Here is a 57,671-nt window from a genome sequence, read left to right as displayed (position 1 = left end):
AGCCGCCACGCGACCGAGCTGAGCGATGTCCTGCGTGCCCGCGGCTACCACCCGGTGGGGATCGAGATGTCCGAACTGATCAAGGCGGGCGGAGCCGTGAAATGCTGCACCCTCGAGATCCACGGAGGGTAACCCGGCCGCCCGGTTCCGCGGTGCCGACGCGATCACCCGCCGCTGGTCACTCGATGCGATAGCCCTGATCGGTCGCGACGATATCGATGACCTCGCCTCGCGGGCGGCCGCAGCGGCGGTCGCAACCGGACCAATGCTGACGCCCGGCCACCGAGATATCGGTGGCAGCCATCGGCGGTTCCGGGGCCGGGTGGTGCGCAGAGTTCTCCGGCTCTGCCGACGCGGATTTCGGGCCTCCCGTGCCGACCCCGAGGGTCGCAGGCAGTACCCGACCCGTGTCGACCGCGTCGGACACATCGGCCCGCACATCGGTATGCGATTTCGCGCAACCGGGCTGCCCGGCACAGGCGCTGACCAGCAGCCATGGCGAGTCGGCGTCGAAGATCAAACCCATCGGGGCCAGCGCTCGCACAACCTGTTCGGCGGCCCACTCCGCCAGGTCCGGCACCACCAGGCCGCGCCACGGCGTGACGAAGATCGGTCGCTCGACGGCGGCCAGGAACTCGGCGGTGCGGGCGGGCAGGCGTCCGAGGCGCACACCGGCGCCGAGGCTGACCAACCCGTCGTCCTGCTCCAGCCAGCCGATCGGAAGGCTGTGCGCCACAGGCATTTCGAGTCGATCGGCGACGGGTGCGAGCCCGAGGATATCGACTACGCGATCGGCGCCGTGTTCGATGTCGTGCAACCGCCAGCGGCCCGGGTCGTCGCCGCGTAGCGCCAGAAAGGCGTGGGCTGCGGCGAGCATGACATCGACCGCGTCGGCGGCGGGGAGCCGGACGCCGGTGTCGCGGCTCGTCAGCAGCAACGCGAACTCGTCCGCGCCGACGGCGTGCACACCGATATCGGCGCCGAGTCCGCTGACGTCGCCGCGACCGTCATCGAGGGTGAACAGCACCCGGCCGGGCAAGTCGGCGAGCCGAGGCGCGGCGAGCAGCCCGGCGTCCAGCGCGGACACCAGTGCCCGCACGTCCGATCGGCCGCCGATTCGTCCGGACAGCGGCGAGGCGATGATATTGCGCACCCGCTCATGAGTGTGGCTGGGCAAGAGGCCCGCCGCGGCCAGTCGTTGGGTCAACCGCTGCGCGTCGCGGACCTGCCGCAGTTGGACATTGCCGCGAGAAGTGAATTCGATGTGCCCGTCCGCAAGGTCGCGGGCCGCCTCCGCCAGCTCCTGCACCTGGGCGGGGTCGAGTCGCCCACCGGGCACCCGGATCCGCGCCAGCGGCCCGTCGGCAGCCTCGTGCAGCCGCAGCACACCCGGACAGGAATCAGGAACACCTCGTGTCATAGCGAGTCCAGCCTACGGACCGCAGGCACGGCACCCTCGAGCCGGACCTGGGTGGCGGGTAGCATCGGCGTGCTCGGCGGACGACGAGGAAACCGGTGGAAATCCGGTGCGGTCGCGCCACTGTAGAAAAGCCAGACCCTCGCCGACGAGCAGCGAACCCCCCGATGGGCGCGTCACCCGAGGAAGGCTGCCACCGTGATTGTGCTGTTGTCCACGTCCGACACCGATCTGCTGAGTGCCCGCGCCAGCGGCGCCGACTACCGGTGGGGCAATCCGGCCCGCCTGCTGGTCGATGATCTACCCCAGCTACTGGACGGCGCCGATCTGGTGATCGTGCGCATTCTCGGCGGTAAGCGGGCGTGGGAGGACGGGCTGGCGGCGCTGCGTGCCAGCGGCGTCCCCCTGGTCGCACTCGGTGGCGAGCTCGCTCCGGATGCCGAGCTGATGGAATGCTCCACCGTGCCCGGCGGCGTCGCGGCCGACGCGCACAACTACCTCGCCGCCGGCGGCCCGGAAAACCTGCGCCAGCTGCACAACTTCCTGTCCGACACCGTGCTGCTCACCGGGCACGGCTTCGAGCCGCCGGTCCAGCTGCCGGCCTGGGGTGAATGGGACCGGGTCGCCGCGCCGCCGGGCGACGGCCCGACCGTCGCGGTGATCTACTACCGCGCACAGCATCTCGCGGGCAACACCGCCTACATCGAGGCCCTGTGCACCGCGATCGAACAGGCGGGCGCACGGGCGCTGCCGGTGTTCTGCGCGTCGCTGCGCAGCGCCGAACCCGAGCTCCTGGCGACCCTGCGCCGGTCCGACGCACTGGTGGTGACTGTGCTTGCCGCGGGTGGCACCAAACCGGCCACCGCCTCCGCAGGCGGCGCGGACGAGGCGTGGGACGTCGGCGCGCTCGCCGACCTGGACGTGCCCATCGTGCAGGGCCTGTGCCTGACCACCGGCCGTGCTCAGTGGGAGGCCGATGACAACGGCCTGTCGCCGCTGGACGTCGCGACCCAGGTCGCGGTGCCGGAGTTCGACGGCCGGATCATCTCGGTCCCCTTCTCGTTCAAGGAATTCGACGCCGACGGGCTGTCCACGTATGTCCCGGACGCCGAGCGGGCAGCCCGCGTCGCAGGTATCGCGACCCGCTACGCGCGGCTGCGCCACATCCCGGCCGCGCGCAAGCGCGTCGCGATCATGCTGTCGGCCTACCCGACCAAGCACGCCCGTATCGGCAACGCTGTCGGTCTGGACACCCCGGCCAGCGCGATTCGCTTGCTCACCGAAATGCACGCCGCCGGCTACGATCTCGGTGCACCCGGCGAGGTCCCGGGCCTGGCAGAGCGCGACGGCGACGCCCTCATCCACGCCTTGATCGCCGCAGGCGGCCAAGATCCGGACTGGTTGACCTCCGAGCAGCTGGCGGGCAACCCGATCCGCATCGGCGCCACGACGTACGCCGCCTGGTTCGACTCCCTGCCCGGCGACCTGCGCGACGCCGTCGTCGAGGCATGGGGTCCACCGCCCGGCGAACTCTACGTCGACCGCTCGTCCGACCCGGACGGGGAGATCGTCATCGCCGCACTGCGTTTCGGCAATGTAGTGCTCATGGTGCAGCCGCCGCGCGGTTTCGGCGCGAACCCGGTCGCGATCTACCACGATCCCGACCTGCCGCCCAGCCACCACTATCTGGCCGCCTATCGGTGGCTCAGCGCCCCCGAGGGGTTCGCTGCCGACGCGATGGTGCATCTGGGAAAGCACGGAAACCTGGAGTGGCTGCCGGGCAAGACGCTGGGCATGTCGGCATCCTGCGGCACCGATGCGGCGCTGGGCGACCTACCGCTGATCTATCCGTTCCTGGTGAACGACCCGGGTGAGGGCACCCAGGCCAAGCGGCGTGCGCACGCCACCCTCGTCGATCACTTGATCCCGCCGATGGCCCGCGCCGAAAGCTACGGCGACATCGCGCGGCTGGAGCAGTTGCTCGATGAGCACGCCAATATCTCCGCACTCGACCCGGCCAAGCTCCCCGCCATCCGCCAGCAGATCTGGACGCTGATGCGGGCCGCCGAGATGGACCACGACCTCGGCCTCACCGAGCGCCCGGACGAGGAATCCTTCGACGACATGCTGTTGCACGTCGACGGTTGGCTGTGCGAGATCAAGGACGTCCAGATCCGCGACGGCTTGCACGTGCTCGGCCAGGCCCCTGCGGGCGAGGGGGAACTCGACCTGGTGCTGGCCATGCTGCGTGCGCGCCAGCTGTGGGGCGGTGAACGCACCATACCGGGCCTGCGCGAAGCACTCGGCCTCGACGAGGCCGGCAATGAGGCGCGCGAGCGCGTCGACGCTGTGGAAGACAGCGCCCGCGCACTCGTCGCGGCATTGCAGACGGCGCAATGGTCGCCGGAAGCGGTCGACGGCATCACCGCCGATCCCGAAGTCCGCCGGGTACTGCGGTTCGCGGCGACCGAGGTGGTGCCGCGGCTACGGCAGACCGGCCTGGAGCTGGAGCGGGTGCTGCACGCGCTCGACGGTGGGTTCATCCCCGCGGGCCCGAGCGGTTCGCCGCTTCGCGGCTTGATCAACGTCTTGCCGACCGGGCGCAACTTCTATTCGGTCGACCCCAAGGCCGTACCGTCGCGGCTGGCTTGGGAGACCGGCCAGGCCATGGCGGAATCGCTGCTGGACCGGTATCGGGCCGACCATGGTGAATACCCCCGGTCGGTCGGTCTCTCGGTCTGGGGCACTTCCGCCATGCGCACCTCGGGCGACGACATCGCCGAAGTCCTTGCCCTGCTGGGTGTCCGGCCGGTCTGGGACGAGGCGAGCCGTCGGGTCAGCACGCTCGAGGTGATCTCGCTCGCGGAACTGGGCCGCCCCCGCGTCGATGTCACCATCCGCATCAGCGGCTTCTTCCGCGACGCCTTCCCACACGTATTGGCCTTGCTGGACGACGCGGTCCGCCTCGTCGCCGGCTTGGACGAGCCGCGCGAATCGAACTACGTGCGCGCGCACGCCGACGCGGATCTGTCCGAACACGGCGACCAACGGCGCGCCACCACCCGGATCTTCGGCTCCAAACCGGGCACCTACGGTGCGGGTCTACTGGAGCTGATCGATTCGAAGAGCTGGCGTTCCGACGACGATCTCGCCGAGGTGTACACCACCTGGGGCGGCTACGCCTACGGCCGCGATCTGGACGGCGTGCCCGCCGCGGCGGACATGCGCGGTGCGTACCGTCGAATCGCGGTGGCCGCGAAGAACACCGACACCCGTGAGCACGACATCGCCGATTCGGACGACTATTTCCAGTTCCACGGCGGTATGGTCGCCACCGTCCGCGCCCTGACCGGCAAGAACCCGCAGGCCTACATCGGCGACAGTTCCCGGCCCGACGCGGTGCGCACTCGGACACTGTCGGAGGAGACCGCGCGGGTGTTCCGAGCCCGCGTGGTGAACCCGCGGTGGCTGGAGGCCATGCGCAGGCACGGCTACAAGGGCGCGTTCGAGATGGCGGCGACCGTCGACTATTTGTTCGGCTACGACGCCACCACCAACGTCGTGGCGGACTGGATGTACGAGAAACTCACGGAAAGTTATGTTTTCGACGACGTGAACCGTAAGTTCATGGAGCAGTCGAACCCCTGGGCGCTGCACGGCATTGCCGAGCGGCTGCTGGAGGCCGCCGAACGGAAACTCTGGGAGCATCCCGAACCGGAAACGCTCAACCGGTTGCGCCAGGTCTACCTCGAGACCGAAGGCGAACTGGAGTAGCGGGCCTCGTCCGCCGCGAACTGGTCGCACGAACAACGAAATACTCGACCTTGCAAGACATTTCGGGCATCTGCGGCGTTTGTGAAATAATCATGCAGAATGCCTATGATTGGTAGGATTTCACGGCTGTACCCACGTAACGACAGTTCGAATCTGCTGAGGATGGGATGGCTCATGAAGCTCAGAAAAGTGGTTGCGACCACGCTGCTGACCATTGCCGCCACCGGCGTCACGGCGGCTACCGCGTACGGCCAGGCGGAGGTCTCCGGCCCCGCGATCAGTGGCGTCGACCGCGGTGCCGCCTACACCGCGACGGTCGCGCCGGACCGGTCGAGTGCGACGGTCACGCTCACTTCCGGAGAGTTCGCCCTGACGCCGGACGGAATCTCGGTGCTCGCGCCGGACGGTGAGGTGGTCGCGCAGGTGCCGACTACCGTCCAGAGTGTGCTCGGCCAGCACGTCCAGGTGTTCCCGGAGATCGATGCGGCCGCTACGACCTTGACATTGACGCCGGTCGGAGCCGCGATTCCGGAGCCGGGTGCGCCGCGGTTCATCGGTGACCCGCAGGCCACGTTGGGAGGTGTGGCGCTCGGCTGCGCCATAGGGGCGGCGATCGGCCTCATCTTCTTGCTCGTCGGGGTCTTCCCCGGCTGCGTGGTCGGCGGACTCATCGGCGCTGCTGCGGGTGCGAGTCGCTAGTGCGCGGCTGAACGAGACGTTGGGGATCGGCCGCGCTCGGCCTGGTGTTGAGCGCGGCCGATCGCGTGTCGCGCGCGAATGGTCCCAGTGTTTCCCTGCCCACCGCGGACCTGCTGCGGTGCAGCGAACGAGACTCGGCCGCCACGGGCGCCTCCAGAATCCCGGGATCGATGACCGGCATCCGCTCAGGGACGGGGCTAGCGCTAGCCGGTCTGTGTCATGCACGGCTCGACGGCGAAGTCGAGGCCGAAGTTGTTCAAGGTCACCGGCATCGGCGCGTCCGGGTGGGGCCGCGGGGTGGACCGCAGCCGAAAGTCCGCCGCGGTCAGCAGATGCGCGAGCAGCGTGCTGGTGACGAAGAGAACCAGGTTGCGGCCCGGGCAGTCCGCCGGGCCCGCGCTGAACGGCACGAGTTGCGGGTACTGCTCCGCTCGGCCGTCGAGCCAGATCTCCGGGACGAATGTGTCGGCGAACGGCAGCAGTTCGGCGTCCCGGTGGAAGGCCGGTACTGCGATCATCAGCGCTGCCCCCGCCGCGATGGTGAATCGTTCATCGCCGTCACGCCACTGCGTGTCGGCCGTGATGTCGCGCAGCAGCATCGGCGTGGTCGGCCACAGCCGCACCGACTCCAGGACGCAGGCGCGCAGGTAACCGCGGACCTCGACACGTTCGGGATCGGCGGCGTCGTCGATCGCGCGGGCATGATGCTGTGGATGGGTGCTGAGCACCGCCAGCACGCGGCTGAGCGCGATACCCGCGGCGTCGAAGGCGAACAGCCAGTGCGGAATCTGTCCGACCGGGTCGACGGCGCCGCCCGCGGGTACCGCGGCCAGCGCACCGGCGAGACTGTCGGGTGCAGCGGATTCCACGTGCCGGTAGAGGCGGTTGGTGAACTGGTCACGCTGCCTGCGATGGGCCGGGGCGAGGAACGACCAGTTGCCCGCCGACCGTAGCCGGGCGAGTTCGTCGGTGAGTACGGTATCGTCGCGGCCTCGTTCGCCGAGCACGATCCGCCGGACCAGTCGCCACCACTGCGTGGTGAACTGCCGCGCGTCCATGTGCCCGCGGTGCAGTGCCGACACGATCAGCTCCTGCGCCTCGTCGGCGATCGCCGCGGCGAAGGGCGCGGCGAGACGATGCAGTGACTCGCCACTGTCGAGCGCGGCCTCGTTCAACGCTCGGCGCTGCGCGCGGATCGGGCCGTCCGACAGCAGGACGCCGTGTGGCTGGAACTGCCGCATGGCGGCGCGTTTCTCCCGATTGGCGGGGTGGAAGGGGGTCGGCGCGTCGGCCAGCACCCTGGCGACGTCACCCGGGTCGAGAATCACCACGATCCGCCGTCCCGGCACCACCAGTTCGACCGGACCGGACCCGAATTCACGGCGCAGCTGCCGGACGCGCTCGATCGCACGGGAATCGGCCCCGGTGCGTTCCAAAAGGCCCAGCACCGGTCGGCGTCTCGCGATCACCCCGGATGCCACCGAGGCGAATCCGAGATCCGCCAATGCTGCCACCGCGGGCACTCCCACCAGTCGGTGTTCGCGGCTGTCTACCATCCGGCCTCCTCCCGGCGCGCTCGAGTCGGCACAATGCCGACCCCCGGTCAGGTACCCGAGAAAGCGCTGCTGAAACCGCAGATAGCTTTGTGCGGCGCCGACGCGACCGTCGACAGTGCCGAATCCCGTGCATAGTCGGGCGGCGACGTGAGCTGGATCGGTCTGCCCGCCGCTGCGCTGGGGATCACACGCAACCCGCCTGGATGGGCAGCTTCCGAGGCCACCACCGGACACGCATAGCGGCGAAGCCCAGCGGTCGGGTGGCCGTGATCACCTTCGCTGACCCCTGGCCCGGCGCCGGATTCTGCTGGGCCAAGGGGCAGCGGATGCTTCGCTGTGACAGCTTCGTTGGTCAGCGGAAGGCAGCGATACCGGTGAGTGCGCGGCCGATGCTGAGTGCGTGCATTTCTTCGGTGCCCTCGTAGGTGGCGACGGTCTCGAGGTTGTTCATGTGTCGCATGATGGTGTGATCGAGGGTGATGCCGGCTGCGCCGAGCATGCCGCGGGCGGTGCGGGCGATGTCGAGCGCGGTGCGGACGTTGGCGAGCTTGCCGTGGCTGACCTGCTCGGGGGTGATGCGGTGGCTGTCCTTGAGGCGGCCGAGCTGGGTGGCGGTGAGTGCGGCGTTGGTGAGGGCGATGGACATGTCGGCGAGCTTGCGCTGAGTGAGCTGGAAAGCGGCCAGCGGTTTGCCGAATTGGGTGCGGGCGAGGGTGTAGTTCAGGGCTTCGTCGAGGCAGGAGCGTGCCGCGCCGACAGCGCCCCAGAGGATGCCGTAGCGGGCCTCGTTGAGGCACGACAGCGGGCCTTTGAGGCCACGGACCTCGGGGAAGACGGCGGAGGCGGGCAGGCGGAGGTTGTCGAAGGTGAGTTCCGCGGTGAGCGAAGCGCGCAGGGAGAGCTTGCGCTTGATCTCGTGAGCGGCGAAGCCGGGGGTGTCGGTGGGAACGGCGAAACCGCGGATTCCTTCGTCGGTTTGGGCCCAGACGACGGCGACCTGGGCGATGGTGCCGTTGGTGATCCACATCTTCGATCCGTTGAGGATCCAGTCGTTGCCATCGCGCTTGGCGGTGGTGCGCATGGAGCCGGGGTCGCTACCGGCGTCGGCTTCGGTGAGGCCGAAGCAGCCGATGGCCTCGCCGGCGGCCATGCGGGGGAGCCATTCCTGGCGGTGTTCTTCGGTGCCCCAGCGGTGGATGGCGAACATGGCCAGCGAGCCCTGTACCGAGACGAGGCTGCGGAGCCCGGAGTCGACGGCTTCGAGTTCGCGGCAGGCGATGCCGTAGGCGGTGGCAGTCGTGCCGGCGCATCCGTAGCCCTCGAGGTGCATGCCGAGCAGGCCGAGTTTGCCGAGGCCGGGGGCGATGTCGGTGGGGATGCTGCCTTGGTCGTACCAGTCGGCGACGTAGGGTGCGAGTTCAGCGCGTGCGTAGTCGCGCACGGTCTCGCCGATGGCGCGCTCCTCGTCGGAGTACAGGCTGTCGATGTCGAGGAAGTCCAGGGACGTCATCATTGTCCTTTCCATGCGGGCGGGCGCCCGGCGTTGAATGCGGCGTGGAATTCGGCGTGGTCGTCGGTGGTCATGAGCAGGGCCTGGGTCATCGCGTCGAGTTCCATCGACGACGACAACGACATGTCCAACTCGCGAGTCAGCAGGGACTTCGTCTGGGCCAGCGCGAGGCTGGGGCCCGTGGCGATCCGGCCGGCGAGCGCGGCGACGGCGTCGTCGAGCTGCTCGTCGTCGACCAATTGCGAGACCAGGCCGTAGCGGTCCGCGGTCTCGGCGTCGATCGTGTCGCCGAGCATCAGCAGCGAGGTGGCCCGTCCGAGACCGACGACCCGGGGGAGCAGATACGCCGCGCCCATGTCACCGCCGGATAGTCCGACCTTGGTGAAGAGGAACGCGAAGCGTCCGGATCGTCCGACGATGCGGAAATCCGCGGCGAGAGCGATCACCGAGCCGGCGCCGGCAGCGATGCCCTGGATCTTGACGATGATCGGGATTGGGCACTCGCGCATCGCGCGGATGACGTCACCGGTCATCTTGGTGAACTGCATGAGTTCACCGGCCTTCATCTCGAGCAGCTCACCGATGATCTCGTTGACATCCCCGCCACCGCAGAACCCGCGGCCCTCGCCCTGGATCACCAGCACCTTCACGCCCTGGTGGTGCGGCAATTCGGCAAGCAGGTCGCGCAGGTCGGCATAGGACTCGAAGGTGAGCGGATTGAGCTTTTCCGGGCGGTTGAGGGTCACGGTGGCGACCGGACCGTCGACCGTGAAGTCGAAATGCTCCCACTTTGTGGTCAGCGGGACCGAAGCCCTGAAACGGGTCACGGGAGGTTCCTCTCTTTGAACAGCTCGCGGGCGATGATCGTGCGCTGTACTTCCGAGGCGCCTTCGTAGATACGAGGGGCGCGGACGTCGCGGTACAGGTGCTCGAGCAGGTGGCCGCGCTCGAGGGCGCGGGCACCGTGCAACTGCACGCACTGGTCCACGATCGTCTGCGCGGCCTCGGTCGCGAACAGTTTGGCCATGGCAGCGGATCGGGTGATCTCACCGCGCGATGCCCCGCCATCGTACGTGCGGGCCGCGGTGTAGACGAGCAGTCGCGCGGCCTCCAGTTGGGTGGCCAGATCCGCCAGCTTGTGGGCGACGGACTGCTGTGCGGCGAGCGGACCGCCGTAGGCCTGACGCGTGGACACATGGTCGAGGGTGGCGTCGATCGCGGACTGCGCCATGCCGACCGCGAAGGCGCCGACACTGGGGCGGAACAGGTCCAGGGTGCGCATCGCTACCTTGAAGCCGGCATCGAGCTCGCCGAGCACGTCACCCGGACCGACACGCACACCCTCGAAGCGAAGCCGCCCGATCGGATGCGGCGACAAGAGGTCCAAGTGTTCGCCGGACAGCCCGTCGGCGTCCCCGGCGACCGCGAATGCGGTGACCCCACGCGCGCCCGCACCCGCGGTGGTGCGGGCGAAAACGGTGTAGACGTCGGCCTCGGGAGCGTTGGAGATCCAGATCTTCTCGCCGTGCAAAAGCCAGCCGTCGCCGTCGCGTTCGGCCCGCAGGCCGAGGGCGGCGGCGTCGGAACCGGCCTCCGGTTCGGTCAGCGCGAACGCGGCTACCGTCTCGCCGCGGACCACGCCGGGAATCCAGCGCTCGACCGTCGCGGGCGTGCCGGACTGGAGAATCGGGTAACTTCCCAGCCCCTGCAGGGCGAGTGCGGTCTCGGCCTCGGCGGATACCCCCGCGATGGTCTCGCGGAGCAGACACAGCTGCATGGCCGCGGCATCGCGGGGTGGCTCGTCGGGCGACCCGCCGAACAGGCCGCGTAGGAGCCCGAGCTCGCCCATAGCGGCGAGCAGTGGCCGATTCACCCGGCCCTCGACGCTCTTGTCGACCAGGGGGAGCAGGTGGGTGACGGCCAGATCGTGAACCTGGCGTACATATTCCTGCTCAGCAGGGGTGCGAGTGGTCATCGGGCCGATCCTTCGGTGGGGCGCCAGCGGTTGTGCCGGGTAGTGGTGCTGCCTTCGCGGATCAGTTGGAGCCGGGGCTTGGGGCCGTCGGTGCGGCCGGTCTGGGGTTTACGCCGGCCCGCCTTCCAGGGGTCGGGCCATTGGATGCCGGGGCCTTGGTAGTCCTGCTCGGCGGCGGCATGCAGGGTCCAGTTGGGGTTGTAGAGGTGCACGCGGCCGAGGGCGCAGAGGTCGGCGCGGCCGGCGAGGAGGATGGAGTTGGCGTCGTCGTAGGAGGAGATGACACCAACGGCGATGGTGGGGATGTCGAGTGCGTGGCGGATCTTGTCGGCGAAGGGTGTTTGGTAGGAGCGGCCGAACGCGGGCTGCTCGTCGGGCGTGACCTGTCCGGTGGAGACGTGGATGGCGGCGGCCCCCGCGTCCTGGAAGGCGGCGGCGACGGTGACAGCGTCGTCGGCGGTGATTCCACCGTCGACCCAGTCGGTGGCCGAGATCCTGACGGTGACCGCGATCCGGTCCGAGACGGCGGCGCGGATGGCGTCGAAGATTTCCAGCGGGAAGCGCAGCCGCGCGGTCAGGTCGCCGCCGTACTGGTCGGTGCGGTGGTTGGTGATCGGGGAGATGAACGACGACAGCAGGTAGCCGTGGGCGCAGTGCAGTTCGATCAGGTCGAACCCTGCTTCGACGGCTCGGCGGGCCGCGTCGACGAATTGCTGAGTGATCTCGGCGAGGTCGTCGGTGCTCAGTTCCCGCGGGATCTGGTTGACACCCGGCTTGTACGGCAGTGGTGAGGGCGCTACGACCTCCCAGTTGCCGTCGGACAGCGGCTGGTCGATACCTTCCCACATCAGCCGGGTTGAGCCTTTGCGGCCGGAGTGGCCGATCTGGATGCCGACTTTCGCGGGTGTCTGGTCGTGCACGAAGTCGGTGAGCCGTCGCCACGCGGCGGTTTGCTCGTCGGTCCAGATCCCGGCGCAACCGGGGGTGATCCGGCCGATCTCGCTGACGCAGACCATTTCGGTCATGACCAGGCCGGCGCCGCCGAGGGCCTTACCACCGAGATGCACAAGGTGGAAGTCGTTCGGCACGCCGTCGGTGGCGCGGTAGGTGTCCATGGGGGAGACCATGATCCGGTTGATCAGTTCCACCGGGCCGAGCCGGAAGGGCTGGAACATCGGGGGAGTGTCGGGTCGGTGGTCGGGGTGCTGGGCGGCGAACCAGGAGTTGATCCGGGCGACGAACTCCGGGTCACGCAGTTGCAGGTTTTCGTAGGTGACGCGCCGGCTGCGGGTCATGATGTTGAACGCGAACTGCTGCGGGTCCTGCTCGGTGTACTGGCTCAGGTTCTCGAACCATTCCAGGCTGGCTTGCGCCGCGCGCTGGGTGGACAGCACCACCGCCTTGCGTTCGGTCGCGTACTCGGCCAGCGCGGCGTCCACGGTGGGGTGTTCGTGCAGGCACGCAGCCAACGACAAGGCGTCTTCCATCGCCAGTTTGGTGCCCGAACCGATCGAGAAGTGCGCGGTGTGCGCGGCATCACCCAGCAGGACCACGTTGCCGTGGCGCCAGTTCTGGTTACGCACCGTGGTGAAGTTGATCCACCGGGAGTTGTTGGCCATCACCTCGTGGCCATCGAGCACATCGGCGAACAACTCCTTGACCCGCTCGATGGACTTCTCATCCGACTCCCCGGGCGCGAACTCCCCCGCGGCGAACACGTCGAACCCCGCCGCCCGCCATACCTGCTCGGTCATCTCCACGATGAACGTGCTGCCGTGGGCATCGAACGGATACCCATGCACCTGCATCACCCCGAACGGGGTTTCGCGGATGTAGAACTTGAACGCGTCGAACACCTTGTCGGTGCCCAACCACATGTACTTGCTCGCCCGCTGGTCCAGACTCGGCCCGAACGACTCGGGGTACTTATTGCGGACCACCGAATTCAGGCCATCGGAAGCCACCACCAGATCATGCGTGGCCGCCAACGTCTCCACATCCGGCGCCACGGTCTGGAAATGTACTGTTACACCCAGCTCCGCACACCGTTGCTGCAGAATCTCCAGCAACCGCTTGCGGCTCATCGCCGCGAAGCCATGGCCCCCGCTGGTGATCACCTCATCCCGGAAATGCACATCGATGTCGTCCCAGCGGGCGAACTCCTGCTCCATCCGCTGGTAGATCAGCGGATCCGCATGCTCGATGCCACCCAGCGTCTCATCGGAGAACACCACTCCGAACCCGAACGTGTCATCCGCGGCGTTCCGCTCCCACACCGTGATCTCATGATCCGGCCCCAGTTGCTTGGCCAGAGCCGAGAAATACAGGCCACCGGGGCCTCCACCGATGACTGCAATACGCATACTCGCCTCCTGGCCGATCCGATAATGACCGAACTATATAACGCACTTTCAACTACCGTCAATTTTGCGACATAAGGCTTCCCGAGGGTGCCAACGACCACGCAGTATGCGGCGACCTATCCGCAGAAGGCGGACTCGATCCGCGACTGTCGCCGGCCAGGATCGCTACCGCATCCGCGTTGGACACGCTGGGACCCTGCTATGTAATGATTACGGTCGTCAACATTCAGGCATATGACACCGCGTGGTTCAGGGAGATCATGAACGAAGCGATGAGATCGACATACGAGACCCTGATCGTCGAGGACAACGACGGCGTCGCACTGGTCACGGTCAACCGGCCGGCGGTGCGCAACGCGATCAGTCAGGAGGTCCAGGCCGACCTGCGCTCGGCCCTCGCGCAGTTGCATGACGACGCCGAGGTGCGGGCGGTTGTCTTCACCGGTGCCGGCGGACGCGCCTTCGTCGCGGGAGCCGACATCCAGCGGTTGCGCGACTACACCAAGCAGACCGCTCTGCAGTCCCGGATGCAGCGGTTGTTCGACGACATCGAGGCATTCGAGAAGCCGACCATCGCCGCCGTCAACGGTTTCGCCCTCGGTGGAGGCTGTGAGCTGGCTATGGCGTGCGATATCAGGATTGCGGCACAGAGCGCGCGTTTCGGTCTTCCGGAGACCGGTTTGGCGATCCTGCCGGGAGCCGGTGGCACCCAGCGGCTCACCCGGCTCGTGGGGCTCGGGCAGGCCTTCGACATGATCCTTACCGGTCGCATCGTGTCAGCGTCCGAGGCGCTGTCGATGGGGCTGGTCTCCCGAGTCGTCGGCGATGACGACCTCCTCGCGGTGGCGCACGAGGTAGCGACCACGATTTCGGCGAAGGGTCCGCTCGCCGTACGCCTGGCCAAGTTGGTCATGCGCACCGGCGCGGACGTCGACCAGCGCAGCGGCCTCGTGGTCGAACGACTCGCCCAGGCGCTGCTCTACGAGAGCGAGGACAAGCGAGAGGGCGTCGAGGCCTTCCTGAGCAAACGTTCCCCAACCTTCACCGAAAAGTAGGTCTGTTCATGGATATCCAGCGTGTACTCGTAGTCGGCGCCGGGGCGATGGGATCTCAGATCGCCCTGGTCTGCGCCCGTGCCGGACTGGCCGTGACCTGTCATGACATTGACGAAACGCGGATCGAGGCGGCCCGCCACGACCTGCGGGAGCGCAGTGACCGCGATGTCGCCAAGGGGCGGCAGTCCCGAGCCGACGAAGACGCCGCGTGGCAACGCCTCACCTTCGGCACCGACCTGGCCGGACTCGCCGCCGAAGCCGATTTCGTCATCGAAGCGGCGGTGGAGAAGCTCGACATCAAGCGCTCGCTGTTCGCCGACCTGGATCGGCTGACGCCGCCCCACGCGATTCTGGCCACCAACTCATCCAGCTTCGTGCCGTCCAAGCTCGCCGACGCCACGGCCCGCCCCGGTCTGGTCTGCAACGTCCACTTTTTCAATCCCGCACTGGTGATGAAGTGTGTGGAGGTCGTGGCCGGACCGCAGACCACGTCCGAAACGGTCGAGGCGGCGGTCGAGCTGGTGCGCCGCTTGGGCAAGACACCGGTCGTGCTGGACAAGGAGATCCCGGGCTTCGTCGCGAACCGGATCCTCAACGCGGTTCGCGACGAGGCGGTCTTCCTGTACGAGAGCGGAGTCGCCTCCGTGGAGGCGATCGACACCGCGTGCCGCACCGCCCTCGGGTATCCGATGGGGCCGTTCGAGCTGATGGACCTGACCGGCGTCGACATCGGCTATTTCACGAAGCAAGCGCGCTACGCCGAGACCGGCGACCCGCGCGATGCGCCGTCGAAGAGCGTGCGGGAGATGGTCGAACGCGGCGATCTCGGCCGCAAGACGGGGCGCGGGTGGTACGTCTACGACGAGAGCGGGCAGAAGATTGCTCCGGCCTGACATCACTTCGACGAGCGGGTTGCCTTGTCGGGCGCCAGGCCGGCTCTGATTCCGATCGCCGCTGCCGCACTGCGGTTGGCGACTTCGAGCTTCTTGAGTATCCCTGCGACGTGAAACTTCACCGTGCTCTCGCTGATGCGCAGTTCATCGGCGATCGCCTTGTTGCGGTTGCCGATGGTGAGATACGACAGCACTTCGAGCTCACGCGGGTTCAGCGCGGTGAGTCGTCGGTCGTCGGGGTGGCCGGCGGGTGCCGCGTCCAGCGGGAGGTTCAGCGTCACCCGACTGCCCCAGCCGTCGATGGCCTCGATATCGACTCGTCCGTTCAGCGTGCGTACCCGGCCGGACAGTTGGCGGGCCAGAGCGCGGCGGTCGATGCCGCCGTTGCCTTGATCCCGGACCTCGATGAGTAGATCCGAACCGTCGCAGTCCCAGGCGATCCGCAATCGAGTCATCGCCGTTTGGGCCGCGAAGGCCAGCACGATCGCCCGAACCAGGGCGCGTGCGGCATGCGCTACTTCACCCGGGAGCGGACGTCCGTCAGCGGGCGGTTCCACGTATTCGACCTGCGCGTCGCTGTGTCGCAGCAGTGGGCGCAGTTCGCCGCGCAGCCGGGCGAAGGCGGTCGTGACCGCCTCCTCGGACAAGGTGCGGTTGGTGTCGTTTGCCGAGCGCAGGTCGACCAGCGCGGCCGATGCGGTTTCCGCGGCGGTGGTTCGTGAGCGGCGATCGTCGAGATCGTTGGAGCGCAAAGTGGCGAGAATCGACGCCAGGGTGGTCGCGTGCGTCTCGCTCAATTCGGCGATGATGCGGGCGCGCTCACTGGACGCTGCCCGCGCTTCGGCGAGATAGTCGGGGCTGGCTTGGGTGACCTGCTGCTGGATCGAGGTTGCGACGATGCCGAACGCCGCTTTCAGCGCCGCTGTGTCGGTTTCCGTGCCGGCGTATTGTCCGCTCTTGCGGACGAGTACGAGCAGGGAGTCGGTGCGGTCGCGCACCGCCTGGATGTCACGCACCGCGCCACCGATCTGCGCCGCGCCGGCGAAGTAGGTATCGAGGACCATGGATCGCTTGAGGGTCTCGAGTTCTTCGATGGTGATACGCCCGACGATCTCCGGGTCACCGGCGAGTTTGCGTGGTCTGCCCGTGCATTCGAGAGTGAATATCGCCAGCGCGTCGTGGGGCAGAATCGGACCGAGAAAACGTGAGAACCGGGCCGCGATCTCATAGAGCGGCCCGGTGATCACATTCCGTATTTCGAGCAAGAACTCGGCGCTCGACCGTACAGCAACCAGCACCTCACCAGGATAGGGCTGCTGATCCACCCTGCCGGACCGGCCTCGATTTCCAGGTGCACGGTCGATCCGGCGATCACTCGCGTTCGTCAGTGCCCGCGCGCGATCCATTCCTCGAGGTGGGGCGCTTCGTCGGCGATTGTGGTGCCGCCGCCGTGTCCGGTGTAGACCAGAGTCTCCTCGGGAAGGGCGAAGATGCGTTCGCGGATGGAGCCGATGATCGTGGGAAAGTCCGAGTACGAGCGTCCGGTGGCGCCGGGGCCGCCGGAGAACAACGTGTCACCCGAGAACAAGGCCCCGGCTTCGGGCAGGTAGAGGCAGACCGAACCCGGCGAGTGGCCGGGAGTGTGCAGGACCTGCAGTTGCGTGCCCGCGATCGCGACCCGCTGTTCGTCGGAAAGATGCCAGTATTTGCTGCCCGGGTGGGTCATCTGCCACAGCGGATCGTCGCCGGGGTGCAGCAGGACCGGCGCGTGCAGGTCCGCGCCCAGCTGAGGTGCGAACGTGACGTGGTCATTGTGGCCGTGCGTGCAGATCACTGCGACGACATTGCGCTGCCCGACGGCTTCCGCGATGGGTTTCGCGTCATGTGCGGCATCCACGATGACGACCTCATCGTCATCGCCGATCAGCCAGATGTTGTTGTCGACGTTCCAGCTGCCGCCGTCGAGTTCGAAAACGCCCTCGGTGACGACCCGGTCGATGCGCAGGTCCCCACTCACAACACGACCACCGAGCGCAGCACCTTGCCGGCGTGCATGGCGTCGAACGCCGCCTCGATCTCGTCGATCTTGATCCGGTCGGTGACGAAGCGGTCGAGGGGCAGCCTGCCCTGCTGGTACAGGTCCACCAGCGCGGGGAAGTCGCGCTCGGGCAGACAGTCGCCATACCAGGAGGACTTCAGCGCGCCGCCGTGCGAGAAGAAGTCCAGCAGCGGCATGTCGATCCGCATATCCGGTGTCGGTACACCCGCGAGGACCACGGTCCCTGCGAGGTCGCGGGCATAGAACGCCTGCTTCCAGGTTTCAGGACGACCGACCGCATCGATCACGACATCGGCGCCGAAGCCGCCGGTGAGTTCCTGCACCGCGGCCACCGGATCGGTGTCGGCGGAATTGATCGTATGCGTCGCGCCCAACTCTTTCGCCCAGGCGAGTTTGGTGTCGTCGCGGTCGATGCCGATGATCTTCGAGGCGCCGGCAAGACGGGCTCCCGCGATCGCCGCATCACCGACACCGCCACAACCGATGACCGCGACCGAGTCGCCACGCCCGACAGCACCGGTATTCAACGCGGCGCCGAGGCCGGCCATGATTCCGCATCCGAGCAGTCCGACCACGGCCGGATCGGCGGTCGGGTCGATTTTGGTGCACTGCCCCGCGTGGACGAGGGTCTTCTCCGCGAACGCGCCGATTCCGAGCGCGGGCGTCAGCTCGGTGCCGTCGACCAGTGTCATCTTCTGCTTCGCGTTGAACGTGCTGAAGCAGTATTGCGGCCGACCCCGCTTGCAGGACCGGCACTGACCGCAGACCGCACGCCAGTTCAGGACGACGACGTCGCCGACCGCCACGGAATCGACTCCCGGCCCGACGCTCTCCACGGTGCCTGTTGCCTCATGGCCGAGCAGGAATGGGAACTCGTCGTTGATTCCGCCTTCGCGATAGGTCAGGTCCGTGTGGCATACCCCGCAGGTCGCGATCGCCACCACCACTTCACCGGGACCGGGATCCGGAATCACGATGTCGACGAGTTCTACGGGTGCGCCCTTGGAGCGTGCGATAACGCCTTGTACCTGCTGGGGCATTGGGGTTTGTTCCTCCGGAATCGACGGCGTAAACATGCGCTCAGACGCATGCAAGTGTGACAGTATCGTCGTTCGACCGCTCGGCGAACTAGTCGAAAGTTGGGAAATTTCTCGTCCTTCGATCAGGTTGGGCGGATCGCGGCCGGGCAGATCGCGGCCAGGCGTTCGGACAACCTCCGCGGCGAGTTGGTGGCCGGCACTGTCCGATGCCTGGAGTGCGATCCGAAGCGAGAGTAGCGCCGCCGACTCGCGGCTGCTGCTCGCGCGTGCTGCAGCTGATCCGTCGGCGACGACGGGGCCCGGAGCGGAAGCCGAGGCGCGGACGGATCGCGATTGCGGTATCTCGGGTGATCGTCAAGCGATGCCGAAATCTTTGATCTTGCGGTACATGGTGGCGCGGGAGACACCGAGGGCCTGTGCTGCCGCCTGTTTGTCGCCGCCATTGTCCTGCAGGCTGCGGACGATGGCGTCGCGTTCCATCGCTTCGAGCGGGGTGAGGGTGCGCCGGATGAGGGAATGGCATTCGGGCGGCAGCTTTTCCGCTGGGATGACGCCGGACCGTTGCCGGGTCAGTGTTTCGGCCAGCACGCGCCGCAGTTGCGTGACGTTGCCGGGCCAGGGCAATCGGGTGAGCTGACGAAATGCGGCGGACGACAACCGAACATCGCGGTCGCGAGTGAGTTCGCGCAGCAAGTGCGGCACGAGTTCGTCGAGGTCTTCGATGCGGTGCCGCAGGGCGGGCACGGTGACGGTGTGCATGAAGAATGGCAGCAGCAGTGCCTCGGCGACCGCGGAATGGTTGGTGGAGGTCATGGTCGCGGCGATCCAGCCGCGCCCGGCGCAGGACTGCAGGATGGTGGACAGCGGCTCGATGACGTCGTCGGGGAGCCGGTCGATGTCGGCGAGAACGATGTCGAAATCGTCTTCGGCGGTCGCGGCGGTGAGCGCGCTGAGCACATGGTCGGCGGTGGTGCGGCCGCGGATGCGCAACACCCGCACGGTTCGGTCGGGCCGGACATGGTGGGCCACCATTTCGGCGAGTTTCGTACGGCCCGAACCGGGTTCCCCGTCGAGGGCGACCCAGTCCCGGTCGGTGCAACAGCGTTCGACCTGCTGTGCGCTGCGCCGCAATGAGCTGCTGCGACCGGCCAGGCCAGGTATCGGCGGCGCCTGGACTCGATGACCGGCAGTCTGGACCGACGAATCGTGGGCGATCCCGACGTGCACGATGATGTCGACGCGGTCGCGGCGAACGCTGATGCGTTCGGCCACTGTCATTTTCGCGACTCGTCCGCTGGGTAGCACGTTGACCGCGGTGCCGCTGGACAGCCGCCGCAGATCTGTGGCGTGTTCGAGGACGACATTCTGGTCGCGGGTGTCGAGCGAATGCCGCAGGTACCGGTTCATCAATACGATGTCATCGCCTACGGCCACGACTCCGGAGGGATAGCGCCGGCACTGGCGCAGGTATGCCTCCAGTAGCGCGGCTTCGGTTTCGGTTGCCAGTGCGCTCATTCGGTCTTCGATCTGGCTGCCCGCCGATCGTGCGAGTGCCAGCAGCAGCGGATCGGACCGGCCGGCCCAGCAGGTCAAGTCCAGCACACCGACGATCCTTCGGGAAATCGGATCACGGATCGGTGTTCCTGCGCACGCGAGGCTGCCGAGGGGGCCGAGATAGTGCTCGTCGCCGAAGATGAGGGTGGGGCGTCCGGTAGCCAGTGCTGTGCCGATGCCGTTGGTGCCGACGAATTCCTCGGCGTAGCTGTAGCCGCGCGCCAGTTGCACCTCATCGAGCGCGCGCATGATGGCCGGTTCGGACGTAACCCGTTCCAGCACCAAGCCGTCGGCCGAGGTGAGGATGACGCTGACCGTCTGCGCCGCCAGGTCGTCGGCGAGCCGGCGCACCACCGGCAGTGCCGCGATCGCGAGCGGGGCATCCAGATCGGGTTCGCGCACGAAAGGGGGGTCGACGCGGTCGGGATGAACCCGCAGGGCCATCGAACGGTGCCAGGAATCGAGCACTGTGGCGTCCACCGATGCCTCGTCGGCCCGGCCGTCGGACAGGAATTGTTCGCGCGCGCGGCGCAACCGACTGCTGTCGGGGGTGTACATCGTCGTTCCACCTCGTCTTCTTCGCTACGGCGCCAAGGCTACTCCATCTCAATGTGAGACAGATCTCAACTTGAGACGCACTAGGCATGATTCGAACGGTGTCATAGGTCACAGCACGGATGGCTCCACCCAGGAGGACACATTGAGCAGACAGAGCTTGAGCAAGGCTCACAAGAAGATCACCGAACTGTCGTGGGAACCGACCTTCGCGACCCCGGCGACCCGGTTCGGCACCGACTACACCTTCGACAAGGCGCCCAAGAAGGATCCGCTCAAGCAGATCCTGCGCTCCTACTTCCCGATGGAAGAAGAGAAGGACAACCGCGTCTTCGGCGCCATGGACGGCGCAATCCGCGGCAACATGTTCCGTCAGGTGCAGCAGCGGTGGATGGAGTGGCAGAAGCTGTTCCTGTCGATCATCCCGTTCCCGGAGATCTCGGCCGCCCGCGCGATGCCGATGGCCATCGACGCCGTGCCGAACCCGGAAATCCACAACGGCTTGGCCGTGCAGATGATCGACGAGGTTCGCCACTCGACCATCCAGATGAACCTCAAGCGCCTCTACATGAACCACTACATCGATCCCGCGGGATTCGATATCAGTGAGAAGGGGTTCGCCAACAACTACGCCGGCACCATCGGGCGTCAGTTCGGCGAGGGCTTCATCACCGGCGATGCCATCACCGCGGCGAACATCTACCTGACGGTCGTGGCCGAAACCGCCTTCACCAATACGCTTTTCGTGGCGATGCCCTCGGAGGCGGCAGCCAATGGCGATTACCTGCTGCCCACGGTGTTCCACTCGGTCCAGTCCGACGAATCGCGGCACATCTCCAACGGCTATTCGATCCTGCTGATGGCGCTGGCCGACGAGGACAACCGCCAGCTGCTGGAGCGCGATCTGCGTTACGCCTGGTGGAACAACCACTGCGTAGTCGACGCCGCCATCGGCACCTTCATCGAATACGGCACGAAGGACCGCCGCAAGGATCGGGACAGCTACGCCGAAATGTGGCGGCGCTGGATCTACGACGACTACTACCGCAGCTACCTCATCCCACTGGAGAAGTACGGCCTGAACATCCCGCACGATCTGGTGGAGGAGGCGTGGAACCGGATCGTCAACAAGGGCTATATCCACGAGGTCGCCCAGTTCTTCGCCACCGGTTGGCCGGTCAACTACTGGCGCATCGACCCGATGACCGACCAGGACTTCGAGTGGTTCGAGGACAAGTACCCGGGCTGGTACAGCAAGTACGGCAAGTGGTGGGAGAACTACAACCGGATGCGCTACCCCGGCCGGAACAAGCCGATCGCGTTCGAGAATGTCGACTACCAGTACCCGCACCGGTGCTGGACGTGCATGGTGCCCTGCGTGATTCGCGAGGACATGGTGACCGAAAAGGTCGACGGTCAGTGGCGCACCTATTGCTCGGAGACCTGCGCGTGGACCGACATCAAGGCGTTCCGGGCCGAATACGAGGGTAGGCCCACGCCGAATATGGGCCGCCTGACCGGTCATCGGGAATGGGAGACCCTGCACCACAACCAGGATCTCGCGGACATCGTCGCCAAGCTCGGATACGTCCGTGACGACGGCAAGACGCTGATTCCGCAGCCGCATCTCGAGCTCGACGACCAGAAGAAACTCTGGACGCTGGACGACCTGCGCGGCATCAACTTCCAGAGCCCGAACGTGCTGCTCAACGAGATGTCCGACGCCGAACGCGACGCGCACGTCGCCGCCTATAAGGCGGGCGGCCCGGGTGGGCGCCCCGCCGCGGTCCCGACACCCGCATGAGAGCCGGCCGGACTGCTCAGGTGGCCCCGGGCAGTCCGGCCCACCCGGTGGCGGCGCGACCGCACGCTCGCAGCCGCCACCGGGCCCCCGCGCACTCGCAGAGAAGAGATTCCCATGGGTGAAACCCATCGCATCAGATTCGAACCCGTCGATCTCGAAATCGAGGTCGCCGAGGACGAGACCATCCTCGATGCCGCGTTCCGGCAAGGCGTTTCGCTGATGCACGGCTGCCGCGAGGGCCAGTGTTCGGCATGTAAGTCGTTCCTGCTCGACGGTGATGTGCAGATGGACCGCTACTCCACCTTCGCCCTCGCCGACTACGAGAGCGAGGAAGGCTATGTGCTGCTGTGCAAGGCGCACGCCTACAGCGACTGCGAGATCGAACTGATCAACTTCGATGAGGACGAGCTGCACAATGCAGTTCCACTGCAGCAGGTTCGGACGAAAATCATCGAAATCGCGGCACTCACGCACGACATCGTCTCGCTGAAGCTCGCTCCGATCGAACCCGGCCGCTACGAGTTCAAACCGGGGCAGTACTCGGAGGTGCTGATTCCCGGCAGTGACGAGCACCGCTCGTTCTCTATGGCGACCACGCCCACTACGTCCGACGGCATCGAGTTCATCATCAAATGCTATCCGGGCGGGCGCTTCTCGGCGCTGCTGGCCGACGGGCTGGTCGCCGGCGACGAGTTGGAGCTGCGCGGACCGTACGGATCGTTCACGATCAAACCCGATGCCACGCGTGACATCGTCTGCATCGGCGGCGGCGCGGGTATGGCTCCGATTCTGGCGCTGCTGCGCCATCTCGCGGAGATCGAGAGCGGCCGGCGGGTCCGGTTCTACTACGGTGCCCGCACCGAAACCGACCTGTTCTATCTCCCGGAGATCGCGGAGCTCGCCACCGGTCTGGCCGACTTCGCCTTCGTACCCGCGCTGTCGGAACAGACCGCTGCCGATTGGGACGCGATCGGCGTCCGTGACGGCGACTTCGGATTCGTCACCGATGTGGTCGATCGCCGCGAAGCCGATCTGTCCGACACCGACGTCTACCTGTGCGGGCCACCGCCGATGGTGGACGCCGCGCTGGCTCTGCTCGACGGCAAAGGCGTGCCCCGAGAGCGCATCCATTTCGACAAGTTCACGACTGCGGTTTCGCAGTAGGTCCGCCAGAGAAAGTGAGTACCGAAAGATGAGCGCACCCGCCACCGAACGATCCGCGAAAGCCAAACCGCCGCGTAGCTTCCCGAAACCACAATTCACCGATGCCGAAGCCGGCGCGCTGGAATTCCCGAGCTCGAACAGCCGCTCCTACAACTACTTCACGCCGGCCAAGTTGCGGGCGACCACCTACGAGGACGTCACCTTCGACGTCCAGCCCGATCCGGATCGCCACCTGACCCAGGGCTGGATCTACGGCTTCGCCGACGGTCCCGGCGGGTACCCGCAAGAGTGGACGGCGCTGAAATCCTCGGACTGGCATCGCTTCCGCGATCCGAACGAGGAGTGGGAGCAGACGATCTACCGCAACAACGCCAACGTGGTGCGGCAGGTCCAGCAGAACCTCGAGAACGCCAAACTGGCCGACGCCTACGGCTCGTGGACGCCGAGCTGGGCCCGGTTCGTCGAACGCAACCTCGGTGCCTGGATGCATGCGGAAAACGGCTTGGGGCTGCATGTGTTCACCGCGGTCCAGCGCTCGGGCCCGACGAACATGATCAACACCGCCGTCGCCGTCAACAGCGCGCACAAGCTGCGCTTCGCCCAGGACCTCGCGCTCTACAACCTCGACCTGAGCGAATCCTTGGATGGTTTCGACGGCCAGTCGCACCGCACCGTGTGGCACGAGGATCCGGCCTGGCAGGGCGTGCGCCGCAATGTCGAGCTGCTCACCGCCGCCGACGACTGGGCAGAGGCCGTTTTCGCCACCAACGTCGTCTTCGAGCAACTGGTCGGGGTGCTGTTCCGCAGCCACCTCGTCATGCAGATCTCCGCGCGCAACGGCGACTACGTGACCCCGGGCCTGGTCGGATCCGGCGAGAACGACTACAACCGCGACCTGGCCTACACCCGGGCGCTGTTCACCTTGCTCACCCGCGATGACCTGCACGGTGAGCACAACCGTGAGTTGCTGGGGGAATGGCTGGCGAAGTGGGTGCCGCTGAGCGTCACGGCGGCCCGCGAACTGCAGCCGATCTGGTCGCATCCGCAGGAACGCACCGTGCCGTTCGCCCAGTCTTTCGAGGCTGCCAAGGCCGGCTTGCGCAGTGTGCTGGCCGACCTCGACCTGAAGATCGACCTCGATCAGATCAAGGAGCTGTCCTGATGAGTACCGCTATGGAATTCGGCGCGGGCGTGGGCTCGTCCAACAAGTGCGGCGTCACGCTGATGAACAATCAGAACGGCTATGTGGTCGCGGAGGTGATGAGCAGCAAGGACGGCGTCGCGATCACCGAATACCCGTCGATGATCCGCGTCGACGGCACCGGTGTACTCATCTTCGATTTCGATGAGATCACCGACGCGCTCGGCGCACCGTTCGACCAGTCCGATTTCGAAGAAATCATGTCCACCCATTACGGCCGGATGGTGCATTTCGACGACCGGACCATGTTGTTCGCCAATCCCGAAGATGCCGCCGAATACATCGATTTCGACCTGAAACCGGTGCGATGACCCGCAAGATCCCGGCGGGTCATGCCACCGGTGGCCTCCAGGCGGCGATTGCCCGCCTGGAGGCCACCGGGTGGCGGGTCGAGGAGATCAGCTTCTCGACCCTCAACCCCGGTGCATCGAGTACGACGAAAGATCAACGGAGACAGCATGTATGAGAAGAACGGCGAGCGGTACTTCATTGTCGACGCGCACATCGCGCTGTGGGACGCTCGGCCGGAGAACCAGCGCAATATCCACGGCAAGCAGTTCATCGACTGCTTCTACGACTACCACCGCAACCTGAGCCCGGAAACGGAGTTGTGGTCCTACGAGGAGTACCTGTACCAGGGCGGCGAACGCTTGCTGAAGGACCTGTTCGTCGACGGCTACGTCGATCACGCGATCTTCCAGCCCGCCCGGCTCGGCGAGTTCTATTACAGCGGGTTCGGACAGACCGAAGAAGCATTCGCATTGGCCCAACAGCATCCGGACAAGCTGACCTACAACCACAACTGGGATCCCCGCTTCGAAGCGGCAGGTCTGGAACAGCTGCGCCGCGACGCCGAACGGTTCGGCCTGAAGGGTGTCAAGCTCTACACTGCCGAATGGCAGGGCGATTCGCGCGGATACAAGCTCGACGATCCGTGGTCCTACCGTTATTTCGAGGCGTGCCAGGAACTCGGGATCAAGAATATTCACATCCACAAGGGCCCGACGATCCGTCCCCTGGACCGCGATGCCTTCGACGTCGCCGACGTCGACACCGTGGCGACCGACTTTCCGGAGTTGAACTTCATCGTCGAGCACTGCGGGCTGCCGCGGTTGGAAGACTTCTGCTGGATCGCCACCCAGGAACCGAATGTGCACGCCGGGCTCGCCGTGGCCATGCCGTTCATCCACACGCGACCCCGGTATTTCGCGCAGATCATCGGCGAACTCCTGTACTGGCTGGATGAGAACCGGATCCAGTTCTCCAGCGACTACGCGCTGTGGACGCCGAAGTGGCTGGTGGAGAAGTTCGTCGACTTCCAGATTCCGGAAGACATGACCGAGTACGCGCCGATCACTGTCGAGCAGAAGAAGAAGATTCTCGGGCTGAACGCGGCCAAGATGTACGGGCTAGAGGTGCCGGCCGGCCTCGAGGTCTCGGACCCGGCGGTGGTGTGAGATGGCCGCGTCTGTCGTCGATCGAGTCTGGGCCGCGCTGGACACGGTGCGCGACCCGGAATTGGATGAATCGGTCACGGCGCTGCGATTCGTCTCCGAGGTCCGGGTCGATGAGAACGGCGAGGCGCGGGTGCGGTTGCGGTTGCCGACGTACTTCTGTGCGCCGAACTTCGCTTACCTGATGGTCGCCGATGCCCATGACGCGGTGGGCTCGGCCGACGGAGTCACGGCGGTCACGGTGGAGTTGGAAGACCACTTTGCCGCGCAGGAGATCAACGCCGGCGTCGCGGCCGCCGCCGGGTTCGTCGGCAGCTTCCCGGCACAGGCCGCCGCCGAACTCGGCGAGTTGCGCGTGCGCTTCCTGCGCAAGGCGTATATCGCCGCGTTGGAGCGCGTCATCCGGGCATTGGGAGCGGCCGCGGCGCTGCCCGATGCGCCGGATCAGTTGCGACTCGGCGATGTCCCCGACGGACCGGATCGGGAGTCGCTGCGGCGGCGCCGCGCCGGAATCGGACTCGGCTGGCAGGCCGGGGACCCGCTCCTGGTCGACGAATTCGGCCAGGCCATCGCGCCGCAGGAGGTCACGAAATACCTGCGGTTCGCCCGCACGGTGCGGGTGAGCATCGAGGGCAACGCACATTTCTGCCGTGGTCTGCTCGCGACCAGATACGGCGATCGAGAAGGAGCAACGCTATGAAGGCTGTGCAACTGCCTGCCTACGAATCCAAACCAGAACTTGTCGAGGTTCCGGACCCGCGTATCGAGGGCCCGCTGGACGTGATCGTCCGCATCGGCGGCGCCGGGGTGTGCCGCACCGACCTGCATATCATCGAGGGCCAGTGGGCTGGCAAAAGCGGTGTCGCACTTCCCTATACGATCGGTCACGAAAACGCGGGCTGGGTTGAGGCGGTGGGCGCGGCAGTCACCAATGTGGCTGTCGGAGATCCGGTGATTCTGCACCCGCTGATCACCTGCGGACTGTGCCGGGCCTGCCGTGACGGTGACGACGTGCATTGCGCGAGTTCGCAATTTCCGGGTATCGACACCGATGGCGGCTATGCCGAATACTTGCGCACTACTGCCCGGTCGGTGGTGAAACTGGATCGCGGTCTGGCGCCGGCCGATGTCGCCGCCCTGGCGGACGCCGGACTCACCGCTTATCATGCGGTCGCCAAGGCGGCTCGGCAGTTGCGGCCGGGCGACACCGCCGTGCTGATCGGTGCGGGTGGACTCGGCCATATCGGCATTCAGGTATTCACCGCGCTGTCACCCGCGAAAACCATTGTCGTCGACCGGTCTTCGGAGGCGCTGGCGCTGGCCGCGGAAATCGGCGCGCACTACACCGTGCTCGCCGACGGAAACGAGGCGGAGGCTGTGCGGGAGCTGACCGGCGGCCACGGCGCCGAGGCAGTGCTCGACTTCGTCGGTGAGGGCGGCGCGATCGAGGCAGGCGTGGCGATGCTGCGCCGTGCGGGCAATTACTACGTCATCGGCTACGGCGGCGTGCTCTCGGTGCCGACGATCGACATCATCTCCACCGAAATCAATTTCATCGGCAACCTGGTCGGCTCGTACAACGACCTGGTCGAGCTGATGGCGCTCGCGGCGCAGGACAAGGTGCGCCTGCACACCACAAAATATCGCCTCGCCGACTTCGCCACGGCGCTGCGCGATCTCGACGCCGGACAAGTCAGGGGCCGGGCGATTCTCGTGCCCTGACCGGGGCTGATCCATCGTTTTATCTCAGGAAAAGGTGCGTGCGACATGGCAAAGGAATTACGTTTCAGCGGAGACGCCCGCGGACGGCTCGAGGCGGGTGTCAATGCCCTCGCCGACGCGGTGAAGGTGACGTTGGGCCCGAAAGGCCGCAATGCGGTGCTGGAAAAGCTCACCGGCGCCCCGACGATCACGAATGACGGGGTCACCATCGCGAGGGAGATCCAATTGCGGGATCCCTTCGCCAACATGGGAGCCCAGTTGGTCAAGGAAGTGGCGACCAAAACCAACGGCGTCGCGGGCGACGGAACCACGACCGCTACGGTGCTGGCCCAGGCGATGGTGCGCGAGGGGCTGCGCGCGGTCGAAGCCGGCGCGAATCCCATTCAGCTCAAACGCGGTATCGAGCGGGCCACCGAGGCGGTCGTGGAGGTGCTGCGCGAGCGCAGCCGCCCCGTCGACGGAGTCGACGATCTGCGCCATGTCGCCATGCTGTCGGCCAACAACGACTCCGGAATCGGCGATGTCATCGCCGCCGCGCTGGACCGCGTAGGCGCGAATGGCGTCGTCACCGTCGAGGAGTGGCCGCAACTGGGGCTCAGCCTGAGCTATGTCGACGGTCTCGAATTCGATCACGGCTATCTTTCGCCCTACTTCGTGACCGACAAGGAACGTATGGAGTCGGTGCTGGAGGATGCTTATGTCCTGCTCACCAACCAGAAGATCTCGACGGTCCAGACGCTCATGCCGGTGCTCGAGCAATTGCAGCGAGCGAAGCGTCCGCTGCTGGTGCTGTGTGAGAACATGGACGGCCCCGCACTGAACATGCTGGTGACCAACAACGTTCACGACACATTTCGATCGGTGGTGGTTCGCGCTCCCGGATTCGGTCACCGCCGCATTGCGGAATTGGAGGATCTCGCGGTCCTGCTCGGCGGCACCGTGGTCAGCGACGAATCCGGACTGGCGCTGGAGAACGTGCGCATCGAACATCTCGGACGGGCGAAGAAGGTCACCGTCACCGAACGGTCCACCACCGTTGTCGACGGCGCCGGGTCTCCCGCCGAGGTGCTGGCCCGGATCGGTCAGCTCGAGCGCGAACTCGAACGCGCCGAGAACGACCACGATCGCGACAGTCTGCAGTTGCGGATCGCTCGCCTGTCCGGCCGCGTCGCGGTGGTCCACGTCGGAGCCGCCACCGATGTCGAGCTCAAGGAGAAGCTGCACCGGGTGGAGGACTCCCTCTCGGCGACCCGCGCGGCGATCGAGGAGGGCGTCGTAGCCGGCGGCGGCACCGCACTGCTCCAGGCTCAGGAGTCCCTGGACCTGCTCGAACTCACCGGCGATGCCGCCGAGGGACGGGAGATCGTGCGCCGTGCGGTCGAAGAACCGCTGCGCTGGATCGCCATCAACGCGGGGTACGACGGTGACGAGACGGTCGCGAATGTCGCGAAACTTCCGGTCGGACACGGTTTCAACGCGGTCACCGATGCCTACGTGAACATGTTCGAGGCCGGCGTGATCGATCCGGTCAAGGTCACGCGCTCGGCGCTGCAGAGCGCGGCCTCGATCGCGGCTCTACTGCTGACCACCGAAACGCTCATCGTCGAAGAGGTCGTCGTCAACCCCGGCGCGATCATCGCGCCCGGATTCGGTGATCTGGCCGAAGGTATGGTGCGGCCCTCCAACATCTACTGAACCAACATCTACTGAACTCAGGGGTCGTGATGAACCGCCGTTCGCGATTCACCCTGGTGTCCGACGACGTCGCCGATGGCAGCAAGCTGGACACCCCGCAGTTGAGTGCGCTGCTGGGTGCCGGTGGAGCTGACATCTCCCCGCATCTGCTGTGGTGGGGAGGCCCGATGTACACCGAGAGCTACGTGGTCACGATGCACGACCGGTCGGTGGGCACACCGACCGCGTGGGGCCTGTGTCACTGGGCGATGGTGGACATCCCGCCCGGAGTCACCGAACTGCGCACGGATGCCGGGCACCCGACCGGCCGCGGGCTGCCACGCCCCGCGCGTCACATGGTCAACGACTTCGCGTTACGGCGGTACGTCGGAGGGGTACCTTCACCCTCCAGCGGTGCACGGTCCTACGTCGTGACCGTGCATGCGGTGGATGTGCCGAGGCTGAACATCTCGGACGAGGCCAGCTCCGCTTTCCTCGACCTGATGGTGCAGCGGCACACCATCGATCGCACGACGATTACTGTTGCTTGTGAACATCCATGAGCCACATCGCGTCCAGTTTCCCCGGCCACCGCCTGCGGTGGCCGGGGCTGGGCTGTGTCGCGGCAGCCCGGCACCCGATTCGACTGGACGCCCACGATTTGTGAAAGGACCGAAATGATCTTCATCGTCGTGAAGTTCCGCACCAAGCCCGAATGGACCGACCGATGGCTGGACCTGGTCGCGCCGTTCACCGCCGCGACTCGGTCCGAGGCGGGCAACCTGTGGTTCGACTGGTCCCGCAGCGTGGACGATCCTGCGGAATTCGTCCTCGTCGAAGGGTTCCGGGACGCCGATGCGGGGCGTGACCATGTCACCAGCGAGCATTTCCGAACGGCGATGACCGAGCTGCCGCAAGCCCTCGCAGCCACCCCCCGCATCATCAGCCAGTCGATCGATGCGACCGGATGGTCCGAGCTGGGGGAGATGACGGTCGCGTAGCCGGATCGCTGTGCGGTCGCGGCGCGGGACGACAACATCGCCGTCGTCGAGCGACTGAGCGAGCGCGAAGGCGGCGGCACCGAAATCGGCCGGCTGGGGGCATTGTGGTGCCGGCTGCTGCAGCCGTTGCCGAAATGCGCTTGAACTCCCAGCCTGAGCAGGTCCACATCAAAATTGGTTCATCCGGGGCCGGCCTGTGGGGTGGCGGACGGTGCGCCGACCAAGTGATCCGCCGCCGAGCCGATGAATACCGCGCGGACGATCCTCCATCGCCGATGACGACGCTCGCCCGCACCTTGCCGGGGGTGCGGGCGAGTGGCCCGGGGGGTGTGGGCGGGTGGCCGAACGACTGCTGTTCGGCCACCCGCGCGTCGGGTTTCCTCGCTGTCGGCGGGTGTACCGAGCCATCCGCCGTCACCTGGCCGGCGCAGTCGAGAACCGGCGCTGCGTGGGCCGACCGGTGGGAATACCTCACTCCCCGACAAACTGGGGCGAGCGCTTGTCGCGGAACGCCGCCAGCGCCTCGCGCATGTCCGCGGTCCGGGTGGCCAGCACCTGATTGCGGTTTTCCAGCTCCAGCGCCGCCTCCAGCGACGCGGCGTCGACGTTGGTGTGGATCACCTCCTTGGTGAGCGCCGTGCCGACCGGGCTGTTGCTCCGGATCTGTTCGGCGATCTCGAGTGCCCGGTCGATCAGGTGCTCCGGTTCGCAGATGTCGGTGACCAATCCGATCCGCAATGCTTCCGACGCGTCGACGAACCGTCCGGTCAACAGGATCTCGGCGGCGCGACCGAATCCGACCAGCCGCGGCAGCGCCCACGACGTGCCGAGATCGCCGCCGGAGAGTCCGATCCGGACGAACGCGGCGTTGAATTTCGCCGTGGCCGAAGCGATTCGGATATCGGCGGCCAGCGCCAGGCTCAGCCCCGCCCCGGCGGCCGGGCCGTTGATCGCGGCTATCACCGGCGTCGCCATCCGGGTGAAGCCCGAGACCGACCGCGCCCACGACTGCTGGCCACGCAGCATCTGCGCCGCGGACATATCCGGCAAGGTCGCCGCCTGATCCAGGTCCAGCCCGGCGCAGAACCCACGTCCGCTGCCGGTGAGGATCAAGGCTCGAACGTCCTTGTCCGCCTCGATTTCTCGTTGCAGCTCGACGAATTCGTCGAACATGTCGAAGGTGATGGCATTGAGCCGAGTGGGCCGGTCGAGATAGGCGAGCGCGATCCCCGGGCACGGCCGTTCGACGCGCAAGGTCGTGTAGTCGACCATGTGAGGCTCCTTTTCGCGAACCACGATCGATCCCATTTCGGTTCAACGGCTGATGATTTCGCTCATGATCGCGGTGGTGTCAGAGACCTCAACGTACTGAGTGCTTGGGAGCCGGGTCAAGGCGAAGCTGCCGAGTCGGCGCTGTTGAGAGCGGTGCGCACACTCTTCCGCACAGAGTGGATAGTCATGCCGCTTGGTGGATAGCGCAAATTCCGAAGAGGTTGTAGCCTTGCTTCCCGGCAAGAGGAGAACGCGATGGATGATCTTGCAAAGAAAATCGCCGCAGGCTGTCCCGCATTCACACCGGGCGGGACCAGGCCGTTGCGAGTGGTGAACCAGCTGCACCGATCGCCGGCAGATGTGCCCGCTGAATGGAAATATGTCGACGCGGGATCGCCACGGTAGCCGGCCCCTCGCGGGGGAGAGTGAGAAAGCAGTGAACCTCGCTGGAACATCGGTCCCGCAGCAGCATCTCATTCACACCGATGATCTCGATATTTTCCGGACGGCAGTGGCGAGCTTTTTGACGGATCATCGCGTCGGTTTGGTCGAGCCATCGGTCATCGATGCGAGCTTCAGTGCGGTCAGCGTCAACAAGCTCACGCTGCTGCGGATCGAGTACGGGGCCGCCGTTCGGATCGAGGCAGACGCGCCGGAGCGGCCGTTCTATATCCTGCAATTGCCCTTGCGGGGATCCGCGCTGGTCGTGTCCGGCCGCGAGAAGGCGCTGTCGACACCGGAACTCGCTTCGCTGCCCGATCCCCGACGGGGTATCACAATGAAGATGGCGCCCGACTGTGTGCAGATCGCCCTGCGGGTGGAAGCGGATCATCTCCAGCGGCATCTCCAATCGCTGATCGGCCGGCCCGTGCTCGAGCCGATCATCTTCGATCTCGGCATGGACCTGCGGACGAGCCGGAGCCGAAGTTGGCGCGCGTCGCTGGATCTGCTTCTCGCCGAGACGCAGCGCAGCGGGGGGCTGCTGGAGCACCCGTTGGTGGCCGCGCAGATCGAGAGCCTCGTTCTCACCGGTCTGCTGCTCGCACATCGCCATAACTACAGCGCTGCCTTGCAAGCTGAACAAGTCCCCGGGGCACCGCGTCCGGTGCGGCAGGTCCTGGAACGCATCGAAGCCTATCCCGAGCGGCCGTTCACTATCGAGGAACTCGCCACCGACGCCGGCGTGACTGTCCGGGCCCTGCAGAAAGGGTTTCATGATCTCCTCGGCTGTTCGCCGATGGCCTACCTCCGCGAAATACGGCTCAACCGGGCCCGGGAGGCGCTGATAAATGCGGATCCCGGGTCTGGCGCCAGCGTGACCGATATCGCGCTGACGTGGGGTTTCATGCATCTCGGTCGGTTCTCTGTGGAGTACCGCAGGCGATTCGGCGAGTCGCCATCGCAGACATTGCGACGGTAACCGGAGAAATGTCCTGGTCTGCCGGATTCTGCCTATCGGATTTGCATTCCGGAACCGTTCGCCGGCTAGAGTTTTCCGGAATTGCGATGCTCGCCGGTGATTGCCGGACGCGCTACACCGAGCGACGCCGTGGCGCGCAGTTCGTTCTGGTATCGGAATGCTCGAGGAACCAGCCAGGGGTGCCGCGATGCCGACCGGCGCTTGGGGCACGGTTGCTCTCCTGCACGTGGATGGAAAGTATTGCGGCTTTCGATAGTAGCGCTGCGCAGACCGGTCGAATAGCCACAATACGTACGCATTGTCCAGATCGGCGTCGTGTCCGGAAAATGAGCACGCCAGGTAGAACGAATGGACAATCCGGCCGTTATGTGGATATTGCAACTACGGATCGGTAGGTACGTTGGCCTTCCACGTAGAGAAGAGCCGTGCGGATCTCAGTTGATATAGGGAGCGATCCATGGATGAAAAACAGGAATCGGTCGTGTTGGTGACCGCCAGTGAGCGGGAAACCGTGTGGTTCGGGTCGAGTCTGGTCGATATCATCGCCGGGGGCGAGCAGACCGGTGGCGCGTATGCGATTTTCGAGATGCTCGGGCCGCCCGGTGACGAGGTGCCATTGCATTTGCACACCGAAGAGGAAGAGGCGTTTTTGATCATCGACGGTGAGCTGACCATCTGGGTGGGTGATCAGACCCGAGCTCTGCAGCCCGGGGATTACGCGTTGATGCCGCGCAACGTCGCGCACTGTTATTCGGTGACTTCCGATGTTCCGGCCCGGTGGCTCGCGATCACGTCGCCGGCCGGGTTCGAAGGGTACACGCGGGAGATCTCGACGCCTGCCACCGAGCGCCGGCTGCCCGAGCCGATGGCGTTGGACCCGGAGGTGCTGGCGAAGCTGGCCATGGCGGCCAAGAAGTACGGGGTGCAGTTTCTCGGCGCTCCCGGCATGCGGCCGACCGATCTGACGGACTAGGTGGCTGCCGTGAATGAACTGCACGTCGGATTGGATGACGACGCATTGCGGCTGATCAGTGCCGCGGAGGCGTTGGTGCCGACCCTGGCCGAGCACGCCGCGGAGGTCGACCGCAGCGGTCATATCTCTGCTGAGGTCTACCGGCAGGTTGTCGATGCCGGGTTGCTGCGGGTGTGTGTGCCCAAACGGCTCGGTGGGGAGCAGCAGAAGCTGCAGACGCTGGTGGCGATCAGCGCGACGTTGGCCCGCGGGTGTGGCTCCACCGCGTGGGTGACCCAGAACATCAACGGCACCGCGCTGCTGGTGGGCATGTTCGGCGAGCAGGCGCAGCGCGAGGTCTGGGAGCACAACCCTGATATCGGCGTGTGCGCGTCGCAAGCCATGGCGTCTCAGGTGACCCGCGACGATGGCGGCTACCGAATCTCGGGACGGTGGGGTTTCCTGTCCGGTGTCGAACAGGCCGGTTGGGCATTGCTGATGATGCCGATCATCGCTGACCCGGCTGCCCCGGAGTTCGGGCCCGCGCTGGTCCCGGTCGCCGACGGCACCGTCGAGCAGACGTGGAACGTCGCCGGGATGCGCGGGACCGCGAGCAATACCTTGGTGCTCGACGACTACTTCGTACCGGACCACCGTGTCCTGTCCGTCACCAAGGCTCTGGCCGGCGACTACGCCACCGAGTACCGGGACGAGGCGCTGTACCGCACTCCGCTCGCTCCCAGCCTCGAACTCGGACTGGCCGGTACTCCGCTCGGGGTGGCCGAGGGTGCGCTGGAATATGTGCTGAAGCTTGCCGACAAGCGTGGCATCGCCTACAGCACTTTCCCTTCGCAGAGTGCGTCCACCGGGTTTCAGATCCAAGTTGCCGAGGCAGCGTTGAAGATCGACACCGCGCGGCTGTTCATCGCGCGTCTTTCCCGTGATCTCCACGACGCCGCCACCGGGCGGATCGTAATGGAACCCGCCGACAATGCCCGCTTCCGCGCTTCGGTCGGGTTCGCTTGCCAGCAGTTACGCGAAGCGATGCAGATCCTGATGAACGCGCACGGGACCGCGGCCTTCGCCGAAGCCAATCCCCTCCAGCGGATGTGGCGTGATGTCAACACCGCCACCAGCCACGGCATGCTCACCCCGACGCTGGGCTATGAGATCCACGGTAAGGCGCTGGTCGGCAGTAGCGAAGTCGTCGCACCGCTGGTATGAGGCCGACACCGAGCCCAGTCTCCGATCAACGCACGAATCGCACAATGGCAGGATATTTGATGAAACAAGACATTCGACCCGCACCTGAACGAATTCTTGTGTTCGGTGCCAGTGGTCATGTGGGGGGCCCGGCGGCCGCGGCGATCGCGGCCGCCGACAATGCGCCGGCATTGCGGATCGCCACGAGCTCCGCGGAGAAGGCCGCTGAACTGAAGGCCGGCTTTCCCTCGGCCGAGGTCGTGCAGGCGAGCTACACCGACCTGCCGAGCCTGGTCGCGGCGTTCGACGGCGTCGACGCGGCATTCCTGATCACGCCGGACTTCAGGATCGATGAGCGCCAGGCGATGATCAATGTGTGCGCCGCCGCGCACGCGGCTGGAACGCAGCCGCATCTGGTCAAGCTCGTCGGCGTGACGATCGGCATCAATACCGTCAACGAGCTGCGCACGCCGTTGCGTGACGCACCGGGGCCGTCATTGCAGTACCAGCAGGCACGAGCGGTCTTGAACGCTTCGGGTCTGCCGGTGACCTTCTTGAACTGCTTTGCCAACTTCATGGACGATTTCCTCACCGTGTGGCTGCCGCCGGTGCTGAGCCGCCGAGTGCTGGCGGCGCCCTACGACCGCAGTTCCTTGTTCGTCGACCCTCGCGACGTGGGCGAAGCGGCGGCACAGCTGTTGCTGCGGCCACACAATCGCGACCACGACGGGTACATGCGGCACATCACCGGCAACGAACGGATCAGGTTCTCCGAGGTCGCCGACCTGATGACGGAAGTTCTGGGTGTCGAGATCACCTACGAGGACGATCCGGAAAGGTACAAGTCCGAAGTCGGGGGACTCATCACCGCACAGTACGGCCCTGCCGTACTCGACTGGTTCCTGGCTTTCTCGGAGAACGAGCAGAAGGAGGAAACGCTATTCATCGTGACCGACGAATTGCGCCACCTGCTGGGCCGCGAACCGCGTACACTTCGCGAATTCTTCGAGGAGCGCAAGCAGCTCTTCCTCGGGGATGTTTCACCGCTGGCGCAGAACGCGTAGGCCGGATGAGTTCGGTGTGATCCACGGCCTGCCGTCGCGTCATTTTTCGCCGCGGCAGGCCACCCGAAAAGAATGCGATGAAGAACAAGGGATTCGCCCCGCTCCTCCCGATCGGCGTGGCATAGAAGAGAAGGTGCACATGATGGTGAACACCACCAGCGGAGCGGTCGTCGGCAGCACATCCGACGGCGTTGCGGCTTTCCGCGGAATCCGCTACGGCAAGCTGGCGAACGGCCGCCGCTTCGATCCGGTCGCGCCGGCGGCGCCCGATTCCGCACAGGATCTTCGCGACTCCCCCGCCATTTTCCCGCAGCTCGCGAGCCGGCTCGATGCGGTACTGGGCAGTGTCTGGCGCGAGCATCCACAAGAGGAAGACGCGTTTCTGCTCAACATTTGGGCGCCGTCCGGTGCCTCGAATCGGCCGGTTCTCTTCTTCATCCACGGTGGCGGCTTCGTTTCGGGTGGCGGAGTAATGCCGTGGTACTCGGGTGAGCGGCTCGCCCGCGAGGGCGACATGGTTGTGGTGACCATGAACTATCGGCTCGGGCCGCTGGCGCATCTGCTGGCCGGGCCGGCGGCCGACGACGCGAATCGCGCGGTCGATGATCTGCTCCAAGCATTGACTTGGGTGCGCGAGAACATCGCGTTGTTCGGTGGTGATCCCGACAACCTCACGGTTGGCGGGCAATCGGCCGGCGCCTTCTATACGCAGGTTCTGGCGGTGTTGCCTGAGTCGCGGAACCTGATTCGGCGGCTGCTGCTCATGAGCACCCCCGGAATTCCGCCCGCCAGCCGAAATCGTATCGAAACCCTCAGTAACGAGGTCATCGAGAACCTGCACGGTGCCGACCCGAAAGACGTGCCGATCGAAAGCCTGCTGCTGAGTCACCAGGAGGTGGCGAAGAAACGCGTCGCATTCGGATCGATCGCTCCGACCAGCCTGATGCCGATGGCCGACGGCCGTGTCCCGGATTGGCTGGACGATCCGGCACGCATTGTCCAAGAGATGGGCGCTACGCAGCTGCTGGTCACCTTCACCCAGGACGAGACCGGCGCCTACTTTTTCAGCTCGCGCGAGCGGGATATCACCGATGAGGAGATACGCCGGCTCGGGTACCAGCCGACAAAGTCCTACGACACGCCGTATGCGGCACTTATCGCGTGTACGACCGATGCTATGTTCGCGGACCACTCGCGAGCACTGGTCGCGGCATCGCACCAGCACGGTGTCCGAGCCGAACTGCGCGAGTTCTCGCTGCCGAGCCCGCTTGACGGTATGGGCAGCTGTCATGGCATCGACACCCCTTTTCTGTTCGGGAACCGCGCTGCCTGGGTCGGTGCGCGCATGCTCGAAGGGATAGCTGACGATATTTTCGACGCGGAATCCGAAAAACTGCGTCGCACAGTGGCTGATTTCGTGCACCTTCCCTGAACGGATGAATAGATGAAACAGGAAAAGGTCACGTTCTGTCGTATCTGCGAACCTGCGTGTGGCCTGATCGGCGTAGTCGAGGACGGGAAATTGCTGGCGTTACGGCCGGACAAGGATCACCCCCTCAGCGCGGGTTTCGCGTGCCCGAAGGGCATCGCACACGCAGCGACGCAGAACGACCCGGACCGGGTGTTGCACCCGATGCGGCGGCAGTCCGACGGCTCTTTCGAAAAAGTGTCCTGGGACGAAGCGATGCAGGACATTATTGCGCGATTGCGCATCATCCGGGAGAAATACGGCGCGGAGAGCCTCGGCTGGTACTTGGGAAACCCGGGCGGACTGAATTACAGTCATCTGCTTTGGACGCTCGGCACGGTAGACGCGCTCGGCGTTTCGCATTTCTACTGCGCGGCGTCGCAGGACACGCACAGCAGGTATGTCGCAAGCCAACTTCTCTACGGGCATCAGCTGATCGTTCCGATCCCAGATCTCGAAGCCGCCGAAACCGTCGTTATCTTGGGCGCCAACCCTGCGGTGTCGCACGGCAGCCTGGCCGTCATTCCCCGGTTCACCGACAAACTGCACGAGGTCGAGAATCGGGGGGGCCGGGTGATCGTGATCGACCCGCGCCGCACCGAGACCGCGCGCTTGTTCGAGTGGACGCCGATCACCCCGGACGCCGACGCGTGGTTGCTGCTGTCGATGCTGCACGTCTTGTTCGACGAGAATCTGTACGACGCCGACGCGCTGACCGAATGCACCGGTCAGCGGGAACTACGCGCGGCGGCAGCACGGTTCGCACCCGAGGTGACGCAGGCCCGGACCAGTGTCCCGGCCGAGACCGTGCGAGATATCACCCGCCGCATGGCGCGTACCAAGGCGGTGCTGTACGGCCGCACCGGCACCTGCCTGGGCACCAGCGCGACGCTGGTCAATTGCCTGATGGACGCGGTGAATCTGGTCGCGGGCAATCTCGACCGCAGCGGCGGCGCGATCTTCGGCGATGAGGTGCTCCCGATGCGGGGGGTGACGGCATCCAGTCTCACCTACAACACCCGTCGCAGCCGGATCGGAAACCTGCCCGAGGTCGCCGGTATGGAACCGGCCTACAACATGGTCGCGGAAATCCGCACGCCGGGTCGTGGGCAAATCCGCGCGATGCTCATCGCGGCCGGAAATCCGGTCCTGTCCACGCCGGGTGGCCAGCACCTCGCCGACGCGTTGGACGAACTCGATCTGGTGGTGTCGCTCGACTTGTACATCACCGAAACCAATGCGCATGCGCACTACGTGCTGCCGGTGACCGCGATGTACGAACGCGAGGACGTCATGCTGTTCACCCAGCCGTACTATCCGAAGCCTTTCGTCCAGGCGACCGAAGCGCTGGTACCCCCGGCCGGTGAAGCGCGGGCGGAGTGGCAGATCATCGACGAGATCGCGCGCGGTCTCGGTACCCGGGCGCTGTCCACCCCAGCGCTGCGCGTGGTGGCGAAGGTCGCGGACATGCTCGGCAAGCCGCTCACGCCACGGACGCTGCTGAATGCCATGATCCGGATCGGCCGCGGCGGTGATCTGTTCGGCCTGCGGCCTCGCGGACTCACCTTCGACAAATTGGTGCGGCGCAATCCGCACGGAATCCTGTATGCCGAACAATCCGTCGCCGGCCGGCGACGGAAAGTGATCCGGCACCGCGACCGCAAGGTTCATCTCGATCATCCGGAGATCTGGGCCGAGATCGAGCGCTTGGAGCGGCGCGTCGACGATCCCGAGTATCCGCTCTTCCTGATCGGGATGCGTGAATTGGGCTCGGAGAATTCCTGGATGCACAATGCCGCGCAATTGCGCGCCGGACGTCCGGCCCATGCCGCGCGTGTGCATCCGCTCGACGCCGAGGAAGTCGGTGTGGCGAACACCGAGACCGTGCGCCTGGTGTCGAAGCACGCGGCGATCGAACTGCCGGTGCTGATCACCGAGGACATCCACCGGGGTGTCGTTGCCGTGCCGCACGGCTGGGGCCACAACGGCAAAGGACGTTGGCGGACCGCCAATCGAGAAGGCGGTGTCAGCGTCAACGATCTGACGACCACCGATCCGTCCGACGTCGATCCGCTCTCCGGTGTCGCGCATCTCAACGGGGTCCATGTCCGACTCGAGCGCGTCGAAACGTATGTCGAGGAAGGAGTCTGAGCGATGGCATATGTGATTGCCGCGCCGTGTGTCGCCGACTACTCGTGCTTGGAAGTGTGTCCGGCCGATTGCATCCGGCCACGACCGGACGACCCGGAGTTCATGCGTGCCGAGCAGCTCTACATCGACGCGCAAACGTGCATCGACTGCGAAGCGTGCGTGACGGCATGCCCGGTCGACGCGGTGTTCGAGGCCTCTCGGCTGCCGCGGAAGTGGGGGGAATACAAGAACATCAACGCCGAGTACTTCCAGGCGCGGACATGAGGGCGCCACTGCGGGTCGCGGTGGTAGGGGCCGGACCCGCCGGTATGTACGCCGCCGGGCACCTGCTCGAAGGGCCGGCGGGCACCTACCTCGACGGACAGCTCCAGCGTCTGACCGACCACCCGATCGAGGTGGACATGTTCGACCGGCTGCCGACCCAGTGGGGACTCGTCCGGCACGGTGTCGCGCCCGATCATCCGGAGAAGAAGCTCGTCCAGACCGTGTTCGAGGCGACGGCCGCGCGCCCGGGCTTCCGCTTCTTCGGAAATGTCGACATCGGCAACCACATCTCGGCCCAGGAGCTGTCGCAGTGGTATGACGCGGTGATCTACGCGATCGGCGCGTCCGGTGACATATCGATGGGAATCCCTGGTGAGGAGCTGCCAGGGTGTCTGGCCGCGCGAGTCTTTGTCGCCTGGTACAACGGCCACCCGGATTACCGCGACGTCGATGTCGATCTGTCCCACGAGCGCGTTGTCGTCGTCGGAAACGGCAATGTCGCTCTGGATGTCGCCCGGATCCTGGCCATGCCGATCGCCGATCTGGAACGTACCGACATCGCCCCCTACGCCCTGGAGGTGTTGCGCACCAGCCGGGTTCGCGAGGTCGTGCTGCTCGGCAGGCGCGGTCGCGTGCACGGCGCGTTCAACAACGCCGAGCTGGACGAGCTCGGTGACCTGCCGGGCGTAGACATCGTCGTCGAGGGCGACTCGCCTTCGGATCGCGACGTCGTGCCGGGCGACCAGGACGCGGCGACTCGCCGCAAGGTGTCCACCCTGCGGCGCTACGAGAATCGGCCCGTCGCCGGACATGGGCGCGCAATCGTGTTGCGGTTCCTGACCTCGCCCGTACAGCTGGTCGGAACAGACGCAGTGACCGGACTGCTGGTGTCGCGCAATCGGATCGAGCGCGACGAGGCCGGTTATGCGTGCGCGCGACCCACCGGTGCGACCGAGATCATCGGCACAGGTTTGGTGTTGCGGGCGATCGGCTACTGCGGAACGCCGCTGCCCGGCTTGCCGTTCGACGAGTTGCGCGGCGTGATCCCGAACCTCGACGGTCGCGTCGTCGAGGACGGCCGATCGATGCCGGGCACCTACGTGACCGGGTGGATCAAGCGAGGCCCGCGCGGAATCATCGGGACCAACAAGAAATGCGCTCGCGACACCGTCCGGGCGCTGCGTGCCGACGCCCTGGCCGGCGCGTTGCCGTGCGCCGGCACCGTGACGGCGGCAGCGGTGGAAAAGATTGTCCGACAACGCTGCCCGCAGCTGGTAGACCAGCGGGGATGGCTGCGGATCGACGACTACGAGCGCCGCGCGGGCCGAGCGCTGGGGCGTCCCCGGCATAAACTCACCGATGTCGCCGAACAGCTCGCAGCCGCGGCGAGGTAGGTACGGGGCGATTCAGCCCCGCGCCGCCGGGCTCTTTTCTCCGATATTTCGGCACTGGATAATTTTAACGCTATGTGGATAGATCTACCGTATTTCAGACAGTACGCTGACATTCTGAAGCGAGTGGCAGAAGGCCGGAAACGGGCCAGGCGGATAGCGTTATCGGGAAGGCTCGATTTATTCGAGAAGCGGCCTGGGGATAATGAAATTTTTTGTCGCCGGGCATAAAACTTATTGTCATTTTGACAAAACATTGCCGGTGAATTGACTACACAGGCGGTTGCCCGGAGGTGGCGAGCCTGGTGAACGGAGAGGAGGACTCGCATGGTGCACGTGACCCCGAAGATCACTCGGACGGAAGTCGATCGGCGTGTATTCGCCGATGACGAGATCTATCGGTTGGAGATGCAGCGGCTTTTTCGCGATGGCTGGACCTACGTCGGGCTGGAGGCCGAAATCCCCGAGGTCGGTGACTTCCGGCGGTCCTGGATGGGCGATCTGCCGGTGATCATGACCAGATCCAGAGACGGTTCGGTGAAGGTGCTGGAAAATGCGTGCACCCACCGCGGCGCGCTGGTCGCGCTGGATCAGCGGGGCAACTGTTCGACCTTCACCTGCATCTATCATCAGTGGGTCTTCGGTGAGGATGGCCGGCTCCTCGGCGTCCCGATGCGCAAGAACTACACCGATGGACAGCACAAGGAGCGCGGTGGTCTGCGGGCTGCCCGTGTCGAGACCTTCTCGGGGATGGTGTGGGCGACCTTCGGTGAAGGTGTCGAACCGCTCGCGGAGTATCTCGCGGACGCGGGACCGCACCTCGAGGATGTGTTGCACGGCGGCGACGTGGAAATTCTCGGTTACCACCGGTTCGAGGTGAAGGGCAATTGGAAGCTCTTCTTCGAAAACACCCAAGATGCCTACCATGCGGCCCTGCTGCATAATTTCGCGATGGCGGTGGGCGTCAACCCGTCCGGCGAAAATCTCGTCTTCCAGAACGGCCACGGAGCGCTCAAGTGGAAGACGGTCTCGCCGTCCGACGAGGCGATGCGTGAGCATCTGTCCACGAAAGAATTCCAGATGCAGGATTTCTCGCTCTTCCAGAGTCATGATCGACCCGCCGAGAACAGCTGGAACAGGGTCATGGGTATCTTCCCGAACGCCTTGGTGCTCGAAGAGTGGGACATGCTCAATGTCCGCCACATTGTCCCGAAAGGGCCCACCTGCGTCGAACTGCACACAGTTTCGCTTGGACACAAGGGGGAGTCACCGGAGAAGCACGCCAAGCGGGCCCGCGACTACGGCAACTTCTTCGGTCCGGCCGGGTTCGCCGGCCGCGACGACGTTGTCGCGATCGGAGCGGTGCAGGCGACCGAAGGTGTGTCCAGCGTGGACAGCAGCTTTATGGCGCTCGGTGACCTCAGCACACCGAGTGGCGATTTGGAGGGTGAGTACACCGTCCGAGGGTTCTACGACGCGTACCGCAGTCGGATGGGGTGGTGACCGTGACCGAAACAGTGCATAACGTGGCCCCTCGAGGCGGCGATGCCGCCGTGGAAGCCGAAGTGCGCGAACAGGTTCTGCGCCTGCTCCACGAGGCCTGCGCGACGCTGGACGAACGGCGCTACCGGGACTGGATCGAACTTTTCACTCCGGACGGGCGTTACGTCGCCACCTCGGCGGAGAACTTCGAAAACAATTGGCCGCTCTCGGTGATCGATGACAACCGGGCCAGCATGCTCGACCGCGCCGAGTTCATCGAGAAATACTGGTCCATCGAGCCCGGCCGCACCCGCCGGATGGTCGGAAACGTCGATATCGAAGCGGCGGGGCCGCAACAGCTCAGGGTCCGATCGGCCTTTGTGGTGTACCTCACCAATTCGGACGGCCGGGTGGAAATCCAGGCAACCGGCACCTATCGGGACGAACTGGTCGATCGCGGGGGATGGCGCTTTCAGCGACGCACAGCCGTGCACGACAACGATCTGCTGACCCGCCCGGTCACCTATCCGTTCTGAGGCCGCAGCTGTGCACCCTGCTCGCCGAAGCGATCTTGTGGCTGTTGTCAGCACGGCGAGCCGAACAGATTCATCGACGAAGGAGCGACGCGTAGTGGCGCAGACAATCACCATACCGACCGCCGACGGGCATCAGGCGAACGCATACCTGGCTGCGGCCGCCACGGACAGCCGCGCGGGTGTGGTGGTCATCCACGAGATCGCCGGCCTCACCGCACACTTCGGCGCGCTGTGCGAGCGGTTCGCCGAAAACGGTTACTCGGCCATCGCGCCGGACCTGTTCTCCCGTGACCCGGGGATCGTGGAGCCGGTCGGTGCCGGCGATTTCGGTGCGGCGCTGGCCAGGTTCTACGCGCTGGGCTCCGAACGCTGGCTCGGTGATCTCGCCGCGGCGCGGGAGGCGTTGGTCGCCCGGTGCGGCGTCGACCCGGACCGGGTCGCGGTGCTCGGCTTCTGCCTGGGCGGTTACCTCAGTCTGCTCGCTGCCACCGACCCGAGTGGCGGGTGGGCGGCTGCCGCTCCGTTCTATGGGCCGCCGGCCGGCTACGGCAACTTCGGTGCACCAGCAGAGCCGAACCCGCTTGCCCGCGCGAGGAACCTGTCCTGCCCGGCGCGACTGTTCTACGGGAAGCACGACGAGCATATTCCCGCGGAAGACGCCCTCGCCTTCGCGGCCGATGCGCAGGCCGCGGGCGGCCACGTCGAGGTCGTCCTCGAGGACGCCGGCCACGCCTTCTTCAACGACACGCGCGACAGCTACGACGAGGTCGCGGCAGAGCATGCCTGGACGGCGCTGCTCGAATTCCTCGGAAATACCCTGGAAGAGGCGAGATGAACCGCGATCGGATGGTCGATCTATGGGAGCGGCACGCGTCGTATGAATTCGTGGCGCGGGACGCCGACCTCGCGGTCTCCACCATGGTTGCCGACGCCGCCGTGATGCACCTGCCCACGATGAGCGGTGGTTTCGGAAAGGAATTCCTCCGGCATTATTACGCCGACATATTCATTCCTGGAATTCCGGCCGACACCATGAACGATATGGTCGCGCGGTCGGTCGGTGACGACTGTGTCGTCGACGAGCAGATCATGCGGACGACTCATGACATCGAAATTCCCTATCTGTTGCCCGGGCTGGCGCCGACCGGCAAGACGATCGAGATTCCGTTCGTCGTTGTCGTGAAATTCCGCGATGATCTGATGCTGAGTGAGCGGCTGTACTGGGATCAGGCGGCGGTGCTGAGTCAACTCGGCCTGGTCGATCAGAGCCGGCTGCCGTTTGCCGAGTTCTCCGAGGTGACTGCGTTTCTCCGCGACAAGGTCGGGCGATGACCGCGCGCGCTTCGTCGACGGGTGACCGGCGTGTGGTCATCGCCGGACCCGGGGAGAAGGTGGGCGAGCAGAGCGATGTCCTGGTCCGACGCCACGGCGAGGTCGTCCTCGACACGCTGCTGCGGTTGGGCTGGACAGCCCCGCACGCCTGCCGGCGCGGCGGCTGCGGGGTTTGCCTCATCCGGATTCATCGCGGCGAGGTGCGTCATGGGCCGCATACCCAGCGGGCCCTGTCCCAGCGTGCCGAGACCGAGGAGCGGCTGGGGCTGGCCTGTCGCGCGTTGCCGACGACTTCGGTGGTCGAAATCGACTTCTGTCGCGGGGATACCGCGCGGGGTACCACTTTTTCCGATTCAACCCGGAGCTTTGTAAAGGAACAATGACGATGAGTGTACTGAGATTGGGTTACGTGCATTTGGCCGTGACCGACATGCCGACAGCGCACGACCACTACACCGACGTGGTCGGGCTGGCCAAGAGCGCCGAGACACCGGAGCAGCTGTATCTGAAGGGCTGGGACGAGTGGGATCATCACTCGCTGGTCCTCGAACAGGGTGACGGGGGACTGCTGGCGATGGGCTGGAAGGTCCGGGACAACGACGCGCTGGCCAAGGTCGAGAAGGCGGCGCACCGGTTCGGTGCCACGGTACAGCGCCTGTCCGACGGTGAACGCACCGCGGTCGGCGACGGTTTCCGGTGTGTATTGCCCAGCGGCCATGTCGCCGAGTTCTACTCCGAGATCGAGACGGTCGGGACAGCGGTCGGCACTCTCAACCCCGACCCCTGGCCGCGCGGTGGCCTGCCCGGAATCGGCGCTCCCAGGCTGTCGCACCTCGCGCTCTCGGCCGACGACGTCGCCGGCATGGAGCGGTTCATGGTCGACGTCTGTGGATTCCACGTCACCGAGCGCATTGTGGCCGACCCCGACAATCCTGATCCGATGGTCTCCTTCATGAGCTGCGGGGAGCAGGCCCACGACATCGCGGTCCAGAAAGGTGAGGACGGTCGGCTGCATCACATCGCCTATGAGGTGGAGAGCTGGAACGCCGTGCTGCACGCGGCGGACGTGCTCTCGATGAACGACGTGCCGATCGACATCGGTCCGACTCGGCACGGCATTACGCGCGGCGAAACCGTCTATTTCTTCGACCCCACCGGAAACCGCAACGAAGTCTTCGCCGGCGGCTACCGATCGGGGCCGGATATGCCCTGTATCACGTGGACGGCCGACCAGCTGGCCCGAGCGATTTTCTACCACGATCGCCGGATTTCCGAGCAATTCATGACGGCACAGACCTGAGCCGTAACCGAGCTACCTACCGAAAGCAGCGAAGTGATGACTTCTACAGCTGATAGCACTGTTGTCGCCGGCCGGACGGGCCGCAGCGCGCCCGAACTGGCCGAATCGACTGTCGAGCACGACGGCTACCGCACGCACTACCTGCAGGCCGGGTCCGGACCGGCGATCGTGCTGTTGCACGGCTCCGGCCCCGGTGCGACCGGACGCGCGAACTGGGCGTTGACCCTGAATTCCGAACTCGCTCAGCGGTTCACCCTGATCGCACCCGATATCGTCGGCTACGGCGCGACCGAGCAGTCGCCCGAGGTAGGGCTCAGCCACGACAACCGGGTGGAGCACATCGCGTCGTTTCTGCGCGCACTCGACCTCGGACCGGCGCGTCTGGTGGGCAACTCGATGGGTGGCGGCATCGCGCTCGGGATCGCCGCCCAGTACTCCCGGCTGGTCGAGCGCATGGTGCTGATGGGTACGGCCGGAGTGTCGTTCCCGGTGACCCGTGAGGTCGACCAACTCTACGGCTACACGCCGAGCGAAGAGAATATGCGCGGGATCTTCGAGTTGATGGCCTACGACCGCTCTCGCGTCACCCCGGAATTGGTACGGGCGCGCTACGAGGCCTCCAAGGAGCCCAGTGTGGCCCAGCGGTGGGCGGATATGTTCCCCGCCCCCAGGCAACGGCACATCGACGCGGCCGCCTTGCCGTTCACGACCCTGGAGCAGATCACCACCCCCACGCTGCTGATCCACGGCGTGCACGACCGGGTGGTTCCGCTGGCCGCGACGTCGCTGCGGCTGGTGGAAGTGTTGCCGAACGCCGATCTGGTGATTCTGGGCCGCTGCGGGCATTGGGCGCAGGTGGAGCGTGGCGAGAAGTTCCGTAGCGAAGTCGCCCGGTTCTTCTCCGAAACGGAGTGACCACCATGGCACCGCTTCAGTCGTTGGTCGTGACCTCGATCGCCACCGAAGCCGAGGACGTGGTGTCGGTCGAACTGCGGCACCCGCAGGGGGCCGAGCTACCGCGGTGGGAGCCGGGTGCGCATATCGACCTGTATCTGCCGTCCGGGCTCATCCGCCAGTACTCGCTGTGCTCGGACCCCGCGGACCGGACCCGCTACCGCGTCGCGGTGCTGCGGGTGGCCGATGGTCGCGGCGGCTCGATAGAGGTGCACGACACTGGGCTCGTCGGCCGGGAGCTGAAGGTTGTCGGCCCGCGTAATCATTTCCCGCTGAAAGCCGCGAAGAGCTATCTGCTGATCGCCGGTGGCATCGGTGTGACTCCGTTGCTCGCGATGGCGCGGCAGCTGACTCAGCAGCGGCAGCGATGGTCGATGATCTACGGCGGCCGGTCCCGGACGAGTATGGCGTTCGTCGATGAGCTGGCCGAGCTCGGCGGTGTGGTCGACCTCGTCCCGCAGGACGAGCGTGGATTACCCGACTTGGCCGCGTCGATCCGCGCGAGCCCGCCGGGCACGGACGTGTACTGCTGCGGGCCCGAAGCGATGCTGCGAGCGGTGCAGGCGTTGTGCTCCGAGCATCTTCCCGCGGGTGCTTTGCATATCGAGCGGTTCGCGGTGGCCGCACCGGAGGGCGCTACTCAGACCGGCGCGGATCAGGCGATCGAGGTCGAGTTGGCTCGTTCGGGCCGGCTGCTCCGGGTGCCTGCGGACCGCACGGTGCTCGACGCGGTCCTCGAGGTCGAGCCCGGCACACCGTATTCCTGCAAGGACGGCTACTGCGGAACGTGTGAGGTGGCAGTGCTCGGGGGCACGCCCGATCATCGCGACACCGTGCTGACCGACGCCGAGCGAGACAGCGGCGAGACCATGCTGATCTGTGTGAGCCGCGCGCAGTCGCCGCGGCTGATCCTGGACTTGTGAAAACCCGCAACTGTCCACCGGACGCCGTGTGGTGTCGACGTCGTGTCCGCACGCCGTCGGTGTACGCGATCGTGCCGTTCGCCGGACTCGAGGCCGACCGTGGCTGTCGGCAGCCGCGAGGTGTACGTGTCCGGGCTGCACACACCGGATAGCTGGATTCGTTTGCCGGCTAGGTGGTCTGCCCACTGCTTACTAGCGTGGCTGGCGTCACATTGAGAGAGGCATAGGGCGGCTCCGAGACATACCGGCCTCTCACCTTCGCGACATCGGCGTATTCGAAAGGATGACCAATGCGCACCATCACCATCGTCGGAGCCGGCCAGTCCGGGCTTCAGCTCGGCATCGGGCTGCTGGATGCCGGGTACGACGTACGGATCGTCTCCAACCGCACCCCGGAACAGATCTACAACGGCCGGATCACTTCGAGTCAGGCCATGTTCGGCAGCGGCCTTGCCCGTGAGGCCCAACTGGGACTCAACTTCTGGGACGACGAATGCCCGCATGCCGACGACATGGCGCTCGCAGTATCGGATGGAGCGGGCGGTAAAGCGATCTCGTGGACGACGCGTATCGATATGCCGGTGCGATCGGTCGACCAGCGCGTGAAGTTTCCACGCTGGATGGCCGAATTCACCAGTCGTGGTGGCCGTCTGGACATCCACGACGTCACTGTCGAGGATATCGAGGAATACGCGCGGGAATCGGACCTCGTCCTTATTGCGGCGGGCAAGGGCGATCTCTCCGCGTTGTTCGAACGGGACGCGGCCCGCTGCACGTTCGACGCTCCGCAGCGCACGCTGTCGCTGACCTACGTCACCGGTATGACGCCGCGGACGCCGCGTCGGGCGCTGTGTTTCAACCTGCTCCCTGGCATCGGTGAGTACTTCACCTTCCCGGCGCTGACCACCACGGGCCCGTGCGACATCATCGCGATCGAATCGTTCTTCGGCGGTCCGATGGATGTTTTCGGCGGTGTCACCGATCCGGAACAGCATCTGGCGCTCGCGCTGAAGGTTCTGGAAACGCACGTGCCCTGGGAGGCGGAGCGGTGCCGTGACGTTCAGTTGACCGATGACCTCGGTGTGCTCGCCGGGAGTGTGACGCCGACGGTGCGCAAACCCGTCGGGGTGCTGCCGTCGGGTGCGCCGGTGCTGGGTTTGGCCGACGTCGTCGTGTTGAACGATCCGATCACCGGTCAGGGCTCGAACAGTGCCAGCAGGTGTGCGGCGTCGTATCTGTCCAGCATTCTCGCGCACGGTGACCGTCCGTTCGATCGGCAGTTCATGGCCGATACCTTCGCGCGGTACTGGGACTACGCCAAGTACGTGTCGGCGTGGACGAACGCGCTGCTCGCTCCGCCGCCGCCGCACGTCCTGGAAATTCTGGGCGCGTCCGGTGCGAGCCCCCGGATCGCCGGCCGATTCGCCAGTGGCTTCGATGATCCGCGGGACTTCTTCCACTGGTTCATGGATCCGGACAGCGCGCGAGCGTACCTCGATGATCTGGTGCCGGCGGTCTGAAAACTGCGAACGCTTATTCCCGGAGATGAATTCGCCAGAACTTTTTCCGGCGTATCCAATTCTTTTGTATTTCATTGTCCAGAGCGCTTCCGGCGCTGAAATTATATAGTGAGGAATCCAATGACCGACCAGGATTACGGATCAGCTGTCGTCGTGACGCAGAGTGAGCGCAACACGCGCTGGTTTTTCCGGAACATGGTGGACGTGATCGCGGGCGCCGAGCAGACCGGAGGCGCGTATGCGATGTTCGAGCTGATCGGCCCGCCCGGCGATGAGGTGCCGCTGCATGTGCATACGGAAGAGGATGAGGCCTTCCTGCTCCTCGAGGGCGAGATGACGGTGTGGGTCGGCGACGATGTTCGCACCCTGCGCGCCGGCGACTACGCCTTGATGCCGAAACACGTCGTGCACTGCTACAAGGTCACGTCGGACACTGCGGCCCGGTGGATAGCCATCACGTCGCCGGCCGGTTTCGAGGATTACGTGATCGAGATCTCCGAGCCTGCCGCCGAGCGGCGCCTGCCCGATTTCGCGGGGTTCGACCCCGAGAAAATGGCGGAGGCGGGCAAGATCAGTGAGAAATACGGCGTGACGTTCCGGGGTGCCCCCGGCCAGCGCCCCTCCGACCTGAAGAAATAACGCTCGGGCCCGATAGGACACATCAGGGAAAGATTCGTGCCACGGGTGTTGACTCCGATCAATTCCCGTGGCACGTTCTTCGCAGGAAATCGCTGTCACTGCCGGGGGATGTGCTGCCGGAATGCTCTGCCAGCCGGCCCGCGGTCCGATCAAGGAAAGACCCATGCAACTCACTTCCGCACTGCACCGGCAGTTGCAGCAGGATCCGAAGCGGGTTTCGACCTCCTTCGGCGGTAGGCATCGAACAGCCGAGGAAACCATTCATCGGGTGGCGCTGGTGGGCGCCATGCTACGCAGTATGGGCGTTGGCGACGGGGATCGGGTCGGCATTCTCGCGTCGAATTCGGATTACTATCACGAAATTCTGCTCGGGAGTGCGTGGGCGGGCGCCGTCTTCGTTCCGATCAACACACGATGGTCGATCCCGGAGATTCGCTACGCACTCGACGACTGCGGGGCAAAGGTGCTTTTCCTGGACGACGGTCAACTTCCGCTCTGGGCGGAGCTTCGCGGCGTCGGTGATGACCTGAAATTCGGCTATATCGGGGAAGGCGCGCCGCCCGAAGGCATCCTGGATTACAACACGGCCATCGCGGAATTCCCTCCGATGGAGGATCGACTCCGCAGCGGAGACGACCTGGCCGGAATCTTCTATACCGGTGGCACGACAGGCCGTTCCAAAGGCGTCATGCTCAGTCACCGGAATCTGCTGACGTCAGCGATGGGAAGCTTGGCGACCGGGGGCTTCCTGACCCCACGTGGAGTCGTGCTGCACGCCGCGCCGATGTTCCACGTCGCGGATATCTGCACCTGGGTGGGCGGGTTGATCACGGGGGCCACGCACGTCATCATTCCCGGTTTCACACCCACCGGCGTCCTGGATGCGATCGAGAATCACGCGGTTACCGACGTGTTGCTCGTCCCGACCATGATCTACGCCCTGCTCGACTCCCCGGATGGCCGCAACCGCGACCTGTCCAGCCTGAAGCGGCTCATCTACGGCGCGGCGCCGGTCACGCCCTCCGCGCTGACGAAGGTCCGGGATCTGTTTCCGGAAGCCGAGCTCGTCCAGGCATACGGGATGACCGAGCTGAGCCCGATAACCACCCTGCTGCTGCCGGCAGACCATGAGCGACCGGATCTGCTCACCTCGGCGGGTCGTGCACTGCCGCACTCGACCGTGCGCATCGTCGACACCGATCGTGGGGTGGAGCTGCCCCGGGGTGAGATCGGCGAAATCGTCTCGCGCGGCGATCATGTGATGCTCGGTTACTGGGGCATGCCCGAAGCCACCGCGGCAGCGGTCCGTGCGGGGTGGATGCACTCCGGGGATGCCGGATACATGGATGACCAGGGCTACGTCTACGTCGTCGACCGGCTGAAGGACATGATCATCAGCGGCGGCGAGAACGTCTACACCATCGAAGTCGAGAACGCTCTGGGATCGCACCCGGCCGTCGCCTCCAGCGCGGTGATCGGTGTTCCGGACCAACATTGGGGTGAACGAATACATGCCTTCGTCGTCCGCAAGCCCGGGACGAGCGTGGACGATGCCGAACTGATCCAGCATGTGCGTAGCCTCATCGCCGGATACAAGGTACCGCGGGGTGTGACCTTCCTGGACGGCTTGCCGCTGTCCGGCGCAGGGAAGATCCTCAAGCGGACTCTTCGTGACCAGATGGAGGATTCGGCGAAATAGACCACAAACGGGCGTCTTCTCGGAAGAGGAGGCGCCCGTTTCTACTGCCTGCGTCAGAGTAGCGTGTCTGCGTTAAAGTCGCGCTTCCGAGGTGGCGGCGTAGTGACCTAATCGCAACGTCTGCGAGGGCATTTCGCCGAATCGGGCACGATACAGGGCCGAGAATCTCCCCGGGTGGAGGAAGCCCCAGCGGGCCGCGACGTCGGCGACGGTCGTCCTGGCGGGATCGGCTTCCATCAGGTCGGTACGTACCCGCCGGAGCCGGACGTCACGAAGGAATGTCATCGGGGTGGTGTCGTAATAGCGGCGGAAACCATCCTGGAGAGCGCGGGTGCCGATTCCGACCGCCTCGGCGACATCGGCCACTGTCAGCGGCTCGTGCGCATGCGCTTCGATGAGATCGAGTGCGCGTGCGATCGGCCGTGCCACTGTTGGCCGGGGTTGCTCGTCGATCTCGTCGCGATAGTTGTTCGGCTGGCCCAGAAGTAGCTGACCGGCGAGTAGCCGTCCGAATTCCTGTACCGCGACCGAGCGGGTGGTTTCCGTATCGACAGCATCCACGAGCAGCGTCAACAGACCACGAAAGGTGCGGTTTGCCGGTGTCGTGAGGTCCATCTGCGGCTCGAAGACAACGGGTGCCCGGGGATCTCGGTCGAGCTCTTTGCGCAGCGCTTCGTCGACCGATGACTGATCCAGCAGCAGCAGCAGCTCTCGATTCGGGCGCTCCACCGACATCGACACCCGAGCACCGGGCCCGAGCACGGCCGCCCGGTCGGGCGTGGACACGAATTTCTCGGATCCCACCGACATCGACACCCGGCCGGCGAGCGGGACTTGCACCAAGTAGAAGCCATCGAGGTCGCGGGGGTCGACTCGAACGTCAGTACCGTATTCCAGGTAGTACACGCCGGCGCCGCCCCAGCGGAGGCCATGGAAATGTGTGTCGAGTGCGCGCCCGCGGGTCAGCGGTGACAAGCGATGATCGCTGAACTCGCTCCGGACAGCGGCGCGGACCACGTCGGGATCCGTGGACTCCACCAGGCGATGGGCGGCCAGCGGTCTCTTGTCGATCAACAACAACTCCTCCGGACGAGCTCCCATGCGTGCCGTGTTGGTGATTACCGTCACGATCACATCTTTCCATAGTGTGCCACCGCCACAGGGTTGTGAACGGCCGGATCCGCCTATCTGCACACATCGGATAGGTGGATTCGTTTGCCGGCTAGGAGGACTGTCCACTGCTTACTAGCGTGGCTGGCGTCACATGAAGGGTATTGGCCCGGTGCGCGGCGTACCGGACTCTCACCTTGGTGACATCGGCGTACTCGAGAGGATGAGCAATGCGCACCAGCACCCTTGTCGATGCTCGGCGGTCCGTGGCTGTTTTCGGCGGTGACCGATCCGGTCGGCATCTGGAGAGCGCGACGGAGGTTCGGGAAACGCCGAAGCCGCCACGTCCGGTAGACCGAGGAGCTCGGTGCGCTCGCCGGTGGTCTGACGCCGACGGTGCGTAGCCGGCCGGGGTACCGCTCTCCGTGACTCGGGTATGGCGGACGTCGTCGGGTCGGACGATCTGATCACCGGTCAGGGCAACAATCGCTGGGACCACGCCGAGTACGGGTCGGCGCGGACGAACGCTCTGCTCGTTTCCGCCACCACATGTTCTGGAAATTCTGGGTACGGCCGGTGCGAACCCCCGGATCGCCGGCCGAATCGCCAGTGGCTTCGATGATCCGCGGGATACGAACAGGGAAGACAATGTCGATAGAAAAATTCAAAGCCGTTGTTCTCGATGAGCCGGGCACCGCGCTCGACGGATTTTCCGCTTTGCAGCTTCGTGATATAGAGGTGCAGGAACCCGGAGCTGGAGAGGTGCTGGTGCGCACCGCGCTCGCGCCGATAAATCCTTCGGATCTGCTCTTTGTGGCCGATAAATTTCCCGGCCCCACGCGGCCGTCGTTCCCCGGTCAAGTAGCGGGCATCAGTGGTGCGGGCTACCTGGCTTCGGCAGACGGTGCCGAGTCCGAACCGAAAAAGCTGTTCCATTATACGGCGTTCGGCACTTGGGCCGAGTACATTACGGTGCCGGCCGAATCGCTCATCGAACTCCCCTCGGATTACCCGCTCGAACTCGCGGCCCAGTTCTCCAATGTCGTGACGGCATGGCAGTTGGTCGAGAACTCGGGTGTGCAGCCAGGACAGTGGCTCGCCCTCACCGCGGGATATTCGACGGTAGCGACGATCGCTGCGCAGTTCGCGGCTCGAAAGGGAATCAAGGTCGTCTCGATCGTTCGCAAGAAGCGGCCGGAAGTCGACCTTTCCGCGCTCGGCGCCGCGGCGGTAATCGCTATCGAGGATTCCTCTTCGGGCCTGCGTGAACGAGTTCTGGACGCGACGGCAGGGGAGGGGTTGTCGGGTGTGATCGATTGTGTGACGGGCCACCAGCTCGGTGAGTTGATCCGGGCCTGCGCACCGTTCGCGCGGGTGCAGCTCTACGGCGTTCTCGACGAGTCGCCGTTGGGTCTGAGCGGGGCGGAGATCATGTACACCTTCGTGCGTATCGAGCCCTACAGCTACCCATTCTCCTTCGTTCCACCGCAATCCGAATCGGACTTCCGCATGCTGCAGGAAGTGATCGAATCCTCCACTGGCGGAGCGATCAAGTCCGGGAGTGCGGGGATATTCAAGTTGGCAGATTTCAGAAGCGCCCTCGAAGAATATCTCGAAGGTGGCCGCCCTGGAAAGATTTTCCTGTCGGTAGATTGAACAATTAACAACGCCCGTCGCATCACCAGTGAATCGGAAGGACACGGTTATGACGAAAGTTGCATCAAAAAATGAAAGCCCGTTTGTCGGCAAGGTCGAGAGCGTGCTGGCGGCCATGTCGGAAGGGAATCTCGAAAGAGTCGGCGAACTTTTCGCCGAAGACATTGTCTACCAGCTCACCGGACAACACCAGTTCTCCGGCAAATACGAGGGACGCCAGAGCATTCTCGGCCTGTTGGCTGGTGTGAATTCGAACTTCCCCGACGGTGTGAGCTACACGGCCGACCGCATCATTGCGGTGGATGACACCGTGATCGCGACGTTCACCGGAATCGGCACCACCGCGAGCGGGAAGAAGTACCACAACGAGTACTGTGCGATCTGGGACTTCAACGAAGATCAACAGGTCAGCCATATCCGGGAGTACTTCGATAGTCACCACGTGCTTTCGGTGATGGGGCCGGAAGCCTGACCGATACGCTCGGTTTGGTTCGTGTTCGGAACACGATACGGAGGTCCGGTTCACGTAACGCTGGGGGTGCGTGAAACGGACCTTCGGGTCACCGCTCGGAGCTCCGCCGGATGTCGAAGGGGCCGAAGCGCTGGCGCGCCGCTCTGCGGACCGTCGCTGAATCAGCGCTGAAATGGGCATTCTCGCATCAGAATCAAGCCAGGTTGACGTGGTGACCACACCGTCACTGGCGTGAAAGAACCGATGCCCCCGCCGCGAAATCCGGTCGGCGGCGGATGTGCAGGGCGCGGATCGACTTCGCTGACGGGGAGTCCTCATGCACAGCAACCCTTTTCATGCGCCCGCGGCCTGGCTGCTCGCCGAGATCGCCGCTGCGGAGTGATCCCACCCTCGAGGAATTCCTCGCGCTGCTGCGCGTCGACCCTACGGCCGGCACCGTCGAGCTGACCGGCCTGACGGCCGTACTCGCCCGAGTCAGCGTTCCGGATGGTCACGCCAAGGTCAGCACCGTGCGGGGGATAGCCCGATACCACCGCGATGTCCGGCAGGTGCACGCCAACGGCGTCGACCACCGCGGTCCGCCTGTGCCCCCGACGAGACGCAGGTCGGCGCCGTGTCAAAGGCAATGTGGGTCGTGCCGCTGAGCAGCACTCACGGAGTTACCAGTGGAAAGATGTTGTCGGCCTTGGCGTGTCAATGAGAAGGTTAGGGTGAGGTCTCCGTCCTGCGCGCAGGGCCGCAAAGTGCTTTCAGCGTGATCACCGCCGGTCAGCGCGGCGACAGTCCGCAATTCACGGCCGTGCTCGACGGTATCGCGGTGCCCCATCCTGGGACCGGGGTGCCCGCGCGGATCGGCGGGCGCGTGCCGACAAGGCCTACAGCTTCCGCGTCAACCGCGCGCACTCGCGCCGATGTCAGATCACAGGCGATGATCCCGATCGCGGTCGACCAGTCCGCCGACCGCAGGAAGAAGGGCTCGCTGTTGGCCGGCCACCAGCGTTCGACGCTGTGCACACTTGTCCTCGTTCACCTCTTCGGTCGCACCGGCGGCCGGCGCGGTGGCCGTAGCAACCGGATACGACTCGCCGTCTGCTACCGGGCCACCCGCCCGCATCGCAGCCATCAATCAATGGCTATGACACGGGCGAAGGCGGGCAACTGACCGCCCGCACCCACTTATGACACACGGCCCAGCGCATCGGCGGTGAGCCGAAGCGTTTGTGAGGGCGTTTCACCGAACCGTCGCCGGTACACGGCCGAGAATCGGCCCAGGTGCACGAAGCCCCAGCGGATCGCGATGGTGGTGACGGTCGTGCTGGTTGGATCGGCGTGCATCAGCTCGGTCCGGACCCGCCGCAGTCTGACGTCGCGGAGGAAAGCGGTCGGTGTTGTGTCGTAATAGCGTCGGAAGCCGTCCTGCAGCGCGCGGGCGCCGACACCCACGGCTTCGGCGATGTCGTCGACCGTGAGTGGCTCGTGGGCGTGCGCTTCGATCAGTTCGACCGCCTGAGCGATCGGCCGTGCGACGGTACGTCGCGGGGTGAGGTTCAGTTCGTCGCTGTAGTTGTTCGGCTGGCCCAGAATCAGCTGGCTGATGAGCAATCGTTCGAACTCGCGAAGCGCGATCGACGACGGTTCCACCGCCGCGTCGACGGCATCGACGAACAGCTTCAGCAGGCCGTGAAAAGAGTGGTTGGCGGGTGTCGTCAGATCCATCTCGGGATTGAAGATCAGCGGAGTGACAGGGTCGCGGCCCAGCTTCTTGCGCAGCATGCCCTGAACCGAGCTCTTGTCCAACCGCAGCAGCAGATGCCGATTCGCCGGCTCCACCATCATCGACATTCCACCAGTAGCGGGCTGCAGCAACGACGCACGGTCCGTGGTCGACACGAAGGTCTGTGATCCCACCGAGACCAGGGCTCGCGCCGACAGCGGGACCTGAACCATGTAGCACGCGGCGACATCGAAGGGATCGATCCGGACGTCGGTGCCGTACTCCAAGTAGTAGATGCCGCCGCAACTCAACTGGAGCCCATGGAAGTGGGTGTCGAGCGCGACGTCCTTGCTCAGCCGTGACAGGCGGTAGTCGCCCAACGAGTTGCCCACTGTTGTCCGAACAAGATCAGGATCCGAGGACTGAACGAGCAGATGGCCACCCAACGGCCGCTTTTTCAACTTCAACGGCAACTCCCAATCACGCATACTGAACCGGTGACCATCATCACAGGCCCAGGTTGCCAATATATTCCATTTCTGCGTCGATCGTGTCAAAACGCCAGGATCGACGCGCATCGGATAGACGGCGCGTCTGGGGGATAGCCTAGCGCCTCATTGCTCCATACCCTGACCGCTGGTCATTTCCGCAGCGTATATTCCCAGGTCGGAGGGGTTAG

The 57,671-nt window shown here is 65.4% G+C and carries 50 protein-coding genes and 1 riboswitch (1 of these 51 running past the window's edge); of the genes, 36 read left to right on the top strand and 14 right to left on the bottom strand.

The window, feature by feature from the left end; translation table 11 throughout:
* Nucleotides 1-132, top strand: the final stretch of a protein-coding gene (gene ddaH, locus ACT86A_RS10920; protein ID WP_445091942.1) for a dimethylargininase. 714 nt of this gene lie to the left of the window's left edge; the window shows 132 of its 846 coding nt (coding positions 715-846); its start codon lies beyond the left edge, outside the window; its stop codon occupies nt 130-132.
* Nucleotides 133-178: 46 nt separating this feature from the next.
* On the opposite strand, the gene ACT86A_RS10915 is transcribed toward ddaH, so the two are convergent.
* On the bottom strand, nt 179-1,420 hold the full coding sequence (locus ACT86A_RS10915) for a ferredoxin-like domain-containing protein (protein WP_445091941.1): 1,242 nt from the start codon (nt 1,418-1,420) through the stop codon (nt 179-181).
* A 32-nt stretch (nt 1,421-1,452) separates the two neighbouring features.
* A riboswitch (cobalamin riboswitch) is annotated at nt 1,453-1,581 on the top strand.
* 34 nt (nt 1,582-1,615) lie between these two features.
* Here ACT86A_RS10915 and cobN point away from each other — a divergent pair.
* The gene (cobN, locus tag ACT86A_RS10910) at nt 1,616-5,191 is read left to right on the top strand and encodes a cobaltochelatase subunit CobN (protein ID WP_445091940.1); all 3,576 of its coding nucleotides are present in this window, start codon (nt 1,616-1,618) and stop codon (nt 5,189-5,191) included.
* A 174-nt stretch (nt 5,192-5,365) separates the two neighbouring features.
* A complete protein-coding gene (locus ACT86A_RS10905) occupies nt 5,366-5,890 on the top strand; it encodes a DUF8020 domain-containing protein (protein ID WP_445091939.1) in 525 nt (174 codons plus the stop codon).
* Nucleotides 5,891-6,093: 203 nt separating this feature from the next.
* On the opposite strand, the gene ACT86A_RS10900 is transcribed toward ACT86A_RS10905, so the two are convergent.
* The 5 genes from ACT86A_RS10900 to ACT86A_RS10880 all read right to left on the bottom strand — a co-directional run bounded on the left by ACT86A_RS10900 (nt 6,094) and on the right by ACT86A_RS10880 (nt 13,294).
* Complete coding sequence (locus ACT86A_RS10900; protein WP_445091938.1) at nt 6,094-7,446, bottom strand: cytochrome P450; 1,353 nt, start codon at nt 7,444-7,446, stop codon at nt 6,094-6,096.
* Between the two features lie 352 nt (nt 7,447-7,798).
* Complete coding sequence (locus ACT86A_RS10895; protein ID WP_445091937.1) at nt 7,799-8,959, bottom strand: acyl-CoA dehydrogenase family protein; 1,161 nt, start codon at nt 8,957-8,959, stop codon at nt 7,799-7,801.
* Entirely contained in the window at nt 8,956-9,783 is an 828-nt protein-coding gene (locus tag ACT86A_RS10890) for an enoyl-CoA hydratase family protein (protein ID WP_445091936.1), read from the bottom strand. The genes ACT86A_RS10895 and ACT86A_RS10890 overlap by 4 nt, the downstream gene beginning before the upstream one ends.
* Entirely contained in the window at nt 9,780-10,931 is a 1,152-nt protein-coding gene (locus ACT86A_RS10885; RefSeq protein WP_445091935.1) for an acyl-CoA dehydrogenase family protein, read from the bottom strand. The genes ACT86A_RS10890 and ACT86A_RS10885 overlap by 4 nt, the downstream gene beginning before the upstream one ends.
* A complete protein-coding gene (locus ACT86A_RS10880; protein WP_445091934.1) occupies nt 10,928-13,294 on the bottom strand; it encodes a bifunctional salicylyl-CoA 5-hydroxylase/oxidoreductase in 2,367 nt (788 codons plus the stop codon). The genes ACT86A_RS10885 and ACT86A_RS10880 overlap by 4 nt, the downstream gene beginning before the upstream one ends.
* 272 nt (nt 13,295-13,566) lie before the next feature.
* Between ACT86A_RS10880 and ACT86A_RS10875 the strand changes: the two genes are divergently transcribed.
* Both ACT86A_RS10875 and ACT86A_RS10870 read left to right on the top strand, forming a co-directional pair.
* The gene (locus tag ACT86A_RS10875) at nt 13,567-14,349 is read left to right on the top strand and encodes an enoyl-CoA hydratase/isomerase family protein (protein ID WP_445091933.1); all 783 of its coding nucleotides are present in this window, start codon (nt 13,567-13,569) and stop codon (nt 14,347-14,349) included.
* Between the two features lie 8 nt (nt 14,350-14,357).
* Nucleotides 14,358-15,242: a 3-hydroxyacyl-CoA dehydrogenase family protein gene (locus ACT86A_RS10870; protein WP_445091932.1), complete on the top strand. Its 885-nt coding sequence runs from the start codon at nt 14,358-14,360 to the stop codon at nt 15,240-15,242.
* Nucleotides 15,243-15,244: 2 nt separating this feature from the next.
* Here the strand turns inward: ACT86A_RS10870 and ACT86A_RS10865 are convergent, their stop codons facing one another.
* The 4 genes from ACT86A_RS10865 to ACT86A_RS10850 all read right to left on the bottom strand — a co-directional run bounded on the left by ACT86A_RS10865 (nt 15,245) and on the right by ACT86A_RS10850 (nt 20,453).
* On the bottom strand, nt 15,245-16,540 hold the full coding sequence (locus ACT86A_RS10865; protein ID WP_445091931.1) for a LuxR C-terminal-related transcriptional regulator: 1,296 nt from the start codon (nt 16,538-16,540) through the stop codon (nt 15,245-15,247).
* An 86-nt stretch (nt 16,541-16,626) separates the two neighbouring features.
* The gene (locus ACT86A_RS10860; protein WP_445091930.1) at nt 16,627-17,259 is read right to left on the bottom strand and encodes an MBL fold metallo-hydrolase; all 633 of its coding nucleotides are present in this window, start codon (nt 17,257-17,259) and stop codon (nt 16,627-16,629) included.
* Nucleotides 17,256-18,341 (bottom strand): S-(hydroxymethyl)mycothiol dehydrogenase, encoded by a 1,086-nt coding sequence (locus ACT86A_RS10855; RefSeq protein ID WP_445091929.1) that lies wholly within the window; start codon nt 18,339-18,341, stop codon nt 17,256-17,258. The genes ACT86A_RS10860 and ACT86A_RS10855 overlap by 4 nt, the downstream gene beginning before the upstream one ends.
* 354 nt (nt 18,342-18,695) lie before the next feature.
* Complete coding sequence (locus ACT86A_RS10850) at nt 18,696-20,453, bottom strand: sigma-54-dependent Fis family transcriptional regulator (protein ID WP_445091928.1); 1,758 nt, start codon at nt 20,451-20,453, stop codon at nt 18,696-18,698.
* A 142-nt stretch (nt 20,454-20,595) separates the two neighbouring features.
* Between ACT86A_RS10850 and ACT86A_RS10845 the strand changes: the two genes are divergently transcribed.
* The 10 genes from ACT86A_RS10845 (at nt 20,596) to ACT86A_RS10800 (ending at nt 30,470) form a co-directional block, all read left to right on the top strand.
* Nucleotides 20,596-22,254 carry a ferritin family protein gene (locus ACT86A_RS10845; RefSeq protein ID WP_445091927.1) on the top strand — a complete coding sequence of 553 codons (1,659 nt, stop codon included), beginning with the start codon at nt 20,596-20,598 and terminating at the stop codon, nt 22,252-22,254.
* A gap of 114 nt (nt 22,255-22,368) precedes the next feature.
* On the top strand, nt 22,369-23,418 hold the full coding sequence (locus ACT86A_RS10840) for a 2Fe-2S iron-sulfur cluster-binding protein (RefSeq protein ID WP_445091926.1): 1,050 nt from the start codon (nt 22,369-22,371) through the stop codon (nt 23,416-23,418).
* Nucleotides 23,419-23,446: 28 nt separating this feature from the next.
* Nucleotides 23,447-24,580 carry an aromatic/alkene monooxygenase hydroxylase subunit beta gene (locus ACT86A_RS10835; RefSeq protein WP_445091925.1) on the top strand — a complete coding sequence of 378 codons (1,134 nt, stop codon included), beginning with the start codon at nt 23,447-23,449 and terminating at the stop codon, nt 24,578-24,580.
* Complete coding sequence (gene mimD, locus ACT86A_RS10830; RefSeq protein ID WP_445091924.1) at nt 24,580-24,930, top strand: propane 2-monooxygenase effector subunit MimD; 351 nt, start codon at nt 24,580-24,582, stop codon at nt 24,928-24,930. Before ACT86A_RS10835 ends, mimD begins: the two co-directional genes overlap by 1 nt.
* A gap of 147 nt (nt 24,931-25,077) precedes the next feature.
* Complete coding sequence (locus tag ACT86A_RS10825; protein WP_445091923.1) at nt 25,078-26,076, top strand: amidohydrolase family protein; 999 nt, start codon at nt 25,078-25,080, stop codon at nt 26,074-26,076.
* Between the two features lies 1 nt (nt 26,077).
* Complete coding sequence (locus ACT86A_RS10820) at nt 26,078-26,773, top strand: metal-sulfur cluster assembly factor (RefSeq protein WP_445091922.1); 696 nt, start codon at nt 26,078-26,080, stop codon at nt 26,771-26,773.
* Nucleotides 26,770-27,795: an NAD(P)-dependent alcohol dehydrogenase gene (locus tag ACT86A_RS10815; protein WP_445091921.1), complete on the top strand. Its 1,026-nt coding sequence runs from the start codon at nt 26,770-26,772 to the stop codon at nt 27,793-27,795. Before ACT86A_RS10820 ends, ACT86A_RS10815 begins: the two co-directional genes overlap by 4 nt.
* Nucleotides 27,796-27,840: 45 nt before the next feature.
* Complete coding sequence (groL, locus tag ACT86A_RS10810; protein ID WP_445091920.1) at nt 27,841-29,490, top strand: chaperonin GroEL; 1,650 nt, start codon at nt 27,841-27,843, stop codon at nt 29,488-29,490.
* A 29-nt stretch (nt 29,491-29,519) separates the two neighbouring features.
* A complete protein-coding gene (locus ACT86A_RS10805) occupies nt 29,520-30,032 on the top strand; it encodes a YbhB/YbcL family Raf kinase inhibitor-like protein (RefSeq protein WP_445091919.1) in 513 nt (170 codons plus the stop codon).
* Nucleotides 30,033-30,146: 114 nt separating this feature from the next.
* On the top strand, nt 30,147-30,470 hold the full coding sequence (locus ACT86A_RS10800) for a putative quinol monooxygenase (RefSeq protein ID WP_445091918.1): 324 nt from the start codon (nt 30,147-30,149) through the stop codon (nt 30,468-30,470).
* A gap of 471 nt (nt 30,471-30,941) precedes the next feature.
* Here ACT86A_RS10800 and ACT86A_RS10795 read toward each other — a convergent pair whose 3' ends face one another.
* Nucleotides 30,942-31,742: an enoyl-CoA hydratase/isomerase family protein gene (locus ACT86A_RS10795; protein WP_445091917.1), complete on the bottom strand. Its 801-nt coding sequence runs from the start codon at nt 31,740-31,742 to the stop codon at nt 30,942-30,944.
* 379 nt (nt 31,743-32,121) lie between these two features.
* Here ACT86A_RS10795 and ACT86A_RS10790 point away from each other — a divergent pair, with 379 nt between their 5' ends.
* The 19 genes from ACT86A_RS10790 to ACT86A_RS10700 all read left to right on the top strand — a co-directional run bounded on the left by ACT86A_RS10790 (nt 32,122) and on the right by ACT86A_RS10700 (nt 52,040).
* Nucleotides 32,122-33,162, top strand: a complete 1,041-nt coding sequence (locus ACT86A_RS10790) for an AraC family transcriptional regulator (protein WP_445091916.1) — start codon at nt 32,122-32,124, stop codon at nt 33,160-33,162.
* Between the two features lie 457 nt (nt 33,163-33,619).
* The gene (locus ACT86A_RS10785) at nt 33,620-34,135 is read left to right on the top strand and encodes a quercetin 2,3-dioxygenase (protein ID WP_445091915.1); all 516 of its coding nucleotides are present in this window, start codon (nt 33,620-33,622) and stop codon (nt 34,133-34,135) included.
* 9 nt (nt 34,136-34,144) lie between these two features.
* Nucleotides 34,145-35,338 carry an acyl-CoA dehydrogenase family protein gene (locus ACT86A_RS10780; protein WP_445091914.1) on the top strand — a complete coding sequence of 398 codons (1,194 nt, stop codon included), beginning with the start codon at nt 34,145-34,147 and terminating at the stop codon, nt 35,336-35,338.
* A gap of 59 nt (nt 35,339-35,397) precedes the next feature.
* A complete protein-coding gene (locus ACT86A_RS10775; protein WP_445091913.1) occupies nt 35,398-36,381 on the top strand; it encodes an NmrA family NAD(P)-binding protein in 984 nt (327 codons plus the stop codon).
* A 16-nt stretch (nt 36,382-36,397) separates the two neighbouring features.
* A complete protein-coding gene (locus ACT86A_RS10770) occupies nt 36,398-37,813 on the top strand; it encodes a carboxylesterase family protein (RefSeq protein WP_445091912.1) in 1,416 nt (471 codons plus the stop codon).
* A gap of 12 nt (nt 37,814-37,825) precedes the next feature.
* A complete protein-coding gene (locus ACT86A_RS10765; protein ID WP_445091911.1) occupies nt 37,826-40,000 on the top strand; it encodes a molybdopterin-containing oxidoreductase family protein in 2,175 nt (724 codons plus the stop codon).
* Between the two features lie 3 nt (nt 40,001-40,003).
* Entirely contained in the window at nt 40,004-40,264 is a 261-nt protein-coding gene (locus ACT86A_RS10760) for a 4Fe-4S dicluster domain-containing protein (RefSeq protein WP_445091910.1), read from the top strand.
* Nucleotides 40,261-41,658, top strand: coding sequence for an FAD-dependent oxidoreductase (locus tag ACT86A_RS10755; RefSeq protein ID WP_445091909.1), 1,398 nt, complete (start codon nt 40,261-40,263; stop codon nt 41,656-41,658). Before ACT86A_RS10760 ends, ACT86A_RS10755 begins: the two co-directional genes overlap by 4 nt.
* A 324-nt stretch (nt 41,659-41,982) precedes the next feature.
* The gene (locus ACT86A_RS10750; protein ID WP_445091908.1) at nt 41,983-43,158 is read left to right on the top strand and encodes an aromatic ring-hydroxylating oxygenase subunit alpha; all 1,176 of its coding nucleotides are present in this window, start codon (nt 41,983-41,985) and stop codon (nt 43,156-43,158) included.
* Nucleotides 43,159-43,160: 2 nt separating this feature from the next.
* Nucleotides 43,161-43,673, top strand: a complete 513-nt coding sequence (locus ACT86A_RS10745; protein ID WP_445091907.1) for an aromatic-ring-hydroxylating dioxygenase subunit beta — start codon at nt 43,161-43,163, stop codon at nt 43,671-43,673.
* A 94-nt stretch (nt 43,674-43,767) separates the two neighbouring features.
* Nucleotides 43,768-44,508, top strand: a complete 741-nt coding sequence (locus ACT86A_RS10740) for a dienelactone hydrolase family protein (protein WP_445091906.1) — start codon at nt 43,768-43,770, stop codon at nt 44,506-44,508.
* On the top strand, nt 44,505-45,005 hold the full coding sequence (locus tag ACT86A_RS10735) for a hypothetical protein (protein ID WP_445091905.1): 501 nt from the start codon (nt 44,505-44,507) through the stop codon (nt 45,003-45,005). The genes ACT86A_RS10740 and ACT86A_RS10735 overlap by 4 nt, the downstream gene beginning before the upstream one ends.
* Nucleotides 45,002-45,388 (top strand): 2Fe-2S iron-sulfur cluster-binding protein, encoded by a 387-nt coding sequence (locus ACT86A_RS10730; protein WP_445091904.1) that lies wholly within the window; start codon nt 45,002-45,004, stop codon nt 45,386-45,388. Before ACT86A_RS10735 ends, ACT86A_RS10730 begins: the two co-directional genes overlap by 4 nt.
* 2 nt (nt 45,389-45,390) lie before the next feature.
* Nucleotides 45,391-46,305, top strand: coding sequence for a catechol 2,3-dioxygenase (locus tag ACT86A_RS10725; protein ID WP_445091903.1), 915 nt, complete (start codon nt 45,391-45,393; stop codon nt 46,303-46,305).
* Between the two features lie 36 nt (nt 46,306-46,341).
* Nucleotides 46,342-47,220 carry an alpha/beta fold hydrolase gene (locus ACT86A_RS10720; RefSeq protein ID WP_445091902.1) on the top strand — a complete coding sequence of 293 codons (879 nt, stop codon included), beginning with the start codon at nt 46,342-46,344 and terminating at the stop codon, nt 47,218-47,220.
* A 5-nt stretch (nt 47,221-47,225) separates the two neighbouring features.
* Entirely contained in the window at nt 47,226-48,182 is a 957-nt protein-coding gene (locus tag ACT86A_RS10715) for a PDR/VanB family oxidoreductase (RefSeq protein ID WP_445091901.1), read from the top strand.
* 290 nt (nt 48,183-48,472) lie between these two features.
* Nucleotides 48,473-49,702 carry a styrene monooxygenase/indole monooxygenase family protein gene (locus ACT86A_RS10710; protein WP_445091900.1) on the top strand — a complete coding sequence of 410 codons (1,230 nt, stop codon included), beginning with the start codon at nt 48,473-48,475 and terminating at the stop codon, nt 49,700-49,702.
* Nucleotides 49,703-49,822: 120 nt separating this feature from the next.
* Nucleotides 49,823-50,341, top strand: coding sequence for a quercetin 2,3-dioxygenase (locus ACT86A_RS10705; protein WP_445091899.1), 519 nt, complete (start codon nt 49,823-49,825; stop codon nt 50,339-50,341).
* Nucleotides 50,342-50,504: 163 nt separating this feature from the next.
* Entirely contained in the window at nt 50,505-52,040 is a 1,536-nt protein-coding gene (locus tag ACT86A_RS10700; protein ID WP_445091898.1) for an acyl-CoA synthetase, read from the top strand.
* Nucleotides 52,041-52,112: 72 nt separating this feature from the next.
* Here ACT86A_RS10700 and ACT86A_RS10695 read toward each other — a convergent pair whose 3' ends face one another.
* Nucleotides 52,113-53,168: an AraC family transcriptional regulator gene (locus ACT86A_RS10695; protein WP_445091897.1), complete on the bottom strand. Its 1,056-nt coding sequence runs from the start codon at nt 53,166-53,168 to the stop codon at nt 52,113-52,115.
* 630 nt (nt 53,169-53,798) lie between these two features.
* Here ACT86A_RS10695 and ACT86A_RS10690 point away from each other — a divergent pair.
* Nucleotides 53,799-54,806 (top strand): zinc-binding dehydrogenase, encoded by a 1,008-nt coding sequence (locus tag ACT86A_RS10690; protein WP_445091896.1) that lies wholly within the window; start codon nt 53,799-53,801, stop codon nt 54,804-54,806.
* A gap of 49 nt (nt 54,807-54,855) precedes the next feature.
* On the top strand, nt 54,856-55,278 hold the full coding sequence (locus ACT86A_RS10685) for a nuclear transport factor 2 family protein (RefSeq protein ID WP_445091895.1): 423 nt from the start codon (nt 54,856-54,858) through the stop codon (nt 55,276-55,278).
* A gap of 919 nt (nt 55,279-56,197) precedes the next feature.
* Here the strand turns inward: ACT86A_RS10685 and ACT86A_RS10680 are convergent.
* Both ACT86A_RS10680 and ACT86A_RS10675 read right to left on the bottom strand, forming a co-directional pair.
* A complete protein-coding gene (locus ACT86A_RS10680) occupies nt 56,198-56,401 on the bottom strand; it encodes a hypothetical protein (protein WP_445091894.1) in 204 nt (67 codons plus the stop codon).
* A 53-nt stretch (nt 56,402-56,454) separates the two neighbouring features.
* A complete protein-coding gene (locus ACT86A_RS10675) occupies nt 56,455-57,459 on the bottom strand; it encodes an AraC family transcriptional regulator (protein WP_445091893.1) in 1,005 nt (334 codons plus the stop codon).
* Nucleotides 57,460-57,671 lie beyond the last annotated feature (212 nt).

The sequence above is a fragment of the Nocardia glycosmidis genome (assembly GCF_052545115.1).
Note: the sequence above shows the minus strand (reverse complement) of the source record. Positions and strands in the feature narration are given on the sequence as shown.

What these genes read in the sequence shown, in the direction of transcription:
- ACT86A_RS10915 (WP_445091941.1), bottom strand. Translation starts at nt 1,420, where the DNA reads ATGACACGAGGTGTTCCTGATTCCTGTCCGGGTGTGCTGCGGCTGCAC.
- ACT86A_RS10905 (WP_445091939.1), top strand. Translation starts at nt 5,366, where the DNA reads ATGAAGCTCAGAAAAGTGGTTGCGACCACGCTGCTGACCATTGCCGCC.
- ACT86A_RS10900 (WP_445091938.1), bottom strand. Translation starts at nt 7,446, where the DNA reads ATGGTAGACAGCCGCGAACACCGACTGGTGGGAGTGCCCGCGGTGGCA.
- ACT86A_RS10895 (WP_445091937.1), bottom strand. Translation starts at nt 8,959, where the DNA reads ATGATGACGTCCCTGGACTTCCTCGACATCGACAGCCTGTACTCCGAC.
- ACT86A_RS10885 (WP_445091935.1), bottom strand. Translation starts at nt 10,931, where the DNA reads ATGACCACTCGCACCCCTGCTGAGCAGGAATATGTACGCCAGGTTCAC.
- ACT86A_RS10880 (WP_445091934.1), bottom strand. Translation starts at nt 13,294, where the DNA reads ATGCGTATTGCAGTCATCGGTGGAGGCCCCGGTGGCCTGTATTTCTCG.
- ACT86A_RS10875 (WP_445091933.1), top strand. Translation starts at nt 13,567, where the DNA reads ATGAGATCGACATACGAGACCCTGATCGTCGAGGACAACGACGGCGTC.
- ACT86A_RS10870 (WP_445091932.1), top strand. Translation starts at nt 14,358, where the DNA reads ATGGATATCCAGCGTGTACTCGTAGTCGGCGCCGGGGCGATGGGATCT.
- ACT86A_RS10855 (WP_445091929.1), bottom strand. Translation starts at nt 18,341, where the DNA reads ATGCCCCAGCAGGTACAAGGCGTTATCGCACGCTCCAAGGGCGCACCC.
- ACT86A_RS10850 (WP_445091928.1), bottom strand. Translation starts at nt 20,453, where the DNA reads ATGTACACCCCCGACAGCAGTCGGTTGCGCCGCGCGCGCGAACAATTC.
- ACT86A_RS10840 (WP_445091926.1), top strand. Translation starts at nt 22,369, where the DNA reads ATGGGTGAAACCCATCGCATCAGATTCGAACCCGTCGATCTCGAAATC.
- ACT86A_RS10835 (WP_445091925.1), top strand. Translation starts at nt 23,447, where the DNA reads ATGAGCGCACCCGCCACCGAACGATCCGCGAAAGCCAAACCGCCGCGT.
- mimD (WP_445091924.1), top strand. Translation starts at nt 24,580, where the DNA reads ATGAGTACCGCTATGGAATTCGGCGCGGGCGTGGGCTCGTCCAACAAG.
- ACT86A_RS10825 (WP_445091923.1), top strand. Translation starts at nt 25,078, where the DNA reads ATGTATGAGAAGAACGGCGAGCGGTACTTCATTGTCGACGCGCACATC.
- ACT86A_RS10820 (WP_445091922.1), top strand. Translation starts at nt 26,078, where the DNA reads ATGGCCGCGTCTGTCGTCGATCGAGTCTGGGCCGCGCTGGACACGGTG.
- ACT86A_RS10815 (WP_445091921.1), top strand. Translation starts at nt 26,770, where the DNA reads ATGAAGGCTGTGCAACTGCCTGCCTACGAATCCAAACCAGAACTTGTC.
- groL (WP_445091920.1), top strand. Translation starts at nt 27,841, where the DNA reads ATGGCAAAGGAATTACGTTTCAGCGGAGACGCCCGCGGACGGCTCGAG.
- ACT86A_RS10805 (WP_445091919.1), top strand. Translation starts at nt 29,520, where the DNA reads ATGAACCGCCGTTCGCGATTCACCCTGGTGTCCGACGACGTCGCCGAT.
- ACT86A_RS10800 (WP_445091918.1), top strand. Translation starts at nt 30,147, where the DNA reads ATGATCTTCATCGTCGTGAAGTTCCGCACCAAGCCCGAATGGACCGAC.
- ACT86A_RS10795 (WP_445091917.1), bottom strand. Translation starts at nt 31,742, where the DNA reads ATGGTCGACTACACGACCTTGCGCGTCGAACGGCCGTGCCCGGGGATC.
- ACT86A_RS10790 (WP_445091916.1), top strand. Translation starts at nt 32,122, where the DNA reads ATGTCGACGCGGGATCGCCACGGTAGCCGGCCCCTCGCGGGGGAGAGT.
- ACT86A_RS10785 (WP_445091915.1), top strand. Translation starts at nt 33,620, where the DNA reads ATGGATGAAAAACAGGAATCGGTCGTGTTGGTGACCGCCAGTGAGCGG.
- ACT86A_RS10775 (WP_445091913.1), top strand. Translation starts at nt 35,398, where the DNA reads ATGAAACAAGACATTCGACCCGCACCTGAACGAATTCTTGTGTTCGGT.
- ACT86A_RS10765 (WP_445091911.1), top strand. Translation starts at nt 37,826, where the DNA reads ATGAAACAGGAAAAGGTCACGTTCTGTCGTATCTGCGAACCTGCGTGT.
- ACT86A_RS10760 (WP_445091910.1), top strand. Translation starts at nt 40,004, where the DNA reads ATGGCATATGTGATTGCCGCGCCGTGTGTCGCCGACTACTCGTGCTTG.
- ACT86A_RS10755 (WP_445091909.1), top strand. Translation starts at nt 40,261, where the DNA reads ATGAGGGCGCCACTGCGGGTCGCGGTGGTAGGGGCCGGACCCGCCGGT.
- ACT86A_RS10750 (WP_445091908.1), top strand. Translation starts at nt 41,983, where the DNA reads ATGGTGCACGTGACCCCGAAGATCACTCGGACGGAAGTCGATCGGCGT.
- ACT86A_RS10735 (WP_445091905.1), top strand. Translation starts at nt 44,505, where the DNA reads ATGAACCGCGATCGGATGGTCGATCTATGGGAGCGGCACGCGTCGTAT.
- ACT86A_RS10730 (WP_445091904.1), top strand. Translation starts at nt 45,002, where the DNA reads ATGACCGCGCGCGCTTCGTCGACGGGTGACCGGCGTGTGGTCATCGCC.
- ACT86A_RS10725 (WP_445091903.1), top strand. Translation starts at nt 45,391, where the DNA reads ATGAGTGTACTGAGATTGGGTTACGTGCATTTGGCCGTGACCGACATG.
- ACT86A_RS10720 (WP_445091902.1), top strand. Translation starts at nt 46,342, where the DNA reads ATGACTTCTACAGCTGATAGCACTGTTGTCGCCGGCCGGACGGGCCGC.
- ACT86A_RS10715 (WP_445091901.1), top strand. Translation starts at nt 47,226, where the DNA reads ATGGCACCGCTTCAGTCGTTGGTCGTGACCTCGATCGCCACCGAAGCC.
- ACT86A_RS10710 (WP_445091900.1), top strand. Translation starts at nt 48,473, where the DNA reads ATGCGCACCATCACCATCGTCGGAGCCGGCCAGTCCGGGCTTCAGCTC.
- ACT86A_RS10705 (WP_445091899.1), top strand. Translation starts at nt 49,823, where the DNA reads ATGACCGACCAGGATTACGGATCAGCTGTCGTCGTGACGCAGAGTGAG.
- ACT86A_RS10700 (WP_445091898.1), top strand. Translation starts at nt 50,505, where the DNA reads ATGCAACTCACTTCCGCACTGCACCGGCAGTTGCAGCAGGATCCGAAG.
- ACT86A_RS10690 (WP_445091896.1), top strand. Translation starts at nt 53,799, where the DNA reads ATGTCGATAGAAAAATTCAAAGCCGTTGTTCTCGATGAGCCGGGCACC.
- ACT86A_RS10685 (WP_445091895.1), top strand. Translation starts at nt 54,856, where the DNA reads ATGACGAAAGTTGCATCAAAAAATGAAAGCCCGTTTGTCGGCAAGGTC.
- ACT86A_RS10680 (WP_445091894.1), bottom strand. Translation starts at nt 56,401, where the DNA reads ATGGCTGCGATGCGGGCGGGTGGCCCGGTAGCAGACGGCGAGTCGTAT.